We start from the raw sequence: 57671 nt of genomic DNA on the forward strand, positions 1-57671 counted from the left end.
TGTGCACCTTTCGGTTGTCCCAGCCGTTTTCTGTTTTTGCAAGCAGGTTTTGGCATTCTCCGGCCCATGCTGAAGAACCGAAATTTCCTTGCTCCTTGGTTCCGTTTCCGGGCTGACGCCGCGGGCACGTCTGCGGTCGAATTCGCCATGCTGGCGCCGATCTTCATCCTGCTATTGCTCGGAATGGTTGCATACGGAATCTATTTCGGCGCCAGCCATTCGGTCCAGCAGATCGCCGCCGACGCGGCGCGAACGGCGATCGCCGGCCTCAACCAGACGGAGCGCCAGGCGCTGGTCACCGATTTCATCAGCCATGACGTCGCCGGCTATGCTTTTGTCGACCCGAAAAAGCTGACGGTCGACGCCAAGGACAGTACCGTCGACGGCAGCCAGTTCATCGTCTCAGTCAGCTATGACGCGCGCGACCTGCCGATCTGGAGCCTGTTCCGGACGCTGCCGTTGCCGGGCACCACGATCCAGCGCCAGTCGACGATCCGGGTCGGAGGCATATGATGCGCTACTCCGCGGGGAGAGTGATGGACGCTGCGCGACGGCTGATCGCCGACCGGCGCGCCAATTTCGCGGTTATGACCGCGCTCTGCACGCCAGTGGCGCTGACGCTGACCGCGTTCGCGATCGATGAGGGCTCGCTTTATAACGAACGCCGCGCCGCGCAGTCGATCGTCGACCTCGCCGCGATCACCGCCGCCGCCAACATCAACAAAGCCCAGCAAGCCGTGCTGACGACGCTGAGGGACAACGGAATCACGTCCGTCGCCGTGCAGCAGCAGGGCACCAAAATCGAGCCGACCGGCAGCAAGGCGGTCGTCGAGGTCGTGCCCGGACGCTATTCGGGGGTCAGTTCCATCGCGGCCGGCAGCCGCTTCGAAGCGGGCAAGCTGCCCTATAATGCCGTCCAGGTGTCGATGAAGAAGCTCGGCACGCTCTATTTCGCCGCTTCGGTGATGGCCCCGCCGGTGATCGGCACGACAGCCACCGCAAGCGCCCAGCCCGCAGCAGCATTCTCGGTCGGATCGCGGCTCGCCAGCGTCAATGGCGGCATCCTCAATGCGCTGCTCGGCGCGCTTCTGGGCGGCAACCTCTCACTCAGCGTGATGGACTACAATTCGCTGATCTCGGCCGATGTCGACGTGCTCTCCTTCACCGATGCGCTGGCGACGCAGCTGCGTCTGACCGGCGGTACCTATTCGGATGTGCTCGGCTCGAAGGCAACGGTCGGCCAGATCACCACCGCGATGGCCAACGTGCCCGGGCTCGACCGCACCGCCAAGCTCGCGCTGCAGACCATGGCCTCGAGCGCCACCAACTCGGTCAAGATCCCGCTTGGCCATCTCGTCGACCTCGGTTCGGTGGGCAGTCTGGGGCTCGGACAGAAGCCCGCCGGGCTTTCGGTCAGCGCCAGCGCCATGAGCATGGTGAGCGCAGCCGCGGCGCTCGCCAACGGCACGAACCAGGTTACGGTCGACCTCGGGGCGACGATACCGGGACTGACATCGACTACGCTCCAGGTCGCCATCGGCGAACCCATGCAGTCCTCGCCATGGCTGGCGGTGGGAGAATTGGGCACAGTGGTGCGCACGGCGCAGACGCGCATCAAGCTTAATCCCAGCGTCGGATTGGAAACGGGAACAACGGCAATGGCTTTGGCAACGGCACCGGAAATGGCACAGCCGGCATGAAGCTGGGCGGCGGCGTCAAGCTGCTTGCCGTCAACCTGCCGCTCAATATCGAGGTCGCCTATGCCGAAGCCAAGCTGACCGACATCAGCTGCCCGACCGGGCCCTCCAGCATCAAGGTCTCCATCGCCGCGCAGCCGGGCGTCGTCGCGGCCCATCTCGCCGACAGCAACGCCAGCGGCTTCGCAGACTTCGGCAAGCCGCAATCCTTCAGCGACGCCGACATCGCCGACGTCAGCCTCAAGATGCTGCTGGCCAACCTCAATCTCCTGCAGATCAAGGGATCGTCGGCCTTCTCGGTCACCAGCATGGCGCCGACGAACCTGACCTTCAGCGCCACCGAGATCGCCAACAAGGCGATCAAGACAGTGTCGACCAAGAACCTGACGCAGTCGCTCACCACCTCGCTGGTGAACAACCTGTCGCTGACGGTCAACGCGCTCGGCCTCGGTCTCGACGCGACCACCCTGCTCGGCACGGTGAAGCCGGCGGTGACGACGCTGCTCAACGGCGTCACCGCGCCGGTCGACAACCTCGTCTACAATGTGCTTGCGGTGCTTGGCGTGCATGTCGGCGAGGCCGATGTGCGGGTCACCGGCGCGACTTGCGGACGCTCGGTGCTGGTGCAGTAGCGACCGTCAGCCAATTCTCCCGACGAAGCACCCTACAGGCGGCAGCGCCAGCGCAATTTCTCCGAGAACACCGCCAAGCACGCCGGCGACGTCTACGGCAAGAACCGTTATCTCGACATCGCTGATCTCGGCCGGCAGCGTCCAGTTCGCCGGCTCACCAGCGAAGTTGAAGACGCATAGCAAGTTCTCGTTTTCGTGCTGACGGATGAAAGCAAGCACATCGCCCTCAGCCTCTAGGAACCGGATCGAGCCGGCGATCAGCGCCGGATGGCGCTTGCGCAAGGCCAGCATCGAGCGATAGGCGGCAAGGACAGAACCGTCCTCGCCCTCCTGCACATCGACCGCGCGGGCGCGATGCGACGGCGGTACCGGCAGCCAGGGCTTGCCCGCGGAGAAGCCACCAATTTCGGCCCCGGCCTCCCACACCATCGGGGTGCGGCAGCCGTCCCTGCCCTTCACGCCCGGCCAAAAACGGACGCCCAGCGGATCGCGCAGGTCCTCATAGGCAAGCTCGGCTTCCTCAAGCCCAAGCTCCTCGCCCTGGTAGAGGCAGATCGAGCCGCGCAGGCAGGACAGCAGCGCGATCGCGAATTTCGCCACCGCATCAGGATTTTCGCCCGGCTGCGTCCAGCGGCTGACATGGCGCATGACGTCGTGGTTGGAGAAGGCCCAGCAGACCCAGCCGTCGGCAACCGCGTTCTCGAACGCCTCGACGCAGCCGCGCACATGGGCGGCCGAGAATTGCGGGCCGAGCAGGTCGAAGGTGTAGCACATCTGCAATTTGTCGCCGCCGGAGGTGTAGGCGGCGAGCGTCTGCAGCGAGCGCTCCTCATCGCCCACTTCGCCGACGGCGGCACGGTCCGGATATTCGTCGAGCAACACGCGGAAGCGCTTCAGGAAATCGAGATTCTCGGGGCGCGTCTTGTCGAAGAGATGCTCCTGGAAGGCGTAGGTGGTTGAGGCGACGTTGGTGCCGGCGACGCTTGAAGCCAGCGGCGGGTTGTCGCGCAGCCAGCGGTCGTGGACATAGTAGTTAACGGTATCCAGCCGGAACCCGTCAACGCCGCGCTCCAGCCAGAAGCGCACGGTGTCAAGCACCGCATCCTGCACCTCCGGATTGTGGAAATTCAGATCCGGCTGCGCGGCCAGAAAATTGTGCATGTAGTATTGCCGGCGGGTGGCGTCCCACTCCCAGGCCGGCCCGCCGAACAGCGACTGCCAGTTGTTGGGCGCACTGCCATCCGGCTTGGCGTCGGCCCAGACATACCAGTCCGCCTTGGCGTTGTCGCGGCTGGCGCGGCTCTCGACAAACCATTCGTGCTTGTCGGACGAATGCGAGATCACCTGGTCGATGATGAGCTTGAGGCCGAGCCGGTGCGCCTCGGCGACCAGCGCGTCGAAATCCTCCAGTGTGCCGAACATCGGATCGACATCGCGATAGTCCGACACGTCATAGCCCATGTCGGCCATCGGCGACTTGAAGAAGGGCGAGAGCCAGACGGCATCGACGCCGAGCGAAGCGACATGGGCAAGACGCGACGTTACCCCCTTGAGATCGCCGCTGCCGTCGCCGGTCGTATCCTGGAAGGAGCGCGGATAGATCTGGTAGACCACGCAGCCGCGCCACCATTCGGCATTCCCACCAGCCATTACGAACCCTTCCCGGCGTGGGCGTTTCCGGCCGCCCTGCGCTCGATCATGAAATTGACGGTGCGGCCGGGCAGCGGCCGCGCCAGGTCGATCGCCTGCGTGTCGATCGCCGAACGCCACTCGTAGCCATCTCGCAGCGGCAAGGTGAAGACGCATTGGCGGCGGTCGCCATTGACCATGACGGCAAGGCGACCGCGCTGGCTATCGCCGAGGATCATGACGAGGCGGTGTCGGCCGGGGTCGTTCCAGTCGGCCTCGCCGAGCGGCACGCCGGTTTCGGTCAACCACTCGACGTCCGGGATTTCCATTCCGTCTGCAGCTTTGCCGGTCAGGAAATTCGTGTCGGATAACGGCGGAAAGGCACGGCGCAGTTGCGCAAGCGCTGCTGTGTACCGCTCCAGCGCCCGGTCGCGGCCGGCCCAGTCGAGCCAGGTGATGGCGTTGTCCTGCGCATAGGCGTTGTTGTTGCCCTTCTGTGTGCGGCCGAACTCGTCGCCGGCGGTCAGCATGATGGTGCCGCGCGAGGCAAAGAGCGTCGCAAGCAGCGCGCGCTGGTCACCGAAGCGGGCCTTGGCGATTTCGGCGTCATCGGTCTCGCCCTCGACACCGTTGTTCCACGACAGATTGTCATTGTGGCCGTCGCGATTGTGCTCGCCGTTGGCCGCATTGTGCTTCTTCTCATAGGCAACGATGTCGGCCAGCGTCATGCCGTCATGCGCGGCGATGAAATTGACGCTGCGGCTCACCGGCTGGCCCGCCCTGCCGAAGACATCGGAGGAGCCGGCAAGCCGCGTGGCTAAAGCGCCGATCGCGCCCGCGTCGCCGCGCCAAAAGCGCCGGACGTCATCGCGATAGCGGTCGTTCCATTCAAGGTATGGCGGCCGGAAATTGCCGAGCTGGTAGCCGGTCGCGCCAATATCCCATGGCTCGGCGATCAGCACGCGGTCGGCGAGCACGGGGTCGCCGGCGATGGCTTCGAGAAGCGGCGCCTCCGGATCGAACGTGCCGTCAACGCGGCCGAGCACCGGCGCCAGATCGAAGCGGAAGCCGTCGACGCCGGCATGGCGGACGAAATGGCGCAGCGTATCGAGCACCATCCTCTGCACGACCGGGTGGTCGCAGGCGACGGTGTTGCCGGTGCCGGTGTCATTGGCCAGTCGGCCGTCCGGCATGTGCCGGTAATAGGTCCGGGCGTCGAGGCCGCGCAGCGACAGTGTCGGCCCGAGCCGGTCGCTTTCGCCGGTGTGGTTGAAGACGAGGTCGAGGATCGTGCCGATACCCGCTTCACGCAGCGCCGCGACGGTATCGCGCAATTCGCTCAGGCCGTCCGGAGCCAGGCGGGGATCGAGCGCCATGAAGGTGACGGGATTGTAGCCCCAGGCATTGTTCAGCCCCAGCGGCGGCAAATGGCGCTCGTCGATCGAGGCCGTGATCGGCATCAACTCGACGGCGGAAACGCCGAGACGCTTCAGATGCTCGACGACAGCCGGATGGGGAAGCGCCGCGATGGTGCCGCGCTGGGCCTCGGGGACGTCCGGATGCAGCCTGGTGAAGGAGCGGACGTTCAGTTCGTAAATCAGGCCGCCGGGCCGGAACAGCGGCGGCTGGGGCGGCTGCGGTTTGGGCAGGGAATGAGCAATTGCCTTCGGCATGAGCGGCGCAGTGTCGGCGCCTTCATTGCGTTTGGCGGCCAGCCTCCAGTGATATTGGTATGGACGATCGACCTCGACGGCATACGGATCGATGAGAAGCTTGTTCGGATCGAACCAGAGGCCGCGCTCCGGCGCATAGTCGCCGTCGGCGCGAAAACCGTAACGCGTGCCGTTCCCAAGGCCGGGGACAAGGAGTGCATGCACGCCCTCGCCTTCCGGGTTGAGTTCCAGCCGGTCGATCTCGCGCGTGCCGCTGTCGTCGAAGAGCGAGACCCAAAGACGTCTGGCCGATGAGGAGCAAACGGCAAAGCGGATGCCTTCGGGAGTGATGCTGGCGCCGAGGGTCATGCGGGCCTCTCCCCTTCTCCCCTTGTGGGAGAAGGTGGATCGGCGCGCAGCGCCGAGACGGATGAGGGGCGTTGGAAGGAATGAGGCGTCGATGCTCTGGACACGGGTTTGCGCCAAGCTGGAACACCCCTCAACCGTCCGAACTTCGCTCGGCCACCTTCTCCCACAAGGGGAGAAGGGGAAATCCTCACCACTTTCAAGTAATCACGCTCGGCTTGTTGCGACCGGTGTGGCTCTTGATGCCGGCGATGTCGTCGGCGGCGGCGATGAGGTCGGCGAGCGCTTCCTGCGTGTCGAGGTCATGCCTCGCCTTGTCGGGCTCGTAACGCTCGATATAGACGCGCAGCGTGGCGCCGGAAGTGCCGGTGCCGGAGAGCCGGAACACGACGCGCGAGCCGCCCTCGAACAGGATCCTGATGCCCTGGTTTTTGCTCACCGAGCCGTCGACCGGGTCGTGATAGGCGAAGTCGTCGGCGCTGGCGATCTTCATGCCGCGCACGCTGGTGCCGGGCAGCGAGCCGAGCTTGGCGCGCAATACGTCGACCAGTGCGTTGGCGCGGTCTGTCTCGACCTCCTCATAGTCGTTGCGCGAATAATAGTTGCGGCCGTAGCTTTCCCAGTGCTTGGTGACGATGTCCTTGCAGCTCTCGCCCCGCACAGCGAGGATGTTGAGCCACAGAAGCACGGCCCACAGCCCGTCCTTCTCGCGCACATGGTTGGAACCGGTGCCGGCGCTTTCCTCGCCGCAGATCGTCGCCATGCCGGCGTCGAGCAGATTGCCGAAAAACTTCCAGCCGGTCGGCGTCTCGTAGATGCCGACGCCGAGCTTCTCGGCGACGCGATCGGCCGCTCCGCTGGTCGGCATCGAGCGGGCGATGCCCTTCAGGCCTTCCTTGTAGCCGGGCGCCAGATGCGCATTGGCGGCCAGCATCGCCAGAGAATCCGAGGGCGTTACGAAGATGCCCTTGCCGATGATCAGGTTGCGGTCGCCGTCACCGTCGGAAGCGGCGCCGAAATCCGGCGCGTCCGGCCCCATCATCTCGTCATAGAGATGTTTGGCATGGACCAGGTTCGGATCGGGGTGATGGCCGCCGAAATCGGGCAGCGGCTTGAAATTGCGGCAGGTCCCGGCCGGGGCGCCGAGCCTACGCTCGAGGATCTCCTTGGCATAGGGGCCGGTCACCGCGTGCATGGCGTCGAAGCGCATGCGGAAGCCATATTTGAAATTCGCGCGGATGGCGTCGAAGTCGAACAGGCTCTCCATCAGCTCGGCATAGTCCTTGACCGGGTCGAACACCTCGACCGTCATGCCGCCGGCTTGGAAGGTGCCGATCGTGTCGATGTCGACGGTGCCGATGTCGGCGATCTTGAAGCTCGAGATCGTCTTGGACTTTTCGAAGATCGCGTCGGTGATCTTCTCCGGCGCAGGGCCGCCGTTGCCGGCATTGTATTTGATGCCGAAGTCCTCGTGCGGGCCACCCGGATTGTGGCTGGCCGACAGGATGATGCCGCCAAAGGTCTTGTATTTGCGGATGATGTTGGACGCGGCCGGCGTCGACAGGATGCCGCCCTGCCCCACCATCACCTTGCCGAAGCCGTTCGCAGCGGCCATGGCGATGGCCGTCTGGATGACCTCGCGGTTGTAGAAACGGCCGTCGCCGCCGATCACCAGCGTCTTGCCCTGAAAACCTTCCAGCGCGTCGAAGATCGACTGGATGAAGTTCTCGGCATAGTGCTCCTGCTGGAAGAGGGGCACCTTCTTGCGCAGGCCGGAGGTGCCGGGCTTCTGGTCGGTATAGGGTTTGGTAGGGACGGTTTTGATCATGCCTCAGGCAGCCCTTTTTGAAAGCAGCAAGCGATAGAGTTCGACATATTTCTCGGCGCTCTTGTCCCAGGAAACGTCGGCCTTCATGCCCTGGCGCTGGATCGAGGCCCAGGCGGCGGGTCTGGCATGCGCTTCGACAAGGCGACGGATGGCGTGCAGGAGGGCGCCGCCATTGTTCGGCGCGAATTGGAAACCGGTGGCAACGCCGGCCGAAAGTGCCGCCTCGTTGGCGTCGATGATGGTGTCGGCGAGGCCGCCGGTGCGGGCGACGACCGGCACGCAGCCATAGCGCAATCCATAGAGCTGGGTCAGGCCGCAGGGCTCGAAGCGTGAAGGGATGACGATGGCGTCGCAACCGCCCTGCATGATGTGGGAGAGCGCCTCGTCATAGCCGATGACGACGCCGACGCGGCCGCGATGCCGCGCGGCCGCGGCAAGCAGCGAGCCTTCGAGGCCGGCATCGCCCGAGCCCAGAACCGCCAGTCGTGCCCCACGCTGAACGACGCCGTCGACCACGGCAGCCAAAATGTCCATGCCCTTCTGCCAGGTCAGACGGCTGACCACGCAGACGATCGGGCTGTCGTCAGGCTCGAGGCTGAAGCGGTCCTCCACGGCCTTGCGGTTCAGGTCGCGCGCTTCCAGCGTCTCGGCCGAATAGTTGGCGACCAGGTGCTTGTCGGTCGCCGGGTTCCAGATGTCGACATCGATGCCATTGACGATGCCGTAGAGGTCGACGGCGCGCATGTTGATCAGGCCGTCGAGGCCCATGCCGAATTCCGGCGAGCGGATTTCCTGCGCGTAGGTCGGGCTCACCGTGGTGATCGCCCAGGCGGCCTGCAGGCCGGCCTTGAGGAAGCCGACGCCGCCATAATATTCGACGCCATCGAGCTGCATCGCCACGCCCGGCAGGCCGAGCTCGCCGAAAATGCCGGAGCCGAACTGTCCCTGAAAAGCAAGATTATGCACGGTGATCAGCGACGGCACGCCGATCGCATTGCCGTAGCGCATGTAGGCGAGCGTCATTGCCGACTGCCAGTCATGGGCATGCACGAGGTCTGGCTGGTAGCCGGAGATCGCGCCGCCGGCGATGTCGCCGCCGACCTGACTCAGCGCCGCGAAGCGCCGCCAGTTGTCGGGCCAGTCGGAGCCGGAGGCGGTACCATAGGGCCCGCCCTGGCGGTCGAAAAGATGCGGCGCGTCGAGCACGAAGAGCTCGAGCTCGCCGATCTTGACGGCGTGAACCGAAGCCTTGCCGCCCTGCAGCAGCGGGTACTGATAGACGGCCTTCTTTTTCTTGAAGGCGTCCATCACCACCGGGTAGCCGGGGATGAGCGTGCGCATCGCCACGCCCTTGCTGGCGAGCGCGATCGGCAGGGCACCGGTCACGTCGGCAAGCCCGCCGGTCTTGATCAGCGGGAAGATTTCGGGCGTGACGGACAGAACCTGCATGCGCCTAAGATCCACGGCTAAAGTGACAGCTTGTTGATCAGACTGACAACTTGCCGATCAACCCTATCAGGTTGACAGCTTGTTGATCATATCCTGAGTGATCAGGCAGATGCCCTTTTCCGAAACGCGGAAGCGCTTGGCGTCGAGTGCCGCATCCTCGCCGACCACCAGCCCCTCCGGTATGTGGACGCCATGGTCGATGACGACGCGCTTGAGGCGCGCGTTGCGCCCAACCTGAACGTCGGGCAGCATCACCACTTCCTCGAGCTTCGCATAGGAATTGATGCGCGCGCCGGTGAAGATCAGGCTGCGGCGCAGCGATGCGCCGGAAACGATGCAGTCGCCGGACACCAGCGAGGAGATCGCCTCGCCGCGACGGCCGTCCTCGTCATGCACGAATTTGGCCGGCGGCTTCAATTCGGCATAGGTCCAGATCGGCCAATCCCGGTCGTAGAGATCGAGTTCGGGCGTGACATCGGTCAGGTCGATATTGGCTTCCCAATAGGCGTCCACCGTCCCGACGTCGCGCCAGTAAGGCTCCGACTCGTGCGAGGAGCGGACGCAGGATTTGGCGAAGCGGTGGGCGATTGCCTTACCGTGCTGAACGATGTAGGGGATGATGTCTTTGCCGAAGTCGCGGCTGGATCCTGGCTCGGCCGCGTCGCGGCGCAACTGCTCCATCAAGAACTTGGTCTTGAAGACATAGATTCCCATCGAGGCCAGCGCATGGTCCGGCTTGTCCGGTATGCCGGGCGGGTCGGCGGGTTTCTCGATGAAGGAGATGATGGTGTCCTTCTTGTCGACATGCATGACGCCGAAGCCGGTCGCCTCCATACGCGGCACTTCGAGGCAGCCGACGGTGACGTCGGCGCCGGCATCGACGTGCTGGCGCAGCATCAGCTCGTAGTCCATCTTGTAGATGTGGTCGCCGGCTAGGATGACCATGTATTCGGGGCCATAGGCCTCGATGATGTCGATGTTCTGGTAGACCGCATCCGCCGTGCCCTCGTACCACTGCGTTTCCGAGACGCGCTGGGAGGCGGGCAGGATGTCGAAGCTCTCGTTTCGTTCGGGGCGCAGGAAGTTCCAGCCGCGCTGCAGGTGTCGGATCAGCGAGTGCGCCTTGTATTGGGTGGCGACGCCGAGGCGGCGAATGCCGGAGTTGAGCGCATTGGACAGCGCAAAATCGATGATGCGCGTCTTGCCGCCGAAATAGACGGCGGGCTTGGCGCGCCGGTCGGTCAGCTCCTTGAGGCGGCTGCCGCGGCCGCCTGCCAGCACATAGGCCATGGCATCGCGCGCCAGCGGCTGGGTTCTCTTGATCTCTGCCATCGTTTGCCTCCCTCCTAAGCTGTCCGGACCTTTGCTCCATCCGCGACGAATTCCAGCATGATCGTCGACAGCGGCGGCAAGAGCATCGTCGCCGACGTGCCGCCCCCTTCCCCGCTCGCCACGATCATGCCGCCATTGCCCATGCCGGAGCCGCCATACTCGGCGGCGTCAGTGTTGATGATCTCGCGCCACTCGCCCGCCTTCGGCAGCGGCACGCGATAGTTCTCGCGCGGCACCGGCGTGAAATTGGAAATGACGGCGATCGGGTTGCCGTCCGGCGCGCTGCGCAGCCAGGCAAAGACCGAATTGTCGCGATCGTCGACGATCAGCCAGGAGAAGCCTTCCGGCTCGCAGTCGCGCGCATGCAGCGCCGGGCGCGAACGATAGAGGTAGTTCAAGTCCCGCACCGCCTGCCGGACGCCGCGGTGCGGGGCGTGCTCCAGCAGATTCCAGTCGAGCGCGCGTTCCTCGCTCCACTCGCGGCGCTGGGCGAATTCCTGGCCCATGAACAGGAGCTTCTTGCCCGGATAACCCCACATGAAGGCGTAGTAAGCGCGCAGCGTGGCGAATTTCTGCCAGTCGTCGCCTGCCATCTTGTGGAGCAGCGTGCCCTTGCCGTGCACGACCTCGTCATGAGAGAGCGGCAGGACGAAATTCTCGGAGAAAGCGTAGACAAGGCCGAAGGTGATGTCGTTGTGATGGTGCTTGCGGTAGATCGGCTCCTTGGAGAAATACTCCAGCGTGTCGTGCATGAAGCCCATGTTCCATTTGAAGCCGAAGCCGAGCCCGCCTTCATGCACCGGCTGCGATACCTTCGGCCATGAGGTCGATTCTTCGGCGATCGTCATCACCCCGGGATGATGGCCGTAAAGCTCCTTGTTCATCTTCTGCAGGAAGCTGACCGCCTGCAAATTCTCGCGCCCGCCTTTCTCGTTGGGGATCCACTCGCCTGACCTGCGCGAATAATCGAGGTAGAGCATCGAGGCGACAGCGTCGACGCGCAAACCGTCGACATGGTATTTTTCGGCCCAGAACAGCGCGTTGTTGACGAGGAACGACACCACCTCGCGGCGGCCGAAATTGTAGATGGCGGTATTCCAGTCGGGGTGAAAACCCTGGCGCGGGTCGGCATGCTCGTAGAGCGCGGTGCCGTCGAACTTCACCAGCCCATGCTCGTCGACGGGGAAATGCGCCGGCACCCAGTCGAGGATGACGCCGACGCCGGCACGATGCGCACCGTCGACGAAGCGGGCGAAGCCATCGGGATCGCCGAAGCGCGCGGTCGGCGCATAAAGGCCGGTCGTCTGGTAGCCCCAGGACGGATCGTAGGGGTGCTCCGAGATCGGAAGGAACTCGATATGGGTGAAGCCGGTTTCGACCACGTAGGGGATCAGCTGCGCGGCGAGCTCGTCCCAGGTGAGGAAGGTGCCGTCATCGCGGCGCTGCCACGAGCCGGCATGGACCTCGTAGATCGAGATCGCCTCGCGCCGCGGATCGGCCTTCTGCCAGAAGCTGCGATGGGCCTCGTCGCCCCATTGATGCGCGATCGGCGGCGCCGTCACCGAAGCGGTCGCCGGGCGCAGCTCGGACTCGAAGGCGAACGGATCGGCCTTGAGGGGCAGGCGCACGCCGTCGGGACCGATGATCTCGAACTTGTAAGGCTGGCCGGCGCCGAGGTCCGGAATGAACAGCTCCCAGATGCCGGTGTCCTTGCGGTCGCGCATGGTGTGCCGGCGGCCGTCCCAGTCGTTGAAGGCGCCAACCACCGAGACGCGCCGGGCATTGGGCGCCCATACCGCGAAATGCACCCCGGTGGCCCCCTCATGCTCGATGATATGGGCGCCGAGCTTGTCGAAGAGCCTCAGGTGTGAGCCCTCCGCCATGTAGTAGTCGTCCATCGGGCCTAGCACCGGGCCGAAGGAATAAGGGTCGGTCAGCCACCAGTCGCCGCCGGCATTCCTCGCGTGATAGCGCAACGGCTGACGCTTGCGGATCGAAAGCTTGCCCTCGAAGAAGCCGGCATCGTTGCTGCGCACGAGTTCCCCGGCTTCCTTGCCGGTGAGCGTATAGGCGGTGACGCATTCGGCATTGGGTACGAAGCAGCGGGCGACTAAGCCCTTGCCGGCCGCGTGCACACCCAGAATTGCAAAGGGATCGCCATGCGTTCCGGCGACAATGGCCGCGACATCGCCGGCTGGCGCCAGTCCGTCCGGCCCGCTTGGTGCAGCGGTCGCGCGCGGCTTCCTCATCAGGCGGCGTCCCTCCCTGGGAACTATTCTGGTTTGTGCATATGTTGGCCAAAACCGCTAGGCACTTTTGGGCGACATGCACGTCCACGTTGTCGGCGGCCTCATGCAATCACATCAGACAGGTACGTTCCAGATTTCTTTCGCGTATTGGCGAATGGTGCGATCGGACGAGAACCAGCCGACGCGGGCGACATTGCGGATGGCGCGCGAGTACCAGTCGGGACTGTTGCGCCAGAGATCGTCGACCTCGCGCTGGCAGGCGGCGTAGGAGTCGAAATCGGCCGCCACCATGAACCAGTCGCTCTGATAAAGGCCGTTCATGAGGTCGCGGTAGCGGTTGGGATCGTCAGGCGAGAAGACGCCGGAGGAGATCGCCGACACCGCCTGCGACAACTCCGGCGAGGACGCGATCACGCCGCGCGGATTGTAGCCGTTGTCGCGGCGTTCGGCGACCTCGGCGGTGGTGAGGCCGAAGATGAAGATGTTGTCGTCGCCGACGCGCTCCTTGATCTCGACATTGGCGCCGTCGAGCGTGCCGATGGTCAAGGCGCCGTTGAGGGCAAACTTCATGTTGCCGGTGCCGGAAGCCTCCATACCGGCGGTCGAGATCTGCTCGGAAAGATCGGCCGCCGGCATCATCACCTCGGCGAGGCTGACATTGTAGTTCGGCACGAACACAACCTTGAGCAGGCCGCGCGTCGAGGGATCGCCGTTGATCACCCGGGCGACGTCGTTGGCCAGTTTGATAATGAGCTTGGCGTTGTGGTAGCTCGGCGCCGCCTTGCCGCCGAAGAATTTAACCCGCGGCATCCAGTCCCGCTCGGGATGCGAGCGGATCTGGTCGTAGAGCGCGATCGCCTCCAGAATGTTGAGCAATTGGCGCTTGTATTCGTGGATGCGCTTGACCTGGATGTCGAACAGCGCTGAAGGATCGAGCCTGATGCCGAGCCGGTCGGCGACCAGGTTTGCAAGCCTCACCTTGTTCTGGCGCTTCACGGCGGCAAACTTCTCGCGGAAAGCGGAGTCGCCGGCAAGAGGATCGAGATCCTTGATCGCTTCGATGTCGTCCATGAAGCGGTTCCCGATCGCTTCGCGGGCAAGCGCGGTCAGGCCGGGATTGCACTGGATCAGCCAGCGCCTGGGCGTGATGCCGTTGGTCTTGTTGTTAATGCGGTCGGGATAGAGCTTGTGGAGATCGGCAAACACCGTCTCCTTCATCAGATCGGTGTGCAGCGCCGAGACGCCGTTGATCGAATGCGAGCCGACGAAAGCGAGATTGCCCATGCGCACGCGGCGGTCGCCATTTTCCTGGATCAGCGAGATGCGGGCGATCTGCTCGCCCGAGAATTTTCCGGTGGCCCGCGCCTCCAGGAGAACCTGGGCATTGATGGCGTAGACGATCTGCATGTGGCGCGGCAACAGACGCTCGAACAGCGGCACCGGCCAGCTTTCCAACGCCTCCGGTAGCAGCGTGTGGTTGGTGTAGGCGAAGGTGCGCTTGGTGATGTCCCAGGCAAGGTCGAAATCCATGCCGTGAACGTCCATCAGAAGCCGCATCAGCTCCGGCACGGCGACGGCCGGATGGGTGTCGTTCAGGTGGATCGCGGCCTTGTCGGGCAACGATCTCAGGTCGCCGTACTGGCTGAGATGCCGCTGGACGATGTCCTGCAGCGAAGCAGTCGAGAAGAAATATTCCTGGCGCAGCCGGAGCTCCTGCCCGGCCATGTGCGAGTCGGCCGGATAGAGAACGCGCGACAGCGCGTCCGCCTTGTTGCTTTCGGCGAGCGCGCCGATGTGGTCGCCGGCATTGAACTTGTCGAGCAGAATCGGGTCGATCGGCATGCCGGACCAGAGCCGCAGCGTGTTGACGCGCTTGGCGCGCCAGCCCGCCACCGGCGTGTCATAAGCGACTGCCAGCACATGCTCATTGGGCCTCCAGACATGGCGCTCCAGGCGGCCGTCCTTTGAGGTGATCGATTCCACGGAGCCGCCGAAGCCGACCTCGAAGGAACGTTCGCGCCGCTCGAACTCCCACGGGTTGCCGTGGTCGAGCCAGGTCTCCGGCAGCTCGACCTGCCAGCCGTCATGGATCTCCTGCCGGAACATGCCATTGGCGTAGCGGATGCCGTAGCCGTGGGCGGGAATATCGACCGTTGCCATGCTTTCCATGAAGCAGGCGGCGAGCCGGCCGAGACCGCCATTGCCGAGGGCTGCGTCCGGTTCAAGGCCGGCGATCAAGTCGAGATCCACGCCGAGCGATGCCAGCGCCTCGCGCATGTTCTCCATCAGGCCGAGATTGGAGAAGGCGTCGCGCATCAGGCGCCCGATGAGGAATTCGAGCGAGAGATAGTAGACGCGCTTTTCCTGCTGGTCGTAGGCTTCCTTGGTCGCCTGGATCCAGTGATCGACGACGCGGTCGCGCACCACCTTGATCGAGGCGGTCAGCCAGTCATATGGCGTTGCGACGGTGGTGTCCTTGCCGACCCGGTACTTGAGCGACATCAGGACTTCCTCGGCGAGCGTCCTGGGATCGGGGTGGTCGAGAGCGGGGGCTTCGATCGTCATGGCGGGTTTCATATCGCCTCTCGTTCGGTTGGCCTGATCATAGCGGCTTTCACCGTTTCTCCTACCCCAGTTTGCCGCGCTGCAGCATATATTGTTAAATCGATTTAGGACGGAGTGTCCATCCGATGCACCTGCGGCCAATTACCATGGTGGGGCGGAGATCAGGCCGCCAGCGCGTCCTCCGGCGGCTTCTTGGCGCCGGTCATGAGCGCGACGGCATCCGACATCGAAATCTGCTTCGGATCGACGACGCATAGACGCCGTCCAAGCCGGTGGATGTGGATGCGATCGGCGACCTCGAAGACATGCGGCATGTTGTGCGAGATGAGCACGATCGGCAGGCCGCGCTTCTTGACGTCGAGGATCAGCTCGAGGACGCGGCGACTTTCCTTGACACCGAGCGCCGCCGTCGGTTCGTCCATGATCACCACCTTCGATCCGAAAGCGGCGGCGCGAGCCACGGCGACGCCTTGGCGCTGGCCGCCCGAAAGCGTCTCCACCGCCTGGCTGATGTTCTGGATGGTCATCAGGCCGAGTTCGGTCAGCTTGTCGCGGGCGCGCTTTTCCATCGCCGGACGATCCAGCATGCGGAACCAGCTGCCGAGCGGACCCGGTTTGCGGATCTCGCGGCCGAGAAACATGTTGTCGGCGATCGACAGCGCCGGCGACAATGCCAGGTTCTGGTAGACGGTCTCGATCCCCGCCTCGCGGGCCTCGATGGGCGATTTGAACTGGACCTGCTTGCCGTCCAGCTCAATCACCCCTTCATCGGGATGCACGGCGCCGGAGATCGCCTTGATGAGCGTCGACTTGCCGGCGCCGTTGTCGCCGATCACGGCCAGGATTTCTCCCGGGTAGAGATCGAAGTCGCAGTTGTTGAGCGCGGTCACGCGGCCGTAGCGCTTGGTCAGACCGCGCGCGGTGAGAACAGCCTGCTGGGTCATGGTTACACCGAAACCTTTCTGATCCACTGGTCGATCGCCACGGCGCCGATAATCAGGACACCGGTGAGCAGCACTTTCCATTGCGGGTCAGCGCCCAGCATGTTGAGGCCCATCGAGACGACGCCGACGATCATGGCGCCGAACAGCGTGCCGAGGATGGAGCCGCGGCCGCCAAAGAGCGAGATGCCCCCGATCACGGTCGCGGTGATCGCTTGCAGATTATAGTCGGTGACGGCGGCGGACGGCGAGATCGAGCCGTTGCGGCCGATCGACACCCAGGCAGCGAAGGCGGCGATCAGACCGGCAAGCGTATAGACGGCCATCAGCACAGACTTGGTCTGGATACCGGAGAGTTTCGCCGCTTCCGGGTCGTCGCCGACGGCATAGACATGGCGACCCCACGCCGTGTGGTTGAGCACATACCACAAGAGCAGCACCAACAGGACCATGGCGATGACGCCGGCCGTCAGCACGGCGGAGCCGACCCTGAAGCTCAGCGCGAAGAGATGCAGCAGCGGCGCCTGAGCGTCGACATCGGCGTCGCGGATCGTCTCATTGGCCGAGTAGATGAAATTGGTGGCCATGACGATGTTCCAGGTGCCCAGTGTCACGATGAAGGGCGGCAATTTCATATAGGCGACCAACAAGCCGTTGAGCATGCCGCAAACCGCGCCTGCGCCAAGCCCAAGCACCACGGCCAGGATTGTCGGCATGCCATAGGTGATGGCGCAGTTGCCCATGACCACCGCCGAGATGACCATCACCACGCCGATCGAAAGATCGATGCCGGCGGTCAGGATGACCAGCGTCTGGGCAGCGCCCAGGATGCCGACGATGGCGATCTGCTGCAGGATCAGCGTCAGCGTGTAGGACGAAAAGAAGCGGCCGCCGATGGCAACGCCAAAGATGATGACCGACAGCACCAGCACGATCAGCGGCACCGCCGCCGGCGTGGAGTGCAGGAAATGCTGGGCGCGCTTGACGAACGACTTGCCGTGCTCGTCGAAGGCCGCGACGCTGCTGTCGCTGCCCGAAAGTACCTTCTCGAATTCCTGAATCTGAGACATGTATCCTCCCGTATGCGCACAGCCTTCTCATTGCTGCGCGCGCCGTCGACGCCTCTTCCGGTCTGTCGCCAGGATTGTCCGCGCTTGACGAAGGCGCATCGTCCACCCGATGCGGCCGGGGATCAAGCCCCCAGCCGCAAGCTTTGTGAACCGTCAGAGCGTCAGCCCCAGCACTTGGCGAGGCCTTCCTTGGTGTCGATCGACTTGACGCCGTTGGCCGGCTTGTCGGTGACGAGATTGACGCCGGTGTCGAAGAAGTTCTTCCCTTCGGTCGGCTTCGGCTTCGTTCCGTCCTTGGCAAATTTGGCGATCGCCTCGATGCCGAGCGCCGCCATCTGCAGCGGGTACTGCTGCGAGGTGGCGCCGATAACGCCCTCGGCAACCGACTTGACGCCCGGGCAGCCGCCGTCGACCGAAACGATCAGCACCTGCTTTTCCAGACCGACGGCCTTGAGCGCCTGGTAGGCACCGACTGCGGCCGGCTCGTTGATGGTGTGGATGACGTTGATGGTGTTGTCCTTTTGCAGGAGGTTCTCCATCGCCTTGCGGCCGCCTTCCTCGTTGCCGTTGGTCACGTCGTGGCCGACGATGCGCGGATCGTCTTCGTCGCCGATCTTGTTGGGATCCTTCACGTCGATGCCGTAGCCCATCATGAAGCCCTGGTCGCGCAGAACGTCGACGGTCGGCTGGGAAGGAGTGAGGTCGAGGAAGCCGATCTTGGCGTCCTTGGCCTTGTCGCCGAGCGTGGCGGCGGCCCAGGCGCCGATCAGCTTGCCGGCCTCCAGATTGTCGGTGGCGAAGGTCGCATCGGCAGCGTCGATCGGATCGAGCGGCGTGTCGAGGGCGATCACCAGCAGGCCGGCGTCACGCGCCTTCTTCACCGTCGGCACGATGCCCTTGGTGTCAGAGGCGGTGATCAGGATGCCCTTGGCGCCGTCGGCAATGCAGCTCTCGATCGCCGCGACCTGGCTCTCGCTGTCGCCGTCGATCTTGCCGGCATAGGTCTTCAGGTCGACGCCGAGTTCCTTGGCCTTGGCGGTGGCGCCTTCCTTCATCTTGACGAAGAAGGGATTGGTGTCGGTCTTGGTGATCAGGCAGGCGCCGACGCCCGCAGCCGATGCGGACGAGGCGAATGCGAGCAGGCCCAGCCCGGCCGCCGCGAATACGGTGGACTTCAGCAGCGATTTCTTGGTCACGATTTCCTCCCAATGGAACCATTCCGGACGCCGGCCAACCCGGCGCCTCGAGCGCATCCAACCATTTTTCCCAGCGTGGACGCCACCCCAAAAGACACCAGTCCGCATCATCTGTCAATAATTAAATCACTCTTATTTATTATTGACAGACTTGCGCTGTTCACTCATTCTGAACGAAAAGCCAGTGTGGGGAAACCGACGGGAGGAACAGGGTGGAGACCGGCATTGCGAGGCACGGTTCGCCCGAGGCTCTGGAGAGCCGGCTGCATCGCGGCACGAACCAGAGCGGCATGCGCGACCACAATGAAAGGCTGGTGCTGTCACTGGTGCGCCAGCATGGCAGCCTCGCCAAATCCGACATCGCGCGCATGACCGGGCTGTCGGCCCAGACGGTATCCGTCATCATGCGGGAGCTGGAAGAGGACAAGCTGCTCGTGCGCCAGGCGCCGCTGCGCGGCAAGATCGGCCAGCCGTCGATCCCGATGGCGCTCAATCCGGAAGGAGCTTTCTTCATCGGTCTCAAGATCGGCCGCCGCAGCGCCGAGCTGGTGCTGATCGACTTCCTCGGCAATGTGCGATCGATGCTGCAGAATTCCTATCGTTATCCGGCGCCGCGCGAGACGGTGGAGTTCGTCGGCGCTGGGATCAAACAAATGCGCGGCGAGCTGACACCGGCGCAGGACAAGCGCATCGCCGGGCTCGGGATCGCCATGCCGTTCGAGCTTTGGAGCTGGGCCGACACAGCCGGCGCGCCGCGCGAGATCATGGATGAATGGCGCCATCGCGACATCCGCGCCGACATCCAGTCCCAATGCGACTTTCCGGTCTATCTGCAGAACGATGCCACGTCCGCTTGCGGGGCAGAGCTCGTCTTCGGCCAGGCAGGCGCGGCGCGCGACTTCGTCTATTTCTATATCGGCGCCTTTGCCGGCGGCGGCATCGTGCTCAACGGCCGCCTGTTCGGCGGGCCGACCGGCAATGCCGGCGCCCTGGGTTCGATGCCGGTGCCCGGGCCGGACGGCAAGCCGACACAGCTTATCGATGTCGCCTCGATCGCCATGCTGGAAAAGGCGCTGAGCGCCAAGGGCATCGACGGCTCCTATCTGTGGACCTCGCCGCAGGAATGGGGCGAGATCGGCGCCGAGCTCGACGACTGGATCGCAAGTGCTGCACAAGCGCTGGCCTATGCGATCGTTGCCGCCTCGTCGGTCATCGATTTCGAGGCCGCGGTGATCGACGGCTGGATGCCGCTCGACGTGCGGCGGAGGCTTGTCGATGCGGTGACGGACGCGATCAGCGGTATCGACGCCGAGGGGCTGAAGCTGCCGGTCGTACGCGAAGGAACAGTCGGCATCCATGCGCGGGCGCTTGGCGGCGCAAGCCTGCCGCTTTCCGAACGCTTCCTGATCGGACCGACGACGATTTCCAGGAGCGCCTGACCATGCTGATCGGCATTCCGTCGCTGCTCGGCCCGCAGCTTCTGGCGACGCTCAGGGCCATGGGCCATGGCGACGAGATCGCCATCGTCGACGGCAATTATCCGGCCGAGGAACAGGCGCGCAGGCTGATCCGCGCCGACGGCCATGCCGTCATTCCGGTGCTGGACGCCGTTTTGAGCGTGCTGCCGGTGGATGCGGCGGTGCCGGAGGCCCTGTTCCGCGCCTCGGTCAAAGGCGATCCGGCGCTCGCCGATCCCGTGCATCACGAGATGGAAGCGGTCTGCGCCAAACGCGCGCCGGGGCACAAGGTGATTGCGCTGGCGGGGGCCGACTTCTATGCACGCGTCAAGGCCGCGCATGCGATCGTCGCGACCAGCGAACCCAGGCTTTATGCCAACATCATCATCCGTAAGGGCGTGATCCATCCGCCGGAAACCGAGACACAATGATCCTCTGCTGTGGCGAAGCCCTGATCGACATGCTGCCGCGCACGACAGCGGAAGGCGAAGCGGCCTTCGCGCCTTATGTCGGCGGAGCGGTGTTCAACACGGCGGTCGCGCTCGGACGGCTGGGCGCTCCGGCAGGCTTCTTCTCAGGTCTCTCCTCCGACCTGTTCGGCGGCCAGCTCCGCGAGGCGCTGGGAGCCAGCAAGGTGAGCTCGACCTATGCGCACACCTCGCCCAAGCCGACCACGCTCGCCTTCGTGCGGCTCACCGATGGCCAGGCGAGCTATACGTTCTACGACGAGAACACCGCCGGGCGCATGCTCGCCATCGAGGACCTGCCGAAGCTCGGCGCCGAGATCGAGGCGATGCTGTTCGGCGCGATCAGCCTGATCTCGGAACCGGCGGGATCGGCCTATGAGGAGTTCATGCGGCGCGAGCACAACAGCCGGGTGATGATGCTCGACCCCAACATCCGGCCGAACTTCATTCCGGACAAGGCCAAGCATCTGAGGCGCATCCGCAAGATGATGGCGATGGCCGACATCGTCAAACTGTCGGACGAAGACCTCAACTGGTTCGACGAAGCGGGCTCGCACGAGGAGGTCGTGCGCAACTGGCTTGACCGCGGTCCCAGGCTGATCGTCGTCACCCATGGCAGCGAAGGCGCCGTCGGCTACAGCAGGGAGCACAAGGTCACGGTGGTGCCGCGGAAGGTGAAGGTGGTCGACACCGTCGGCGCGGGCGACACCTTCAATGCCGGCATCCTTGCCTCGCTGCACGAGCAGGGTCTGCTCACCAAAGCAGCGATCGGCGGCCTCTCGGAGGAAGCCATCCGCAGCGCGCTGGAGCTTGGCGCCAAGGCAGCCGCGGTGACGGTATCTCGGGCCGGCGCCAACCCGCCATGGCGGCACGAAATCGCCTGATCGGCTGACCGGTCTCGCCAGCGGCCCGTGCCCGAGCGATCACTTTATGTTTCGAAGGGCCGGAACAGCGCGACAAGAGCCGCTTCGAATACGCTTGGAAGCCCGGATTTCCGGCTTCTTCTGGCAATGCGCAGGCAAAAACGGTAACAGGCTGCGACACTTGCGCAATTCGCCCTGGCCATGGGCGGCTTTTTCAGCCGTGGCAAGTCTGGTACCAGCGGGCCGGTTTACTGGCAGCTTCTGAGGCCGACATGCAGTTCATCGATCTTGGCGCGCAGCGCGAACGAATCCGCGACCGGCTGAAGGCCGCGATCGACACGGTGGTCGAAGACGGCCGTTACATCCTCGGCCCGCAAGTCGCAGAATTCGAGAACAAGCTCGCGGCTTACGTCGGCGTCAAGCATGTGGTGGCCTGCGCCAACGGCACCGATGCGCTGCTTCTGCCGCTGTTTGCGGCCGGCATCGGTCCGGGCGATGCCGTGTTCGTGCCAAGCTTCACCTTCGCCGCGACGGCCGAAGTGGTGGCGCTCGCCAAGGCCGAGCCTGTCTTCGTCGACGTCGATCCCGACACCTACAACATCGATGTCGCCAGCCTCGAGGCGGCGATCGACATGATCAAGAAGCAAGGAAGGCTGAAGCCGAAGGCGATCATCCCGGTCGACCTGTTTGGACTTGCCGCCGGCTACGAGGCGATCACGGCGATCGCAAAGCGCGAGAGCCTGCTGGTGATCGAGGACGCCGCCCAGTCGATGGGCGGCTCGGCCGACGGCACGATGTGCGGCGCCTTCGGCCATGTCGGCTCGACCAGCTTCTATCCGGCCAAGCCGCTCGGCTGCTACGGCGACGGCGGCGCGATGTTCACCAACGATGCTGCGCTCGCCGACAAGCTGCGCTCCTTCGCCTTCCACGGCAAGGGCGAGACGCAGTACGACAACATCCGCGTCGGCATCAATTCGCGCCTCGATACGCTGCAGGCGGCGATCCTGATCGAGAAGCTCGCCATCCTCGAGGAAGAGATGGTGGCCCGCCAGGCGGTCGCCGACCGTTACGCCAATGGGCTTGGCGACATCGTCAAGGCATCACGCAATCTCGGCCACGGCCGCTCGGCCTGGGCACAATATGCCATCGAGACGCCGAAACGCGACGGGTTGAAGGCGCATCTCAGCGAAAAAGGCATCCCGTCGGTCATCTATTACGTGAAGCCGCTGCACGAACAAATCGCCTACCGCGACTATCCGCGTACGCCGACCGGTCTTGCGGTTTCGGAAAAGCTGCCGAAGCAGATCCTCTGTCTGCCGATGCACGCCTATCTCAGCGAAGCCGACCAGGACGAGATCATCGAGACGATCCGCAATTATATCGGCTCCAACTCGGCGCAGGTCGCGGCTGCCTGATCTCGGCCCTTGAGCGGGAGATTAAACCTCCACGCCCTTCCCCGTCGCAATGAAATACGGGTTGGCAAAATCCGTGTCAGTGGCCTGGTTGCGTTTGCCGTAGACGAGCGGCTGGCCGTCCAGCGTGCGGGTCATGCCGCCGGCGGCGCGCAGCACCGCATCGCCAGCGGCCGTGTCCCATTCCATGGTGCGGCCGAAGCGCGGATAAACGTCGGCCTCGGCGGCGGCGAGCAGGCAGAATTTCAGCGACGAGCCTATCGAGACGATTTCGGTGGCGCCGAGATCGCGGATGAAGGCTTCGGTTTCCGGCGTGTTGTGCGAGCGGCTGGCGACGACGGCGAGCGGCGTGCCGCCTGCCCGCACGGTGATTGGCCGACGGCCGGCGATACGATAGTCGCCGTCGACGTCGATCGCTTCCGCCGTCCCCGCCCGACCGGAGAAGAAACGTCCTGTGCAAGGCGCGAACACGACGCCGACTTCCGGCACGCCGTGGCGCACCAGCGCAATGTTGACGGTGAAATCGGTGCGGCGGTTGACGAATTCCTTGGTGCCGTCGAGCGGATCGACGAGGAAGAAGGCATGGTCGAGGTCGGGCGTGGCAATACCCGCCGCAACCTCCTCCTCGGCGACGCAAGGGATGTCCGGATAAGCGGCGCGCAGGCCGGCCAGGATAATCTTTTCGCTTTCGCGATCGGCTTCCGTCACCGGCGAAGAGTCGGACTTGCTGTCGACGGCGCAGCCTTCGTGGAAAACGCGCATCACCGCGCGGCCGGCATGGAGCGCGAGGCGCTCGAACACGCCAAGCATTGCCGCGTCGTCAGATGCCGCCGCCATCGTCATACTGCTCTTCGGCAACGTCGCGCTCCGTCAGCCAGTGTTCCAGGGCTTCCGCCATCTCCTCGGGCGTCCTGCCGAGAGTCTCGAGGTGGATCTCGGGGTTCTCCGGCGTCTCGTAGGGAGAATCGACGCCGGTGAAGTTCTTGATCTCGCCGCTCAAGGCGCGGGCGTAAAGGCCCTTTGGGTCGCGGCGGGCGCATTCCTCGAACGGCGTGTCGACGAACACCTCTACGAATTCCCCCTCGCCCATCAGCTCGCGCGCCATGCGCCGCTCGGCGCTGAAGGGCGAAATGAACGAGACGATGACGATCAGGCCAGCATCGGCCATCAGCTTGGCCACTTCGGCGACGCGGCGGATGTTTTCGACCCGATCCGCGTCGGTGAAGCCGAGATCGCGGTTGAGGCCGTGGCGGACATTGTCGCCGTCGAGGATGTAGGTGTGGCGGCCGGACGCGAACAGCTTCCTCTCGAAAAGATTTGCGATCGTCGACTTGCCGGAACCGGACAGACCGGTGAACCAGAACACCGCCGGGCGCTGGTTCTTCAGGTCGGAGCGGCCGCGCTTGCCGACGTCGAGCGATTGCCAATGGATGTTCTCGGCGCGGCGCAGCGAATGCAGGATCATCCCGGCGCCGACGGTGGCGTTGCTGATGCGGTCGATCAGGATGAAGGCGCCGGTCGTGCGGTTCTCGGCGAAGGGATCGAAGGCGATCGGCGCCCGGGTCGACAGATTGCACACCCCGACCTCGTTGAGGTCGAGGGACTTCGCCGCTTCATGCGCGAAATCGTTGACGTTGACGCGGTATTTCAGATCGGTGACGGTCGCGCTCACCTGATCGGTTTCGGTGCGCAGGATATAGGACCGGCCGGGCAGCAGGGCCTGCTCGTCGAACCAGACCAGATTGGCGGCGAACTGGTCGGCGACCTGCGGACGTGCGGCCAGCGATACCAGCATGTTGCCGCGCGAAACCTCGACCTCGTCCTCGAGGACGAGCGTGATGGCCTGGCCGGCAACAGCCTGCTCAAGGTCGCCGCCATGCGCGACGATGCGCTTGACCCGGGAGGCCCTGCCCGACTTGGCGACCACGACCTCGTCGCCTTTGGAAACGGAACCGGATGCAATGGTTCCGGCAAAGCCGCGAAAATCGAGATTGGGACGGTTCACATACTGGACGGGGAAGCGAAACGGCAATTCGATCGCCGCCTCGTCGACGGACACGGTTTCCAGATGCTCGATAAGCGACGGCCCGGAATACCAGGGCGTTCGCTCCGAGCGGCTGGTGACATTGTCGCCGAAGCGCGCCGACATCGGAATCGGCACGATACTGTTGAAGCCTAGGCTTTGCGCGAAGTCGCCGTAGTCGGCGACGATCCGGTCGAACACGGTCTTGTCGAAGCCGACGAGGTCGATCTTGTTGACGGCAAGGACGATGTGGCGGATGCCAAGCAGCGAGGCGATGATCGAATGGCGCCGGGTCTGGCGCAGCACGCCCTGGCGCGCATCGATCAGCACGATGGCGAGGTCGGCGGTCGAAGCGCCCGTCGCCATGTTGCGCGTGTATTGCTCATGGCCGGGCGTGTCGGCGACGATGAACTTGCGCTTCGGGGTGGCGAAGAAGCGGTAGGCGACGTCGATTGTGATGCCCTGCTCGCGCTCGGCCTCCAGCCCGTCGACGAGCAGCGCGAAGTCGATGTCGTCGCCGGTGGTGCCGTGCTTACGAGAATCGTTCTCCAACGCGGCGAGCTGGTCCTCGAAAATCTGCTTGGTATCGGACAGCAGCCGGCCGATCAGCGTCGACTTGCCGTCGTCGACCGAGCCGCAGGTGAGAAAGCGCAGCAGCGATTTCTTTTCCTGCGCGGCCATGTAGTCGCGGATCGAATCGGTCGGGGCGAGGCTCGTGGCCAGGATGTGGCGCATGCTCAGAAATACCCCTCGCGCTTCTTCTTTTCCATGGAACCTGCCTCGTCGCGGTCGATGAGGCGGCCCTGGCGCTCGGAGGTGCGGGCGGTCAGCATCTCGCCGACGATGGCTTCGAGCGTGTCGGCATCCGATTCTATGGCGCCCGTCAGCGGATAGCAGCCCAGCGTGCGGAAGCGCACGAGACGGTTCTCGATCTTCTCGCCGGGGCGCAGTTGCATGCGGTCATCGTCCTTCATGATGAGCATGCCGTCGCGTTCGACGACCGGCCGCTCCTTGGCGAAATAGAGCGGCACGATCGGGATGTCCTCCTGCAAGATATACTGCCAGATGTCGAGCTCGGTCCAGTTGGACAGGGGAAAGACGCGGATCGATTCACCCGGCGCGATCCGGGTGTTGAAGATCTTCCACATTTCCGGCCGCTGGTTCTTGGGATCCCAGGCATGCTGGGCATTGCGGAAGGAAAATATGCGCTCCTTGGCGCGCGACTTCTCCTCGTCGCGACGGGCGCCGCCGAAGGCTGCGTCGAAGCCGTGTTTGTCGAGCGCCTGGCGCAGCGCCACCGTCTTCATCACATGGGTGTGGGTGTTCGAGCCGTGATCGAAGGGGTTGATGCCGTCGCGCACCCCGTCTTCGTTGACATGAACAAGCAGGTCGAAGCCGAGCTTCTGCGCCATCTGATCGCGAAAGGCGATCATCTCACGGAACTTCCAGGTCGTGTCGACATGCAGGAAGGGAAATGGCGGCTTGGCGGGATAGAAGGCCTTCATCGCCAGATGCATCAGCACCGAGGAATCCTTGCCGACCGAATAGAGCATCACCGGCTTGGCGAAAGAGGCCGCAACCTCACGGAAGATGTGGATGGATTCGGCCTCTAGCCGCTGCAGATGGGTGAGCGCGATATTCATAAGCTATTGAGCGTTCTTTCGTGCCGGCCAGGCCTTGCAGCAGGCGATTGGCGCGGTTTGCTAAAACAGCCCGTCAAGCCCTGGACACTTGTCGCGGGCGTTCTAGCAGATCGCCATCGCCCATAACAATGCAAGACCCGCGCCGGGCACAGCGCTTTGGGAATGAATTTTCCAAGTGAGCTTGATAAGTCGGAAAATTCTCCCAGACAAGCCGAGCAATTGAAAGGGGCCGAACAAACCTATTTGCTTCGATCGGCTAGGTTGACTTCCAAGAGCTTTCGTCCACGCCGCCGATTTTTGGCTGGACATCCTTCGGTCGCCCTATCGGAGATCGGAGCCAGCCGCTATACCGGCGCGGGAGCGGGCGAGGCGCGGCAGAACGGGATCGGTCAAAGCCAATTGTTCGGTCCCCCGGCGGGTCTGCGCACAACCTGGAAGATTGCGAAGCAAGACATTGAACCCGTTTACATCGCTTCGGCGGCATCTCACGCCGACACAGATCAACATCTATTTCTCGATCGTCTGCTTCTTCTCGCCGCCCGTGCTGGGATCGGTGGTCAGCTTCGTTTTCAACGGCGGCGCGCTCTGGTCCGTATTTCTGCTCGCCATCAGACGGCGGCGGTTCAACATCGACCGGTCGATGCTTGCCATGACGGTGGCGATCTGTGCCTATTGCGCGGCCATCGTCCTTGCTTCGATCGTCAACGGCACGCTGGCGGCGGATCTGCGGTTGTTCCTGCCGCTGATCACTTTCCTCTTCTTTCCGATCTCCTATTCGACCTGGAGCATCACGGAAAAGACCGTGCTTGTACGCATCGTCGTGCTGGCGAGCGCCGCGGCATGTTTCGGCGCGCTGCTGCTCGCCGTCGTTCAGTATTACTGGATCGGCACCAGGGCCGAAGGCGGTGCCGGGAATGCCATCGTATTCGCGACGGTGACCTGCCTGGCCGCGGCGATGAGCCTCGCAGGCGCGCTGTCGGGGATCGAAAAGCGCTGGAAGCTGCTGACTCTCGCTGCGCTGTCGGGCAGCTTGGCGGTGCTTTATTCGGGCTCCCGCATCATCTGGCTGGCGCTGCTGCTGGCGGGCATCGCCGTGCTCTCGATCAACCGGCGCCGGCTCAGCGGGTTGAAACTCGCGCGCATTGCGCTGATTGCCGGCGGCGCCTGCCTGCTGCTCGCCGCGATCGCGTTTCCCGTCATTGCCAATCGCGCTGACTTCCTTTTCAGCGACTTGGATGCGCTCACCACCAAGAACGACCATACGACGGCGCTTGGACTGCGGGTGGCGATGTGGGAGATCGGCACGAAGGCGTTTCACGAGGCTCCGATTTTCGGACATGGCATCACAGGCAGCCGGGCGCTGATGAAACAGGGTTTTCACGATCAATTTGGCATGGACGCGGGCTACAACCATTACCATAGCGGTTTTCTGACCGCGGCGGTGCAGGCCGGTTTGTTAGGGGCGTTCGCCTTGGCGGCGATCTTCGTCGTCGCGGCCTGGAACGCGGCAAGAGCGCTGCTCCGCAGCGCCGGCCCAGCGGAACGGTTCGGCGCAACGATGATCATCGTCACGGTCGTCACCTATCTCATAGGCGGGCTGACCGGTATCCTGGTCGGTCAGGACCTTCTCGATTCGACGCTGATGGTGTTCCTGGTTTCGGGAACCTACCTGGCTTGCGGACGAACGGTGCCGCCGACCGGCAAGAGCGCAGCCATTCCTTCGGCCGCCGGCCGGCGAACATGAAGGTCCTGGTCACCGGGGCGACGGGGCTGATCGGACGCCAGGTGACCGGCCGGCTGCGTCAGGCCGGCTTCGACATACGCATTGCGTCCCGCCGGCCAGAACGACTGCAGGCTGCGGGCGAGGTCTTTGCGCTGCCTGGCGCCGATGCGCCGGACGACGCCTTCCTGGCACCGATGCGCGGCGTGAGCCATGTCGTCCACTGCGCGGCGCTGAACAACGATCGGAACGCCAGCGACGCCGACTACCAGGCCGCCAATGCGATGCTGACCGCGCGGCTGGCCAAGGCCGCGGCTGCAGGTTGCGGCGGGCGCTTCATCTATCTTTCCTCGATCCGGGCCGTGGCGGGTCCCGGCTTCAGCGGCACGATCAACGAGGCGATGGCCCCTGCCCCGCAATGCGCCTATGGCCGCTCCAAGCGGGAAGGCGAGATCAGGATGATCGAGGCTTACGCCGGACGCCCGGATGCCACGGCACTGCGCCTGCCGCCCGTCTATGGGGAGAGCATGAGGGGCAACATGGCAGCGCTGATGCGGCTTGCCGACACCGCCCTGCCGCTGCCGACCGGCGTGCTGGCGGGTGTGCGCTCTCTGATCGCGTCCGACACCGCGGCGGGCGCGGTGCTGCACCTTGTCAGCCGTCCGGGACCGCTCCACCCGGCCTATGTCGCGGGCAACGCAGCTCCGCTGGCGATGTCCGAAATCATTGCCGCGTTCCGGCTTGGTTTCGGCCGTCCGCCGCGGCTTGTTCCCATGCCTGCGATGGCGCTGCGGCTGGCGGCAAGGCTGCTCGGCAGGCAGGCATCATGGCAAGCCTTGACCGCGACCCAGGTCTGCGATCCGTCACTGCTGGCCGCGGAAGGTTGGATGCCGGAAACCGATACGCTCGGCCGGCTTGAGGAACTGGCGCGAAAGTAGGCCGCTCAGGCCCGGTAGAATGTCCCCAGCAATATTTTGAGGTCGAGGCCGATCGAAGCGGCCTTCAGATAGGCAGCGTCGGTTTCGGCGCAGAGTTTCGGATCGGACATGTCGATGCCCTTGATCTGCGCCAGCCCGGTGATGCCCGGAAGCGCCGAAAGCACGCCCAGCCGGCGCCGGTGGCCGATCAGCTCCGTTTGCGTCGGCAGGCACGGACGGGGACCGACAAGGCTCATCTCGCCCTTGAGCACATTCCAGAGCTGCGGCAGCTCGTCGATCTTGGTCGCGCGCAGCACCCTGCCCACCGCGGTGACCGACCCGGCAGGCGCCTCGTGCGTGGGCAAGGACGGAGTGTTGCGATGCATGGTGCGCAGCTTGTGGCAGGCAAAGACAGCGCCGCCGCGCCCGACGCGCGGCTGCGAAAAGATGGCCGGTCCGGGCGATGTCGCCCTGACCGCCAGCATGGCGATCAGCACAACAGGCGACGTAACCGCCAGCATGACGGCCGCGATAGTCAGGTCGAAAGCCCGCTTTGCCGTCACGGCTCAGATCCGCCGCCAAAGAAAGGCAAGGTAGAGGCCGAGCGTGCCCATCAGGGTCTGCCGGTAGACGCCGCTTTTGCCGAGCAGGCTGAAGCGCCTGAGAGCACTGCCCTTGCGCGCCCTGATGAAGAGGCGAAGGCAGCGTGCTGCATCGCGTGTGACGAGGTCGCGGTTGGCGGCAAGGCCTCTGAGATTGCTGTCCGTCCAGGTGGCGAACTGGCCCTGGAACAGCCGCCCGAGCCTCGAAAGCCTTGCCCTCCACGAGACGTTGGCGCCGACCAGGTTCGCCCCGTGCTGCCGGTATCTGACCAGCGGCCGCGGCTCGTAGCGGACCTTGCCGCCGGCAGCGGTCACGACGAGATAGGCCCACCAGTCATGGCTGACGAATTCGGTTCTTGCCGATGCCTTCGCCAGGAGGTCGCGCGCCGCGCGGTTGAAGAGCATGGTGTTGCCGCCGGCGATGCTCTGCACCAGGGCGTTGCGGAAGGATGGCGGGCGCCGGAAAAGCGGCGAATGGCCGGCCGGGACGCCGGTCTCGGAAATGGTCGCCGTGCGCGAGCAGAACAGGAGCGGCATTGCCATATCCTGTGTCTCCATCCAGCGAATGGCGCTCTCCAGCCGGTCCGGCTCCCAGACATCGTCCTGGTCGCAAAAGGCGTAGTAATCGGCATCGACGCGCGGCTCGATGATCATCGAGCGGAAGTTGGCGGCGAAGCCGTTTCGCGGGCCCTGCACCAGCGTAAGGGAGCCCTTGTTCCAGCGGGACCGCCACGCATCGAGGATCGCGAGCGTGGCGTCCGTCGAGCCGTCGTCGGAAACCCAGAGATCGACATGGGGCCATGATTGGTCGAGCAAGGATTGCAACTGATCGCCGATATAGGCGGCGCCATCCCTCGTGCCCATGAGAACGGCCACGCGCTGATCTTTTCCGGTCACTGCTTCAGAACCCGCAGGGCATTCGAACAGGCTTCAATAGCCAATTGCGGGAGGGCGGCACAGGCCTAACCGATCTGTCCGGCCGCTTTCGGCACCGCCCGCTGTGGCGCGCCGCCAATGCCTTGCCCTGCCCGGTAGAGCCCGGCCAGGATCGCGAGCGCCGCGGCCTTGTCCTGGTCCCGTATGGCGGCCACCAGCGCCGGCAGCGCGGCCTCGATCCTCGGCCACTCGACGACGTCGGTCCTCAGGCCGAAGATCTTGGCGATGTCGAGCTTGACGACCTCCTCGCTTTCGCCATGCAGAGCCTCGTGCAGCTTCTCGCCGGGCCTGATGCCGGTGAAGCGGATCGGAATGTCGGTATAGGGGCTTTTGCCCGCCATGCGGATCATGGTTTCGGCAACTTCGAGGATCGGCACGGGCTTGCCCATGTCGAGCATGTAGATGGCGTAGTCGTCCCTGCCCTGGCGCCGCTCGGCATCGGCGGCCGACATGATGACGAGATCGACGGCCTCGGCCACCGTCATGAAATAGCGCGTCATGCGCCGGTCGGTGATGGTGACAGGCCCGCCTGCCTCGATCTGCGCCTGGAAGATGGTCGCCACCGAGCCGTTGGAGCCGAAGACATTGCCGAAGCGCACGGCGATGAATTTGGTGCCGGGACGACGCACAGTTGAGGTGCCGGCATGGCGGCCGTTCAGCCCGCCGGCAGGGAAAGGCGACGGCGCGGCGTGCGTTTCATGCAGCGAGGAGACGATCTGCTCGGCCGCGCGCTTGGTGACGCCAAGCACCGAGCTCGGGTCGACGGCCTTGTCGCTGGAAATGAGCAGGAACTGCGGCACCCCGCATTCGGCCGCGACCTCGGCGCAGGCGAGCGTGCCGAAGACATTGGTCTCGATCGCCGCTTCCCAGTTCTCTTCCAGAAGCGGCACATGCTTCAGCGCCGCGGCGTGAAAGATGATCGCGGGTTTGAACTCGCTGACGAGGCGCATCATGTGCGGCCGGTCGGTGACATCGACGATGCGGCTGGCCAGCCGGTCGCGGTCTTTCTCGTCGATGATCTGATCGAGCTGGAAGATGCCGAATTCGGAATTGTCGGCCACCAGCACCGCCTCGGCGCCGAGCTCCAGCGCGCGCTTGACCAGCACACGGCCGATGGAGCCGGCCCCGCCGGTGACCAGCACGCGCTTGCCGCCGACGAAGACGCCGATGCGCGCGATGTCGGTGGCGACCGCCGAACGGCGCATGATGGTTTCCATCTCGACGGCATCGAGAACCAGCTTGCCGCCCTGCCCCAGCTCCGAAAGACCGGAGAACTGGACGACGGCGATGCCGCTGTGGCGGGCGACGCGCACCAGCTCGGCATAGTCCTCGATCTCGCGCTCGACCCCCTTGCCGAAGATCAGGAGGTCGAGGTTTTCCGTGCCCTTGACATACTCTTCCAGCACCTCGACCAGACGCGGCCGCAGCGCCACGACCGGAACGCCCTGGATCTGCGTACCGAGCGGCGCGCCGGCCTCCGTAGCCATGATGCCGGCAATGGCATATTCGGCCGGCACCGCCGTGCGGGTGAAGCGGACGATCACGTCGGCCTCGCTCAGCCGGCCGATGAACAGCGCCTGCTTGATCGACGCATCGCCGGCGGCGCGGCGCAGGATGCGCCAGGACGCGCCGTCGCGCAGGAAACGATAGTAGAGCCTGGGTGCCGAAATGATGGTGAAGGAGACCAGAAAGAAGACGATGAACTGGCGCTCGTTGAGACCGGCGACCGGCTGGAAAAAGGAGCGGTAGGCAATCGAAGCCAGATAGAGAACCCCCGTCAGGCTGCCGCAGCCCTTCAGGATGTTGAAAAAGTCGGGCGTTGAGGCAAAGCGCCAGACGGTGCTGTAGAGGCCGCAGGTGCGAAACAGGAGATGGGCAAGGAGCACGATCAGCGCCCAGCAGGCCAGCCCGCCGGAGGAGAACGCATCGAAGGAAAGCCGCGACTGCGAGAGCGTGAGGCTGAGCGCCACCGCGATCAGGACCATGACGAGGTCCTGGACCATGATGATGGCGCGCCGCATCTTCGGTCGGAGGCCCGATACGGCTTCTACATAGGCGGTCATTGGGTAGTACTGAACTCCAGGCGCGGGAATACTATCAGAGCGGCGCGGGACAGAACACCGTCCCTCGCCACTCCAGATTGCAAATCCCCAACCCCGTCACCGGTTATGGCATTAGCGCGGAGTTGGGGGGAGAGCTAGGGGTTTTTCCTCTCCTACTAGCACAGGAAGAATCAATTCACATGTTGCCTATCGCGCTGCGGCAAAATAGATGTGTCACTAGGTGGCATGCGGTCGGATTCTGGGCGGGACGCTCCACTTTGAAGGCAAACTAGATTGGAGAGTCAGCAATGCAGGACGTCGACTTCAGACAGCCTGTTTCAGGCAAGTCGTATGTCAGGAGCACAATCCGTCAATGACACTTGGGGCCCCATCGACCTTGCCCTTGCTAGACGGCGTGCACCTACTTGAGTTGTTGTTCTGAGATTTTACTCTTCACCGAATCATTCGATGAGGCCAATTCTTACGAACTTTGCGGCCTCCCGACGAATGGGTCCAAGGTAAACGGCCTCAAAGGACGGCTTGACATAACCGCGCTGGAAAATTGACCGATACTCCGCATCAAACGTAGGAAACTGGACCTTCCCTGAAGTTGCGATACCGCCATGGACCTGATGAAATGTCATGTCTGACAATAAACATACGTTCCTAGCATTCTGTCGTTGAACATACCGAGCAAAAATCTCGAGATTGGCCAAGCCACCTCCCGGAGAAGTAAAGCCTGTGTTATAGCCACCAAGGCCGTCGAGGAGATCGCGAGGTATAGAGAACGCGTTGCTTTCCAGGATCGGTCTCCAGAATCCGTTACTGGACGACCCTGCGAACACCGAGATATCGTAGAGCGCGGACGGTTGTGTAGGCCAGCCGCTATCCGCGATAAGTTTGTCCTCTACTTCTTGATTGTATCCTTGGGTAGTCGAAATCATCTGCACGTTCGACCCCAGGTGGCAACCAAGCGTGTAGACAAATGCATCCGCACAGATAGAATGCGCCCTCAACATACTTGCAATTAATTGATCCGAGAAAATACGAGCTCCGTCGATCGCAAAGAGAACATGAGTGCCCTTGGCCAGATGCGTTGCTGCCCAATTGAGCGCGAAGACAGGCGACGGTTGCGGATTGGGCATTCTTACAATCTGCGGCATAGGCCAGAAATCAGGCTCATCGTGCAATCCAAAAGGGTGCGCGGACCCGTTATCAACCACAATAACTTCGTATTCGTCCGGCGAAACATTTTTTTGATAGGGACAACAAGCAGACAGAATCGTACGCGGAGCCTCGCGCGCCATATCGTGAACACAAATGATGACAGAAAGGAATGGTCGGCGCTTTCGTGAAAAAATACTCATATCTTTCGGAGATATCCATTTGGATTGTAGGTCATATTTGGGCCGAACATGTCGCAGTAGGCGACATCTATCTCGAACGACTGCTTCTCTCTTGCAAGAAATTCTGCGATCGCTCTATTAGGACCTCCTTGATAGCGCGCCGACCAACCAAGATCGTCGAGCACCCCATCCTCCATAACAAGATATTCGCCAGTGCGGAGATGCTCTTCGAAAAAATCCAAAACTGAAGTACAGACGGCGTAGCTGTGGGCCGAATCCTCGATAACCAGCCAAGGCCGCGGTAGGTCAAAAAGCCTCTGCTGACGAAACAGAACCTCGAGGTTGGCCGCGTCACCCCGGAGGAAACGAATTCCTTCCGATGCAGATAAGCTTGGCGGATCCAGATCGATCGAAACAATTCCGGTTGGAATATCCATTGCGCAACACATGTCGCGGAGCAGCAGCGCACTACCTCCGTACTTGGAGCCGATCTCAATAATCGAAGCAGGGCGTCGCTCGTTGAGCAGCTGCAAATAGATTGCAATGTCTATAGGGCTCTTTAGACATGGAACATTGCGGTATCGATACTTCATCGTCCCGGCTTGGTAACTGAGGAGATTAGTGCGAGCAAGCCCAGTTTCGTAGTTCCGTTTCGAGCGGCCTTCGTCCAAGCGCACAAGATCAGTTTCCAATGACGCAGTCGAGCGCGGAGCAACAATCCGGGTGATCTCCTCAATGGTTTCCAATTGGTAGTCTTCCCGCAAAATGCCGCCTTCGATGTCGCGATAGGCTTCCATCAACGTAGTGTCGCCCGGCCTCAATCCGGAGACGATGCACAGTCCCTTCATCTCGACATCGTATGTTTGCACGATCAGATCAGGTCGGAATTTCCGCAAGATTGTGACCAACTTATAAACATCGCCGGTCCAAACTTGAGTGTTGCGGACCCGGCTCGTGTGAGCAATGTCCCCCGGCAATACGTCATCTATTACAATGACACCCTGAGCATGACTCGCACGTTCGCAATTGATGAAATCACGCAGCGCGAACTCCGCGTTGTGCATGCCATCGATAAAGGCAAGGTCGATTGGGCCACCCACCAGCGAAGCGACATCGCGCTTGAAGAACTCGTCACTTGTCTCAGCGAACAAACGGGTTGGCGCCTGTAACGGCGTCCTAATTTCATAGTTCGGGTCAACCCCGATCGATGGTGCTTCCGACAATGCAAGGCTATGGCCGAAGCGAGATCCAATTTCGAGATAGTTTCTGGGTCGTAAGATCCTATGTATCAACGATAGGGCGGCAAGATAGTCCATTACGCCGCCTTACGGAACCAAACGCCCGTCCAATCAACCTTGTTCATCTGCGGAAGATCCCATGACTTGCGCGCAAAATAATCTGCAACTGCAAGACGACACTGCTCTAATGCGTAGTCATCTATAAATACGATTCCGCCTGGCGAAACTCTCTCATACAAAGCTTCAAGAGCGTCCATCGTCGATTCATAAAGATCACCGTCTAGGCGCAGCAGCGCAATTTCATGCGTCTGAAGCAGAGGGAGCGTGTCTTTGAACCACCCCTTTACAAACACGACGGACTCGGAATCTAGGTCATACAACCTAAAGTTCTCGCGGACAGTTTCATCGTCCACCGCAAGTTCTGGATAGACCGTCTTACTCAGATCAAGTCCAATATCCTGTGCAAGGCTTGGCGCCGGCAATCCTTCAAAACTATCTGCAACAAATATCCGCCGCTTTTCGTTTGATTTTATTTTTAGGTATCCTGCCATGAAGATGCAACTTCCGCCACGCCACACGCCGCACTCGACCAAATCCCCGGGAATGCCGTCTGTGACTACCTTGTCGAGACATTCGTGGAGCATATCCATACGTGCTCGTCCGATCATCGTATGGGAATACCCTGCATTGTGGATATTTCGGTTGAGGAACCTCCCGTCAGCGCGCCCCGCCGTCATCTCAGCATAAGCGTCATGCCTCTCACGACGGATATCGTGCAGAACCCGGCTGTCAAACACTTCTGATCCGGCAATACAATTGCGCAGATAGATGATGCGTAGCTCGTTATCGAGATACACGCAGTTAAGCAGTGAACGCTTTAAGAGGTCAAGATAGAGGTCGCCATGGTCGGTCATGCAGAAAACTCCTGCCCGCGTTCAACGAAAGTTTCCATGGTGATCGACTGCATCGGAATGCCAACCAGGCCCTTGGCCACGTGCGAGGAAACAACATTGAAGAAAATGGCATCATCGACGCGGTGCTGCTTGGTGTGCACTGCTTGGTTACCCGTAGCCAACGCGACCGTGATCCCGTAGTCTCCAGTCGGCAAGTACGGCATCTGAAACATGAACCGGGCAATGATCGTTTCACCGCCGCGTGTAAGGATGCCATCATGACGATAGGTCAGGAACGTATTGTCCGCAAAGACGACCTGTCCATGGCGGTCACGAACGCTAAACCCCAAGATGGGACTTTCAAGGTCCACGTGTGCCCTTGCTTTGATCTCAAAGACCACATTCTCGCCACCCGAGAGATTGACGGCCGGAGAGCCCGCAGTGTTTTTTAGGCCTGCTGAAACGATCGACCCGGATCGCGCACCAATCCAAGCGGCATCATCATCAAAATCGAAAACCTGGATTTCGTTGGCAAGAGACGACGAACGTAGCAATTCTGAGCGATGGTCCGTAGGTGGTGGACTTTCAGGCGGGCGCTCGCCACGACGGCCGCCGAATTTCAGTTCAGCCGTACTGTCTCCCTCAAGTTCTATCGCGCGACGGTACTCGTCGCAGACCTCCTTCGTAGGCCCTATCATGCGGACCTTTCCGCCGTCGATCCACACGACGCGGGAACATAGGGCCATCACCGAACCTAGATCGTGCGCACACAAAAGTAGGGTGCCGCGAGATTTGAATTCACGAATGAAGCGCATGCATTTCTGCGAAAAGGCCAAGTCCCCGACAGCCAGAACCTCGTCAACAATAAGAATGTCGGTCGGCAGATGAGCAGCGACGGCGAAGGCGAGTCGCGCATACATTCCACTAGAATAAGTCTTCACAGGCTGGTCGATGAAATCGCCGATGCCGGCGAATTCAAGAATCGAATCCATCGTCGCGTCCGCCTCGGATTTCGACATTCCGATGATCGCGGCTCCAAGATAGGCGTTCTCGCGGCCGGTGAATTCTGGATCAAAGCCAGTCCCAAGTTGAAGGGCGAAGAGCTTGCCTTTTTGTTCAAGGATGCCGGACGTCGGATGCAACCCGCCTGCGATCATCTGCAGCAGCGTCGACTTGCCGCTACCGTTGCGCCCGATAATCCCAACCGTTTCTCCACGGAAAACCTCGAACGACACTCCGTGTATGGCGGGATATTCGCGAAACCGCCGAACACGGCCGAAGGTCACCATTTGGATCAACCGATCCTTCGGGCGCGCGTAGATGCGGTAAACCTTGGTTATATCCTGAAGACGAATCACAACGTCAGAGGACATCAGCAAAGCCCTTGCGAGTCTTCTGGAAAAACTGATAGCCGAGAACTGCAACCGTGATCGCCGTCAGCGAGTAATAGCCGAGCGATGTCCAATTCGGTTGCGTGCCGAAGAGAACCACCGTGCGGAAACTCTCGACCGGAATTGCAAGTGGATTAAGCGAAAGCCAGGGTTGTAGCCATGTCGGGAGCGACGCTCGCTGGAAGAATACCGGTGACAGGAACATGGTTGCAGTTACGAGCGGCGCCACGATCTGACTCATGTCTCGAAAGTACACGCCTATCGATGCCAGCAGCCAGGCAATACCGAGCACCAAAATGACCAGCGGCGTGAAAACCACAGGAGCTAAAACCACGGTCAGGGGAATGTTGCCAAACGCAGCATAGGCAAAAACCAGCAGCACGACGAGATTGACGGCAGCGTGAAATAACGCCGCACCGGCCGCAACCACAGGCAGGATCTGGATCGGGAAAACGATCTTCTTGACGTAGCCTGTGTTGGCCACGATCAATCCGGGCGACTGTGAAATCACTTCCGCGAAAAACTGGAAAACAATTAGCCCACAGAACAAGATGACCGCAAACTCGCCGGTCGAATGGGTAGCGTTCGGCTGATCCGGGATCGTCCAACGCGACTTCATCACCATGCCGAAAAAGAAAGTATAAACGGCCAGCATGAATAGCGGGTTGAGAAGCGACCAAAAGAGTCCGAGCACTGATCCGCGATAACGGCCAGCGACCTCGCGGCGAATAAGGGACAGTGCAAGAGAGGTATTCATCTTTCCGAACTGAAGACTGTTGTCTCGATGATTTGGCGAACGTGGTCCAAGAAAGGCTCTATCGGGACGTGAAAAGAGATTCCAATTTCTGGACGGGCACTTCCTCCAACGATCTGCACCACGGTCGGGGGAACGCTTTCGACGAAGAAAGGCGCCCATCCCAAATCAAGATGAACACAGATATTTCGGACCCAAATTCCTCGTCCAAGGCTCGGCTGAATCTCGACCACACGGGTCTCTGGCCGGCAAAAAATCACATTTGCTAGACCCGCTCCGGAGACCCCTATGACGATCTCAGCTTGCGAGAAGAGCTCTCGCTGCTGTTCAACCGAAAGCCGCTCCGGAGTGACCGGCTCAAAATCGAGTTCCGAGAGCCTTTCTGCAACTTCCGACTGGTTGACGAACGCGCGCTTAGCGTCATCGCGTACGATGAAGAGCCGCCTCGACGTGAGACGCGGCAATGGAGCCGTGGCAAGCAACCCAGTTCTCAGATCACCCCATACCGCCCCCCCGTGGTGGAGGAAGTGATTCATCGTGCTAAAGAACAGCGCAGAGCGCAGGAACACGATATCCGAATCGACAGTAGTCAGCGTCAAGTTTCCAAGCTCGCTCGAAATCAAATCGTAGAGGCTGCGTTGCCAACCCGACATCGCGGGAGAAACCACATTCCACCGCCGGGACGATGAGAGTTTGTTCAACAAGAGTAGAGAAGGCAGGGCGTCGAGGATGAAATGTCCATAATTGGACATGGCCCCCCAAGGCATGAATACGACAGCATCGTCTATGGTTTTCACATCGGGGGGTATTTGGAGGAAAGCGTTCGAACCATCAACGCGAACGTTCGGAAGGTTTGTTAGGTCACCGACCACAAAGCGCGCCTCATCGAAACTCGTCTTGCTAATGCGGCCGGACGCATCGATCAACGTGCCCAACTTTGGCAGGTAATAGCAATTTGTGAGACATACAGCGCGAATTTCGCCGACGTAGACTTTCTCCTCTGGTGCACACCACACTGGCACTTTTTCTCCACCAGGTTGAGGTGGAACCTTGGCTATGGTGCCCAATGGCAACATAGCGCCAGAGGACACTACATAAGATCCGGACTCGCCATTCCTTGTGGACAGCAGCGCATCGCTGCTATCCACACGTGGAGCGATGATTGCGTCATCCGCTTCACTTATGGGGCCAAGCTCAAACATCAACCGCAATCTCAAAGGCGTTGTAGAACTACGGCTGCCTGCCAAAAGCGCGATGGATCGTCGATATGAACGCGCAGTGTGAACTCCGGCCCCCATTTGTCTTGCAGGTACTGAATAGGGCAAATAGCATCGCCATAGATTTCAGCACCGCGATGGTCGCCACCGCCGGTCGGAAGATACACCAGTTGGCCTGCATCGAATTCTGCCAGCCGGTTTTTCGCCTCCGCAGAGAACCGTTGTAGACCTGCGTGCCAACCGCTTTCGGGAACCTTGCCTTCAAGCGAGGCGACAAACTCCAAAAAACGACGCGGTTCAACCGTAAGCGCGATAATTGCCCCAGGGCGCGTCACGCGTTTGAATTCTGCCATCCAATGTAGATGCACCCGCTCCGGTAAATGCGTGAAGACAGAATACGCAAGAATTGCGTCGATGCTCACACTTGGCATATCCAGGGCACCCAAAGGCTCGATGGTCGATAGTCTCCCCGGCACACCATTCGATTTGGCCAGCGCAATAACATCAGGATCGATGTCGACCCCAAAAAGGTGGCCCTCAGCGACGTCCCTCCAGGCAAATCGCAGGAAGCGGCCCCACCCCGTGCCGAAGTCCAGGAACGTGCTGTCCCTACCGATCGGCTTTCCGTATTGGTGAGCGGTTTGCTTCATTAGAGTATAAAAACTGTGAGCCTCTCGAAGCGCGTTCTCGTTTGCGGAGCCGACGAATTGCGACTGCAGATCATCCGGCGGAAACGATGGAAAAGTAAGGCCCGAAACTACTGGATTCCGAACACTCGCAACGAGCATCTCAAGCCATTCACGGTCCGAGCATTTTCGAAAATCCTCGATGGTAGTCATCTTGTATCCTTTAGTGAGAATCAGTTTCGCCGACTGAGTAGTCTTCGTGCAAAGCCACAGCGGCGGTCAGTCGCTCGATGGCATGTGCGAGCGTTCCGTCGACCTGCCCAACCTCATCCTCAAAATCGTCAGGACCGAGCGACAGATCTGCGAACGGTCTGAGCGCTTTCGGCCTGAACCAAAACATCGAGCCTGCCGGAAAAACAGTATCGTAACGGCCAACCTGAGCCTGCATTCCCAGTGTGGGCAAAAGCCGGTCCAACCAATTGCGATTGAGGACGTTTCTGTCCAACTCACTCAAATTGAGAAGCGATCCGGCCGGTGCTAGAAGCCCCAATTTGTGGTCATTGTCAAAACGCTGGATTATCTGCTTCACACCTTCTCGCCATCCCAAAAGCTTGCTCAGCGCGCCGCTCCTGAGGGCGTTGCCATCATGCCGATGCAGCGACTTTTTGCTATGCACCTTACAGGCAGTTTCGTAACCCTCGCTTAGGAGGAGCGGCAACAACTGGAGAAACGGTTGAATGTCGCGTCCGCGATTGCGGAAATATGACAGATGTGCATTGGGGAAAGCATCGAGAACGCGCTCTGCAACAGTGCCTGGAGCGTCTCGTCGCAATGAGACGAAAACGTCCACTTCACCAGCATTCAAGATACCTTCGCGCATGTCCTCGAATAGATCGTCGTAGTGCAAGTGCAAAACAATCGCCGACCTCGATCGCTTGCGAAATGCTCTCTGAGACTGTTCAACCAGCTCAACGAGGCGCGGGTCCGGCACGATAAAGTCGCGCATCACGTTGGCCGTGGCGTGCAAATAGCCGTACCCGAATTTTCGATCGGGCTCCAAATGCGCACCTTCGGCCCACTCATTCCAAGCGTTTACAAATACCAACGGCGGCTGGGGGAGATCATGCGCTAAATTGTCAACGGTGATGTCACACGCGTTCCTAAGCCACCTAGCATAGGAAGTCGGATTGGCACCATAGAAACTGTGCCCGCTGCCTGGCTTGCGCGCTTCGTTGTCCCAACTGGGGCTTACGGTTTTGATAAGCTGGTAGGGTGGCCGCTTCCTTTGGCTGTAGGACGCTGCAAGTTCTTCATAATCGTAGATTTGACCACGAAAGTCAGGGTTTACAATCTTCAGCTGGCCATTGAGACCCGACGCCATTCCCATATGAGGCGGAAATTCAATGGCCGCGTCAAAGCCGAGTGGGCGTGGATCCAATATTCCAAACGTTTGTGCTGCGACAAGATAGAGATCGCCGACGCCTGCGGCTCTTGCGCGGTCGCGCCAACGGGCCGCCGTCGCGGCGGTATCAGGAAGCAAGCTGGCGCGATAGACGATCAGAACTGCGCGCCCGTCATGCCGCAAGTAGCGCCTATCCCGCAGCGCCGGAAGGATGTCGTCCAGGAACGCGATATCATCGCTGGGCGAGTGTTGCTGCGCCATGAGTACATCTTGTTCCTGACCGTCCCATCGACGGGTCCAGTTCTCGTTGGCCCAGCACAGGCAGAACTCGACGTCGATATCCGAGTTCTCCAGGAATTGCCGGACTGGCTTCTCAAGCAGCCGTTTGCCGCCGAACCAATAATGATGGAAACAGAACCCCGCTACGCCATAGGACTTCGCCAGATCCGCCTGCTGCCGCATGACGTCAATGACCCGCAGATCATAGAATCCCAACTCCCCGGGCATATGAGGCTGATAATGACCAATGTATTGAGGGACAGCCTTGGCGACGTTGGTCCATTCCGTGAACCCCTTCCCCCACCATTCGTCATTCTCGGGTATTGGGTGGAATTGCGGCAGGTAAAACGCCATTACCTTTAGCGGCGAACGCGCGAAGTCGATGATCTCCTCGGAGCGCGGAACATACGCCAAGTCCGTGCCGGCGGGACGCTTCGCGATCGAGAGAACCTGAGAGATATATTCCGCCTCGGCGTCAGCACTCCGTCCCAGGGCCAACGGCGTTTCCACAGTTGTGACGCGGCTTGCCAAGGAATCGAGCGCGTCTTGACGAGACAAACTGCCAGCCTTTCGCATTGTGTCATACCGAAGAAGGCGCATCTTAACGGTATGCTTGATATTGGTCGGCACCGGCAGCCGAGCAGCCATTCGCCGCCCAAATCCAAGTAGAACACCAGCAGAACCGCGTGGGTTCGCCACTAAATACTTGGCTGCACGAATAGGCCCTGTGATGCGCCAACTTGTACTACTGCGTAACTCTCCAAGAGCGTTTGCGTAGCTCATGGCTTCGGCTTGGCTGCGGGCGAGTGCGACTTCGAGTTGCTGGCATTCATTTTGGACAAGGGAAAGCGTGCGGTTATTGGCTACCCCTGTTTCCAGAGTGTGGCGCATGCTGGCTAGCTCATCCCGCACTTCGGCAACCAGACGCCTTTCCTTCTTTCGCTGCTCGCTCGCAGCGGTGCGCGCTTTCTTCAGCTGATCTTGCAACTTATTTTCGCGCGCCTGAAATTCGATTCCCTGCTCTGCCAGTGCGCGCTTCGAAGCTTCAATCTCGGCAGCGCTTTCCGCAGCGATACGTTGCATGCGGCTTTCAGCGGCCGCTAGAGCGGCATTGAGTGCATGAAGGTCGGGATAGACCGCATTACCGAACGTCGTAGAAACCGCATCGAATGCGCGTCTCACACGATCTAATGTCCTGAATGATTGCTGATTGTATGGGTCACCCTCCAAAGATTGAACAGCGGCATAAGTGTCTTTTATCCAGGCTGCGACTGTCGTGTCAGCGTCAAGTTCATCCTGACTAGCGCTATGATGCTGATTGGCGGATGAGATGAAAGCATCGACATCCGATTTGGCTTCGTCAATGGACCTGGGCCAATCTAGCGAAAGCGTGTCCGCGATCCTCTGCAGGCAAGGGCGCCAGTTCTCGACGATCGCTTCATATGAAATAAGGGCCCTATGTTTGCCGCGACTGGCTTGTTCAGCATCCAATACGTGACGAAGCCACACCAGCGTCCCAAACCCCCGACTTGAACCACCACGCTTTCCGAGCGATGCAGCAACAGCCAAGGGATTCCGGAACACGAATACATAGCGGATATCGATTTGCAGAGACGTTAATATGTCAGCATACATTTCAGCGAAGCGTGCAATTCGCGGTTCTTTGATGATGAATAGAGGCGCCGTGCCGTATTCTTCTCCAATAATCCTGGCAATTTCGCTTCGATAGAACTTTCTGCGCTCTTCTGATAGCTTTCTTACATCGTACGGCCGCCAGTCATCCCAGCTACTGCCAGCTTCGGTGAGCATTTTTTCATTGAGCATATTGAGGCTGGTCGGCTCCCAATAGCCATTGGCATTGTTCTCGTCCGGAGCAATGACCTGTTTGGGAAGCGCCGCGCCCAGCAGGCTGATCGCCCTCGTCAGCGCGCTTGTCCCCGAGCGATGCATGCCGAGCACCATGATGCAGGTGCGCTTTGCTGGCCTGGTGTTCGCTGACTTGGTATTCGCCGGCTTGGCGCCTGCGCGCTTCTTCGGCGCGACTTGATTGGCCGGCTGCGGCCTCGCGCCGTGCAATTGCTCGGGGGACGGGTTTTCGTTCATGCACTCAATGCCTGTTTCGTCTCGCCACCCTCCAGCCGGCGAACCACGCTTTCCACCGCGACCCGCCACTCCGGGGCTCGCCACTCAAACACGTTCGCAAACCTCGCGCTCGACAGCCGCGAATTGGCCGGCCGCCTTGCTTTGGTCGGGTAGTCCACTGTCGCGATGTCGCGCACCGTCGCGTACGGGCCACCAAATGCCCGGCTTGTGTCGAGGATGTGACGGGCAAAGCCACTCCAGTTGGTCTCGCCGCTGCCTGCCAGATGGTAGACACCAAAGGCGGCGAAATTCTTGTCGTTTCGCAGCCTCGCCGCCGCATGCAGGATGGCGTCGGCGATGTCGAGCGCCGAGGTCGGATTGCCCCATTGATCGGCGACGACCGAAATCTCGTCACGGTCGCTAGCCAGCCTCAGCATCGTTTTGACGAAGTTCCTGCCGAACGGGCTGTAGACCCAGGCGGTGCGCAGGATGAGGTGGCGCGGGTTGGCGGTCGCCACGGCCTTTTCGCCGGCGAGCTTGGAGGCGCCATAGACGCCGAGCGGGGCGGTCGCGTCGGTCTCGACATAGGCGCTGTCCTTGGCGCCGTCGAAGACATAGTCGGTCGACAAATGGATGACGGGGACGCCGAGCCCTGCTGCCGCCTCGGCCACCTTGCCGGCGCCGGTGGCGTTGACCGCGAAGGCCAATTCCTTCTCGTCCTCGGCCTGGTCGACATTCGTATAGGCCGCGGCCGAAACCACGATGTCGGGCCTTGCCTCTGCCAGCGCCGCAAACACCGTCTCGGGGCGCGCCAGGTCGAGCGCCGGCCGGCCGACGGGAACGACCTCGACATCCTTGCTGCCCCGCTCTATCAAGCTGGCGGCAACCTGGCCCTCGCGTCCGGTGACGGCAAGCCTCACGCGGCGCCCTCCCTGCTCTCGGCCTGCCCGTTTCCGACCTTCCTGACCGGGCTGTTTTCGATCGCCGCGTCTTCCATCGGGCCGTTCTCGATCGGGCCGTTTTCCATTGGACCCTGGCCCAGCCGCTCGCCATTGTAGCGCTGCTCGCGGATCGGGGCCCACCACCATTTGTTGTCGAGATACCAATCGACCGTCCTCGCCAGGCCGCTGTCGAAATTCTCCCGCGGCGCCCAGCCGAGATCGCGCGCGATCTTGGAGGCGTCGATCGCGTAGCGGCGGTCATGACCGGGGCGGTCGGTGACGAAGGTGATCAGGTCGCGGTAGCTTCTGCCGCCGGCGCGCGGGCGCCTCCGGTCGAGCAGATCGCAGATCGTCTCGACGACGCCGAGATTGGTGCGCTCGGAATTGCCGCCGACATTGTAGCTCTCGCCCGGCCGCCCTTTCGTCGCCACGAGTTCCAGCGCGCGGGCGTGGTCCTCGACGAACAGCCAGTCGCGCACATTGGCGCCGGCGCCGTAAACCGGCAGCGGCTTCTCGTCGAGCGCGTTGAGGATGACCAGCGGGATGAGCTTTTCGGGGAAATGGTAAGGGCCGTAATTGTTCGAGCAGTTGGAAAGCACCACCGGCAGGCCGTAGGTCTCGTGCCAGGCGCGCACCAGATGGTCGGAAGCGGCTTTGGACGCCGAATAGGGCGAGGACGGCGCATAGGCCGTCTCCTCGACGAACATGCCGCCGTCGAAGGGAAGGTCGCCGAACACCTCGTCGGTCGAGACATGATGGAAGCGGAAGCCGGCCTTACGCTCCCCCGACAGCCCGCGCCAGTAGTCGAGCGCGGCGTTTAGGATGCGGTAGGTGCCAACGATGTTGGTCTCGATGAAGGCCCCGGGGCCGTCGATCGAGCGGTCGACATGGCTCTCGGCGGCGAGGTTCATGACGATGTCGATGTCGTCGCGGCGCAGAATCTCAAGCACCGCTCGCTCGTCGCAGATATCGGCCTGCTCGAAACGGTAATTATGCGCATTCTCGATCGGCCTGAGCGAAGCGAGGTTGCCGGCATAGGTCAGTTTGTCGAGATTGGTGACGCGGTGGGCCGGGTTGGCGCACAGATGCCGGCAGACGGCCGAGCCGATGAAGCCGGCGCCACCGGTGACCAGGAAATTCATGCCGCCCTCTCTCACGCAAACACCTCCGCCGTGGCGAGCAGAGACGCCTTGCGATCCTTGTCCGAAAGCTGGAATCCGCCTGGGATCGCCGGCCATTCGATGCCGATTTCGGGATCGTCGAAGCGGATCGACCTGTCATGCCCGGGCGAATAGGTGTCGGTCACCTTGTACAGGACTTCCGTGTGCGGAACGAGCGTGACGAAGCCGTGCGCAAACCCTTTCGGCACCAGGATCTGGTTGCCCTTCTCAGCCGATATTTCCAGCGCCACCCACTTGCCGAACGTCGCCGAGGAACGGCGGATGTCGACCGCGACATCGAAGACGCTGCCGCTTATCACGCGCAGCAGCTTATCCTGGGCGCGCGGCAGCAACTGGTAGTGCAGTCCGCGCAGCACGCCGGCGGCCGCGGAATAGGAGTGGTTGTCCTGCACGAAGGCGAGATCGATGCCGGCCTCGGCGAAACGCCCGGCATTCCAGGTCTCGCTGAAAAAACCGCGCGCGTCGCCGTGCCGCTTGGGCACGATCTCCAGCACGCCGTCGAGGCCGAGCGGCCTGACCTCAAGCAAACCGTTCCTCCGTCAGGTCGGCGGCCCGCTTGCGCAGATAGGCAGCGTACTCATTCTTGCCCAGGCGCGCGGCGCGCTCCAGAACCTTTTCAGCGTCGAGCCAACCCTGCTCCAGCGCTATCTCCTCCGGGCACGCGATCTTGATGCCTTGGCGATGCTCGATCGTGCGCACGAAAGACGATGCTTCGAGCAGGCTGTCATGCGTGCCGGTGTCCAGCCAGGCGTAACCCCTTCCGAGGCGGCGGACATGCAATTCACCACGCTCGAGATAGACATTGTTGACCGCCGTGATCTCGAGCTCGCCGCGCGCCGAAGGGCGGATCGTGGAAGCAATGTCGACGACATCATTGTCGTAGAAATAGAGACCGGTCACGGCCCAGTTGGACTTCGGCTTTTGCGGCTTCTCCTCGATCGTCAAAGCCTTGCCGGTGACCTTGTCGAAGGAGACCACGCCATAACGCTCCGGATCGTCGACATAGTAGGCGAAGACCGAGGCGCCGCCATCACGCGTCGCTGCCTCGCGGCAGAGTTGCGACAGGCCGCCGCCAAAATAGATGTTGTCGCCGAGGATCATCGACACACTGTCCCTGCCGATGAAGTCGCGGCCGATGATGAAAGCCTCGGCAAGACCATTCGGCTGAGGCTGCTCGGCATAGGAAAGCTCTACACCGAATTCGGAACCGTCGCCCAGCAAAGCCTGAAAGACCGGCAAGTCACGGGGAGTTGAAATGACCAGAATCTGGCGAATTCCCGCAAGCATCAGCACGCTCAGCGGGTAGTAGATCATGGGTTTGTCGTAGATCGGCAGTATTTGCTTAGAAACCGCTAATGTTAGGGGATAGAGGCGTGTTCCGCTGCCGCCGGCAAGGATAATTCCTTTCAACAAGCTCTCCTTGAACTACCGCGGCCCCCGCCTCGACGCCAAGTTGCCCGTGCTTATGTTTCGGGCACAGGCTTGTCAATTGTCGGCTTGATTTCTTCCCCGACGCTATTTCACTGCTTTCTACATCCGGCATGCGGCGATTGCGAGCGAATCCGGCGCAAAAGGGGCCGGCCGGCGCCAAGCGCCCACCGGCCCTTGTCATTTGGTCGCAATCAGGAGCGCTTGAGCAGCGCCCAGACCGCCGGCACGAGGCTCGCGGCCAGCGCCACCTTGATCAGGTCGCCGGCGATGAACGGCACGACGCCGAACTGCCAGGACTTTTCCGGTCCGATGAGCGCCGCCAGCCAGGCAAAGCCCATCGCCATCATGACGATCTCGGCGGCAAGCATGGCGCCGAACAGCTTGAAGGGGTGGCGGTCCCAGCCGCGGTCGGCGGCCCAGCCGGCGATCGCCGCCATCACCACGAAGCCGGCAAGGTAGCCGCCGGTGGAGCCCAGCATATAAGCGATGCCGAGGCCCTTTTCCGGCGTGCCCTGGAACACCGGCAAACCAAAAGCGCCCTCGGCGAGGTAGAGAAGGAGCGTCGCGACGGCAAGACGCATGCCGAAGGCCGAGGCGATCAGCAGCACCGCAAGCGTCTGCAGCGAGATGTCGACCGGGCCCAACACCACTTTCGTCTTCGCCGACAGGGTGAGCAGGAGGGTTCCTGCAAGCGCCAGAAAGAGCTGGCTGGCAAGCCGGGCCGCGCCCTGGTCGGGCAGAGCGAGAGAAACGAGCGGGCGCATCGTGGTTGCAGTTGCCATGGTCTTCCCCATCGTGGCTGATTTGCTGGCTTTGAGGCGCGTCGCGGAGAAACGAGTTCAGGCGGCGCGCTTTAAGATTCGTCCTGATGCGTGTCGTTCTCCCAAGACTGCTGCGCAGTTTTGGGCGACATGCATTGATTTTCCTATATTGGCTTCGGCAGGATGCGGCAATCATTTTGCCGCGAGCAGCAGGACCCGGCATGACGCTTGAATTCGACGCACGCTTCGCTCCTGCCTATGGCCAGGCGGTCACGGTCGCGCCGGACGTCCAGCGCGTCACGGCCAGGAATCCGAGCCCGTTCACCTTCCACGGCACCAACAGCTACCTCGTCGGCCGCGACACGCTGGCAGTGATCGATCCAGGTCCGGACGACGATGAGCATCTCGGAACGCTGCTCACGGCAATAGGCGGCAGGCCGGTCAGCCATATCTTCGTCAGCCATACCCACCGCGATCATTCGCCGCTCGCGGCGCGGCTGAAAGAACGCACGGGCGCTCCCGTGCTCGCCGAGGGCCCGCATCGGCCGGCGCGGCGGCTGCGCATCGGCGAGATCAATCCGCTGGATGCCAGTGCCGATTTGGGCTTCGTGCCCGACTTTGCGCTGGCGGACGGCAGCCTTACCCATGGCGACGGCTGGGCGATCCGCACCGTGCTGACGCCAGGGCATACCGCCAACCACGCGGCCTTTGCGCTGGAGGGGACAGGCATCCTGTTTTCGGCCGACCATGTCATGGCCTGGGCCACATCCATCGTGGCGCCGCCCGACGGGGCGATGGCCGACTATATGAAATCGCTCGACCGGCTGATCGAGCGCGACGACCGCCTGCTGTTGCCCGGCCATGGCGGACCGGTGACCGCGCCGCGCAGCTTCATGCGCGGGCTGAAGTCGCATCGCAAGATGCGCGAGCAGGCGATCCTGGAACGCATCCTGAGCGGCGACCGAACCATCAAGGAGATGGTCGCGGCGATCTATCGCGACACCGACCCGCGGCTGCACGGAGCAGCCGGCCTTTCGGTTCTCGCGCATCTCGAGGACCTGGTGGCCCGCGGTCTCGTCGCCAGCGAAGGCGACCCGGCGATCGACGGGATTTTCAGGCCTGCCGGTTGACTCACTCGGCCGGCGCCGCGCCGACCTGGCCGGCGACCTCCTGATCGAGCTCGGCGAGGAAATCGGTGATACGGGCGGCATTGTCGCCCAAGTCATGACGCCCGTAGCGCGAGGCCGAACGCATGTCGACGACGACCGAATCGCCGTCGTCGGCGACGCGGATGGCCACATCTGCCGGCAGGCCGAGCACCAAGCCCCTGGCGACCGCGGTGATCGTCGCCTCGCTCTGGCCGTTGATGTCGGGATAGGGCGCGGTCAGCTGCCAGTCCCGCCGGTCGAGCACGGTCTCGACAGCATCGACCACGGTTTCGAAGGGCAGGTTGTAGCTCCGCCCGCTAACCAGCGGATATGCTTCCGCCTGCAGGCTCTGCTCGCCGGGCGTCGGCGGTGACAGCGCGTTCATGTCGCTTGTCCGGTCGCTGGTGTCGAGCGCCGGCGGGTCGTCGACGTCGGTCGAAATGTCGCGCAGCGGCGGATAGATGGTAGCCCAGTAGGCGGCGACACCGAAAGGCGCAAGCACCAGCACTGCCAGCAGGGCGCCGACGCTGAGATCGCGGCCGCCGCGGTCGCCGAAATTCCACAGCCTCGACAGTGCAAGCCCGGCGAGCAGCAGCGCGAGCGCCGCAAGCAGCGCAACGAGCGCCAGCACCCACAGGAAAGGCGGGGTGTCGACAAAGTCGAGCCGGTAGCCGGCAACGACGGTCAGCAAAAGGACGAGCGAGAATGCCCCGATCCGCCGCGACCAGCCGGCCGCCCTCGACGTCTGCCGTTCAGGAATTGTAGCCATCGTCTGCCGCATTACCCCAGTCCGCATCGAGACTTAGAGCTTTTTGCGCCAGCCTTGAAGCCGAAAGATTTAACAATCCTCAATCCGTCGGCAGCCGATACTCCTTGAATTGCTGGCGCAAGGTGGTCTTCTGGATCTTGCCCGTCGCCGTGTGGGGAATCTCGCCGACGAAGGCGACGTCGTCGGGCATCCACCACTTGGCCACCTTGCCGCTCATGAAGGTCAGGATATCGCTCTTGCTCGGCTCCTTGCCCGGCTTGCGCACGACCACCAGCAGGGGGCGCTCGCCCCATTTGGAGTGCGGCACGCCGATGGCGGCCGCCTCCGCCACATCGGGATGGCCGACGGCCAGGTTCTCCAGATCGATGGTGGAGATCCACTCGCCGCCCGATTTGATGACATCCTTGGCGCGGTCGGTGATCTGCATATAGCCGCTGGCGTCGATATGGGCGACGTCGCCGGTGTCGAACCAGCCCTCGGCGTCGAACTGCTCGGCGCCGACGCCGCCGTAATAGGCGCGCGCGACCGCCGGGCCGCGAACTTTCAGTCGCCCGAAGGTCTTGCCGTCCCAGGGCAGCGCGTTGTTCTCGTCGTCTGTCACCTTCATTTCAACGCCGAAGGGCGGGTGGCCCTGCTTGCCCTGGATATCGAGCCTGGCATCGCCGGTCAGCCCTTCATATTCCGGCTTCATGGTGCACAACGTGCCGAGTGGCGACATTTCGGTCATGCCCCAGGCATGCACCACCTCAACCGCGTATTTGTCCTGGAACTTGGCGGTGATGGCGCGCGGGCAGGAGGAACCGCCGATGACGACCTTGTTGAGATAAGGCAGCTTTTTGCCGGTCTCCTCGAGATATTGCAGCAGCATCATCCATACCGTCGGCACAGCGGCGCTGAAAGTTACCTTTTCGGAGTCGAGCAATTCGTAGATCGAGGCGCCATCCATCTTGCAGCCTGGCATCACCAGCTTGGCCCCGATCATCGGCGCGGCCTGACCGAGTCCCCAGGCATTGGCATGGAACATCGGCACGACGGGCAGGACGACGTCGCGCGTCGAAACGCCCATGGCATCGGGCATGGCGGCCATCATGGCGTGCAGCACGTTCGAGCGATGGCTGTAGACGACGCCCTTCGGATCGCCGGTCGTGCCCGACGTGTAGCACATGCCGGCAGCCGTGTTCTCGTCGAATGTCTTCCAGGCGAAGGCGCCGTCGGCCTCGGCAAGCCATTCCTCATAGGCGACAGCGTTCGGCAACGAGGTTTGCGGCATATGCGCCTGGTCGGTCAGCACGATCACCTGCCTGAGCGACCTGACCTGGCCGGCGATCTTTTCCAGCAGCGGCACGAAGGTCAGATCGACGAAGATCGCCTTGTCCTCGGCGTCGTTCATGATCCAGGCGATCTGTTCGGGAAACAGGCGCGGATTGAGCGTGTGGTAGATCGCGCCGATCCCCATGGTGCCGTACCAGGCCTCGATGTGGCGGGCGGTGTTCCAGGCAAGCGTTGCGATGCGGTCGCCGAGCCCGAAGCTGTCACGCTCCAGCCGCTGCGCTACTTTGAGCGCCCGATGACGGATGTCGGCAAAGGTGGTGCGCACGATCGGGCCTTCGATCGAGCGCGACACGACCTCGCGCCCGCCGTGCTGGCGTTCGGCGTGATCGATCAGCTTATGGCAGAGCAGCGGCCATTCCTGCATCAGTCCGAGCATCTCGGCTCCTCCCCTTTTTCGCGCTTTCGCGTCATTGTTTCACGCATTGTGGAATGATCCGGCGGATTGTCCAGCCACCATAAGTCCAAGGCGGTCGGATGGGCGGAATGACCCGTGAAACCCGCCATAATCCGGCCATCGTCGCCGTTAAGATTCATTAATGGGCTGGGTGAGATTGGCGAATGGAGAGATTCGCATGGACGTGCAGCTCGATGAAAAAGCCCTCGAAAGCACGCTTGCCGAAAGTCTGGACGATCTGACGCCGGACTCCAAAACCGTTTCCGACGATGAATTTGCCGAAGTCGTCGGCGGCGCGCTGGAGGCCGTCGGCGGAACGCTGCTGTTCAAGATGTGCGTCGAGAATGACGGCGAAGGCCAGCATGTCGCTGCCGCAAGCGTCGGCGACGGCGGCAACCGCCAGTTCCTGCTGCTCACGCTGCCGACCGCCGGCGGCGCGCTGAAGGTCGAGACAGCGGCGAGAAGCAGCAATCCGGTCGCCGGCATCGCTGCCGCCTATGCCGGCCTCATGGACGCATTCCAGGCCGCCGCCTGACTGTCGGCGCCGGTTAGAACACTATTTCGCCTGCACGCGATTTTGCGTCATCGCGCCGCCTTGCGCGAGGCGTCGGGCCGATCCACCTTTGACGGACGAGAGCGGTTCCGAACGGAAAAACCGCCACGCACCTTCCTCAAACTGCCGATGAGACCCGTCTTGGACAAGCGTGCCAACCCCGCCCCCGGCTTTCAGCGCAATCCCGACAAGGTGATAACGATCGAGCCTTATCGCGGCACCGTCACGGTCAGCGCCGGCGACGTCGTCATCGCCCGGTCTACCCGGGCCAGGCTCTTGTCGGAACCGCCCTACCCGGCGGTTTTCTATATTCCCTTCGACGATATCGATCTCAGCAAGCTCGCCAGGACCGAGCATTCGACGCATTGTCCCTACAAGGGCAACGCGAGCTATTGGAGCGTGCTGCCGGCCGGCGACAGCGGCAGGGACGCGATGTGGGCCTATGAGCAGCCTTTCGACGAAGTGGTCGAGATCCGCGATCACGGCGCGTTCTATACGAGCAAGGTGACGGTCGAGACTAAGCCGGAGTGATAGACTGCGGCGGAAAGCATCGCGGATCTCCGAGGTCGCTGAGCCTTCCAGCCGTCGTCATCAACCTCCGCCACGGATCAATCCGTGGTGCCGTCGTTGCCGACGTCGTCGGCGTCGTCCAGCCGAACGAAGGTCAGGCCCTTCTGCTTCAGGGCGAGCAGGCCCTGGACGACACCCTCGCCCGCGGCATGGGTCGGCTGGTTGATGTGAGCGATGATGACGTCGCCATCCTTGGCAGCGGCGATGCGCCGGGCGGTTTCCTTGGCGCCGAGCAGTGAGCCGCCGTCGCCATTGACGGAAAAGCCCGCGACCTTGAAGCCCAGCTTGCGGATCATGGCGATCGCCGACGGGCTGTATTCGGCGGTGGCGCCGCGAAACCATTTCGGCGGCGGGCCGCCGGCGCTCGCAAGCGCCGCGGCACCCGACTCGACCTCGGCCTGAACGGCATCAGGACTGCCGGCACTGCTGATGCCGTAGATCTTGCGGGGCGTGTCGACCGCCGGGATGTGGCGGCCACCGTGGTTTTCCAGTTCGAACAGATCAGGATGCGCGCGCATGATCCCGACAGCGGCGGCGTTGCGCTTCAGCCAGATGCCGGTGACGAAGATAGTCGCGGGAATTTTGTTTTCTACCAGGGCCGAAAGAATGCGCGTATCGGTCTTCCCGCCGCAGGCGTCCAGCGTGAGCGCGACACGGCCACCGCCGCCTTGCGGCGTCAGATGCAACGTCGGTTCGACCAGCGTCCCGGCATTGCCAGCCGAGACCACGACAAGCGATAGCGCGATCGCGCAAAGAGATTTTTGAAGCAAACCCGTCATTCCCATGCCCGGCCCGTCAAGCCGCTCAACCGCAAGATGGCGTCAACAAGACGCGCATCTAGGCGAAAATCGGAACGGTTCGCATCCGAAAAGCCACCGCGCGACAATTTGCATGGAGAGTAGCTGTAAAAGCTCAACACGCCGTTAGCAGACTTGAGCTAGACCGCCTGCTCAAGCGCCACGTCGGTACGCGCCAAAAGTTCGCGCACCGCCTCGACCACGGAATCCACTTCAAGGCGCCAGACACAGCATGCCTTGCTCGAATCGGTCCGACGGCACAGGTCGCCGCCGACGCAATCGCAGGGCATGGAGGGGCGCAACGAGATGCTGGGGACCCCGACCGGGCCCCATCGAACCGGATTGGTCCGGCCGAACAGACCGACGACCGGAGTGCCGGCTGCGGCCGCCATATGCATCGGGCCACTCTCATTGCCGAGGAATAACCTGGCCTCCTTGAGCAGCGCCAGCAACGTTTCGAGCGAGAGCGTGCCGACCAGATTGACGACCGGCGTTTTCGCTGCCGCCATGATCTTGTCCGCCGCCTCGTGCTCATCAGGGCCGCCGATCAGCACAGCGTCCAGGCCAGTTTCGGACGATATCCGTTCGATCGCGGCCGCAAAGCGCTCCGGCTGCCAGCGACGCCCGATGAAGCTCGCCCCCGCATGCACCGCCACGAAGGCATTTGGCCGCAAATGATGCTTGCTCAGCAAGGCGAGCGCTTGCGTCGTTTCGAAGGGCAGCGGACGGATAGCCGGTGCCCTGACGCGCAGGTCGACGCCGAGCACCTCGAGCGGCGACAAATAGCGGAAGAGATAATGTTTTTCGCCGAATCCGTACGGCTTCATCCTGACATTGGCAGGCTGGCGCTCAAGCCAGCGCAGAGGTCGCTCCGTCGGATAGTGGCCGACACGAATCGGGGCACGGACCAATCCGGACACCAGCCGCGAAGTCTTGGAATCGGTGATGTCGATGACCATGTCGAAGCGGTGCCGCCGCAAAGTTCGCACGACCCGGACAAGCTCGCGCCCGCGCTGGAGCGGCGTGCCGCGCATGCCGGCACGGCTGAACGAAACGACCTCCGCTGCGATGCCATGCGCTGTTAGAAATCCAGCAAACCTGGCATCGCACAGGAACACGACCTTCACACCTGGATATTCGAGCTGAAGGTTCTTCGCCAAGGCAGAGGCAAGCACGATGTCGCCTATGAACTTGGTCTGCATGATCAGGATCGATCGGAAAGAGGTGGGGGAAATCTGCAACATCTGTTTCACGCCCCGAGTAATTCGGAACCAGAAACTGCCCAGGAACGATGTCGAGATTGAGAACCAGCGCGCGCACGTTCGCGTGAGTTTCCATACGAAATCGTAAGATGGAGCGCGCCGTTCAGGCGCGCTTGGCTCTTCCCTTCGCGGCCTCCACGGCCGCCTGGGCCGCAGCCAGCCGGGCAATCGGTACACGGTAAGGCGAGCATGACACATAGTCGAGGCCGACCTCTTCGCAGAAGCGGATCGAGGCCGGGTCGCCGCCATGCTCGCCGCAAATGCCGAGCTTGATGTCGGGTCGTGTTCCCTTGCCCTTTTCCGCCGCAATCCGCACCAGTTCGCCGACACCGTCGATGTCCAGCGAAACGAACGGATCCTGTTCGATGATACCTTTCTGCCGGTAGGTTTCAAGGAAGGAGGCCGCATCGTCGCGCGAGATGCCGAAAGTCGTCTGGGTCAGATCGTTGGTGCCGAAGGAGAAGAACTCGGCCGCTTCGGCAATGACATGGGCGCGGATGGCTGCGCGCGGCAGCTCGATCATGGTGCCGGTAAGATAGTCGATCTTGGTGCCGGTCTCCTGCATGACGCTTTGCGCGACGGCATCGATGCGCGCCTTGACGTATTGCAGCTCCTTCACGAGGCCGACCAGCGGCACCATGATTTCGGGCACCACCAGCGCGCCGGCCTTGTGGCCGGCCTGAACCGCCGCCTCGAAAATGGCGCGTGCCTGCATCTCGGCGATCTCGGGATAGGAGACCGCCAGACGGCAGCCGCGATGCCCGAGCATCGGATTGAACTCATGCAGCGCCTCGGTACGCTGCCTGAGCTTGTCCGCCGGCACATTCATGGCGGTCGCGACCTCGGCGAGCTCGGCGTCGGTCTTGGGCAGGAATTCGTGTAACGGCGGGTCCAGCAGGCGGATCGTCACCGGCAAGCCCGCCATGATCTCGAACAGCTCGAGGAAATCCGAACGCTGCATCGGCAGAAGCTTGTCGAGCGCCGAGCGCCTGTCCTTCTCGGTGTCGGCCAGGATCATCTCGCGCATGGCGATAATGCGGTCACCTTCGAAGAACATGTGCTCGGTGCGGCAAAGGCCAATGCCTTCGGCGCCGAAGGAGCGCGCCATGCGCGCGTCGAGCGGCGTCTCGGCATTGGTGCGCACCTTCATGCGGCGCGCGGCATCGGCCCATTCCATGATGGCGGCGAAGTCACCGGACAGCTCCGGCTGCAGCATGGCGACGGCGCCCTTCAGCACCTGGCCGTTGCCGCCGTCGATGGTGATGATGTCACCCTTGCGGAAGGTCTGGCCCATCGAGATCAGCGTGCCGGCCTTGTAGTCGACTCGCAGCGAGCCGGCGCCCGAGACGCAGGGCTTGCCCATGCCGCGCGCCACCACGGCGGCATGACTGGTCATGCCGCCGCGCGTGGTGAGGATGCCTTCGGCGGCATGCATGCCGTGGATGTCCTCCGGGCTGGTCTCGACGCGCACGAGAATGACCTTGCGGCCTTGCGCCTTGGCATCCTCGGCCTCACCGGAGGAGAAGACGATCTCGCCGGTGGCCGCACCCGGCGAGGCCGGCAGGCCGACGCCGATGACGTCGCGCGCCGCCTTGGGATCGATGGTCGGATGCAGGAGCTGGTCGAGCGAGGCCGGATCGATGCGGGCAACCGCCTCCTCTTTCGTGATCAGCCCGTCTTTCGCCATCTCGACGGCAATCCTGAGCGCCGCCTTGGCGGTACGCTTGCCGGAGCGGGTCTGCAGCATCCACAATTTGCCGCGCTCGATGGTGAATTCGAGGTCCTGCATGTCGCGGTAATGCTTCTCCAGCCGGTCGGAAATATCGACGAAGGACTGGAAAGCTTCCGGCATCAGTTTCTGCAGCGAGGGCTTGTCAGAGCCCGCAGCGATGCGCGCGGCCTCGGTTATGTTCTGCGGCGTGCGGATGCCGGCCACCACGTCCTCGCCCTGCGCATTGACCAGGAATTCGCCATAGAGCTGCTTTTCGCCGGTCGAGGGATTGCGGGTGAAGGCAACGCCGGTGGCGGAGGTGTCGCCCATATTGCCGAACACCATGGCCTGGACGTTGACCGCCGTGCCCCAGCTTTCCGGGATGTCGTGCAGGCGACGGTAGGTGATGGCGCGGTTGTTCATCCAGCTCGAAAACACGGCGCCGATGGCGCCCCAGAGCTGCTCGCGCGGGTCCTGCGGGAACGGCTTGCCGAGCTCCTCCTCGACCTTGGCCTTGTAGAGCGCGATCACACCCTGCCATTCGATGGCCGTCAGCTCGGTGTCGAGCTCATGGCCGAGGCTCGCCTTCTGGTCCTCGAGAATTTCCTCGAAAACCTCGTGATCGAGGCCCATGACGACGTCGGAATACATCTGGATGAAGCGGCGGTAACTGTCATAGGCAAAGCGGGCATCGCCGGAATCGGCGGCAAGCGCCTCGACCGTCTCGTCGTTGAGGCCGAGATTGAGCACGGTATCCATCATGCCTGGCATCGAAGCGCGGGCGCCGGAGCGCACCGAGACCAGAAGCAGCTTCGACGGATCGCCGAAATTGCGGCCGGTGAGCCTGCCGATATGGTCGAGCGCCGCAAGGACATCCGCTTCAAGCGATGTCGGATAGGTGCGGC

At 62.3% G+C, this 57671-nt stretch carries 46 protein-coding genes (1 of these 46 only partly in view); 12 read left to right on the forward strand and 34 right to left on the reverse strand.

What is annotated here, in order from left to right; genetic code table 11:
* Positions 1 to 66: 66 nt before the first annotated feature.
* The 3 genes from CK222_RS09975 to CK222_RS32880 are packed head-to-tail and all read left to right on the forward strand — an operon-like array spanning position 67 to position 2329.
* Positions 67 to 513: a TadE/TadG family type IV pilus assembly protein gene (locus CK222_RS09975; RefSeq protein WP_082980554.1), complete on the forward strand. Its 447-nt coding sequence runs from the start codon at positions 67 to 69 to the stop codon at positions 511 to 513.
* 23 nt (positions 514 to 536) lie between these two features.
* Complete coding sequence (locus tag CK222_RS32875) at positions 537 to 1700, forward strand: pilus assembly protein TadG-related protein (protein ID WP_245432993.1); 1164 nt, start codon at positions 537 to 539, stop codon at positions 1698 to 1700.
* A complete protein-coding gene (locus tag CK222_RS32880; protein ID WP_245432994.1) occupies positions 1697 to 2329 on the forward strand; it encodes a hypothetical protein in 633 nt (210 codons plus the stop codon). Before CK222_RS32875 ends, CK222_RS32880 begins: the two co-directional genes overlap by 4 nt.
* Before the next feature lie 6 nt (positions 2330 to 2335).
* Here the strand turns inward: CK222_RS32880 and CK222_RS09985 are convergent, their stop codons facing one another.
* From CK222_RS09985 to CK222_RS10030, 10 genes are all read right to left on the reverse strand, one after another.
* Positions 2336 to 3979, reverse strand: a complete 1644-nt coding sequence (locus CK222_RS09985; RefSeq protein WP_095800239.1) for an alpha-glucosidase family protein — start codon at positions 3977 to 3979, stop codon at positions 2336 to 2338.
* Entirely contained in the window at positions 3979 to 5979 is a 2001-nt protein-coding gene (glgX, locus tag CK222_RS09990; RefSeq protein ID WP_095800240.1) for a glycogen debranching protein GlgX, read from the reverse strand. Before glgX ends, CK222_RS09985 begins: the two co-directional genes overlap by 1 nt.
* A 196-nt stretch (positions 5980 to 6175) precedes the next feature.
* A complete protein-coding gene (locus CK222_RS09995; protein ID WP_095800241.1) occupies positions 6176 to 7804 on the reverse strand; it encodes an alpha-D-glucose phosphate-specific phosphoglucomutase in 1629 nt (542 codons plus the stop codon).
* A 3-nt stretch (positions 7805 to 7807) separates the two neighbouring features.
* Positions 7808 to 9253: a glycogen synthase GlgA gene (gene glgA, locus CK222_RS10000; RefSeq protein WP_095800242.1), complete on the reverse strand. Its 1446-nt coding sequence runs from the start codon at positions 9251 to 9253 to the stop codon at positions 7808 to 7810.
* Between the two features lie 66 nt (positions 9254 to 9319).
* On the reverse strand, positions 9320 to 10585 hold the full coding sequence (glgC, locus tag CK222_RS10005) for a glucose-1-phosphate adenylyltransferase (protein ID WP_067327922.1): 1266 nt from the start codon (positions 10583 to 10585) through the stop codon (positions 9320 to 9322).
* A 14-nt stretch (positions 10586 to 10599) separates the two neighbouring features.
* Positions 10600 to 12834, reverse strand: a complete 2235-nt coding sequence (glgB, locus tag CK222_RS10010; RefSeq protein ID WP_095800243.1) for a 1,4-alpha-glucan branching protein GlgB — start codon at positions 12832 to 12834, stop codon at positions 10600 to 10602.
* Positions 12835 to 12948: 114 nt separating this feature from the next.
* A complete protein-coding gene (locus tag CK222_RS10015; RefSeq protein WP_067327920.1) occupies positions 12949 to 15411 on the reverse strand; it encodes a glycogen/starch/alpha-glucan phosphorylase in 2463 nt (820 codons plus the stop codon).
* 149 nt (positions 15412 to 15560) lie between these two features.
* Positions 15561 to 16343: an ATP-binding cassette domain-containing protein gene (locus CK222_RS10020; RefSeq protein WP_066997791.1), complete on the reverse strand. Its 783-nt coding sequence runs from the start codon at positions 16341 to 16343 to the stop codon at positions 15561 to 15563.
* Positions 16344 to 16345: 2 nt separating this feature from the next.
* Positions 16346 to 17410, reverse strand: a complete 1065-nt coding sequence (locus CK222_RS10025) for an ABC transporter permease (protein ID WP_066997793.1) — start codon at positions 17408 to 17410, stop codon at positions 16346 to 16348.
* A 161-nt stretch (positions 17411 to 17571) separates the two neighbouring features.
* Positions 17572 to 18606: a sugar ABC transporter substrate-binding protein gene (locus tag CK222_RS10030; RefSeq protein WP_066998169.1), complete on the reverse strand. Its 1035-nt coding sequence runs from the start codon at positions 18604 to 18606 to the stop codon at positions 17572 to 17574.
* Between the two features lie 212 nt (positions 18607 to 18818).
* On the opposite strand from CK222_RS10030, the gene CK222_RS10035 reads away from it, so the two are divergent.
* The 4 genes from CK222_RS10035 to CK222_RS10050 all read left to right on the forward strand — a co-directional run bounded on the left by CK222_RS10035 (position 18819) and on the right by CK222_RS10050 (position 22808).
* Positions 18819 to 20045, forward strand: a complete 1227-nt coding sequence (locus tag CK222_RS10035; protein WP_067327919.1) for an ROK family transcriptional regulator — start codon at positions 18819 to 18821, stop codon at positions 20043 to 20045.
* A gap of 2 nt (positions 20046 to 20047) precedes the next feature.
* Complete coding sequence (locus CK222_RS10040) at positions 20048 to 20494, forward strand: RbsD/FucU domain-containing protein (protein WP_067327918.1); 447 nt, start codon at positions 20048 to 20050, stop codon at positions 20492 to 20494.
* Positions 20491 to 21414 (forward strand): carbohydrate kinase, encoded by a 924-nt coding sequence (locus tag CK222_RS10045; RefSeq protein ID WP_095800244.1) that lies wholly within the window; start codon positions 20491 to 20493, stop codon positions 21412 to 21414. Before CK222_RS10040 ends, CK222_RS10045 begins: the two co-directional genes overlap by 4 nt.
* Before the next feature lie 251 nt (positions 21415 to 21665).
* Positions 21666 to 22808 carry a DegT/DnrJ/EryC1/StrS aminotransferase family protein gene (locus tag CK222_RS10050; RefSeq protein WP_095800245.1) on the forward strand — a complete coding sequence of 381 codons (1143 nt, stop codon included), beginning with the start codon at positions 21666 to 21668 and terminating at the stop codon, positions 22806 to 22808.
* Positions 22809 to 22829: 21 nt separating this feature from the next.
* Here the strand turns inward: CK222_RS10050 and cysQ are convergent, their stop codons facing one another.
* Genes cysQ through cysD form a run of 3 tightly spaced genes read right to left on the reverse strand, consistent with a single transcriptional unit; the run spans position 22830 to position 26471 of the window.
* Positions 22830 to 23615, reverse strand: coding sequence for a 3'(2'),5'-bisphosphate nucleotidase CysQ (cysQ, locus tag CK222_RS10055; RefSeq protein WP_176477617.1), 786 nt, complete (start codon positions 23613 to 23615; stop codon positions 22830 to 22832).
* Positions 23616 to 23625: 10 nt separating this feature from the next.
* Positions 23626 to 25563 (reverse strand): sulfate adenylyltransferase subunit CysN, encoded by a 1938-nt coding sequence (gene cysN / locus CK222_RS10060; protein ID WP_176477607.1) that lies wholly within the window; start codon positions 25561 to 25563, stop codon positions 23626 to 23628.
* 2 nt (positions 25564 to 25565) lie between these two features.
* The gene (gene cysD, locus CK222_RS10065) at positions 25566 to 26471 is read right to left on the reverse strand and encodes a sulfate adenylyltransferase subunit CysD (RefSeq protein ID WP_095800248.1); all 906 of its coding nucleotides are present in this window, start codon (positions 26469 to 26471) and stop codon (positions 25566 to 25568) included.
* 454 nt (positions 26472 to 26925) lie between these two features.
* Between cysD and CK222_RS10070 the strand changes: the two genes are divergently transcribed.
* Together CK222_RS10070 and CK222_RS10075 are read left to right on the forward strand one after the other, a co-directional pair.
* A complete protein-coding gene (locus CK222_RS10070; protein WP_095800249.1) occupies positions 26926 to 28215 on the forward strand; it encodes an O-antigen ligase in 1290 nt (429 codons plus the stop codon).
* Positions 28212 to 29129 (forward strand): NAD-dependent epimerase/dehydratase family protein, encoded by a 918-nt coding sequence (locus tag CK222_RS10075; protein WP_095800250.1) that lies wholly within the window; start codon positions 28212 to 28214, stop codon positions 29127 to 29129. The genes CK222_RS10070 and CK222_RS10075 overlap by 4 nt, the downstream gene beginning before the upstream one ends.
* A 5-nt stretch (positions 29130 to 29134) precedes the next feature.
* Here the strand turns inward: CK222_RS10075 and CK222_RS10080 are convergent, their stop codons facing one another.
* The 16 genes from CK222_RS10080 to CK222_RS10155 form a co-directional block, all read right to left on the reverse strand.
* Positions 29135 to 29671 (reverse strand): sugar transferase, encoded by a 537-nt coding sequence (locus CK222_RS10080; RefSeq protein WP_280951763.1) that lies wholly within the window; start codon positions 29669 to 29671, stop codon positions 29135 to 29137.
* 3 nt (positions 29672 to 29674) lie between these two features.
* Entirely contained in the window at positions 29675 to 30586 is a 912-nt protein-coding gene (locus CK222_RS10085; RefSeq protein WP_245432995.1) for a glycosyltransferase family 2 protein, read from the reverse strand.
* An 86-nt stretch (positions 30587 to 30672) separates the two neighbouring features.
* The gene (locus tag CK222_RS10090; RefSeq protein WP_176477608.1) at positions 30673 to 32709 is read right to left on the reverse strand and encodes a nucleoside-diphosphate sugar epimerase/dehydratase; all 2037 of its coding nucleotides are present in this window, start codon (positions 32707 to 32709) and stop codon (positions 30673 to 30675) included.
* A 440-nt stretch (positions 32710 to 33149) separates the two neighbouring features.
* On the reverse strand, positions 33150 to 34055 hold the full coding sequence (locus CK222_RS10095; protein ID WP_141247053.1) for a glycosyltransferase family A protein: 906 nt from the start codon (positions 34053 to 34055) through the stop codon (positions 33150 to 33152).
* Entirely contained in the window at positions 34052 to 35350 is a 1299-nt protein-coding gene (locus tag CK222_RS10100; protein WP_095800253.1) for a CmcI family methyltransferase, read from the reverse strand. The genes CK222_RS10095 and CK222_RS10100 overlap by 4 nt, the downstream gene beginning before the upstream one ends.
* Positions 35350 to 36186, reverse strand: a complete 837-nt coding sequence (locus CK222_RS10105; protein ID WP_095800254.1) for a TylF/MycF/NovP-related O-methyltransferase — start codon at positions 36184 to 36186, stop codon at positions 35350 to 35352. Before CK222_RS10105 ends, CK222_RS10100 begins: the two co-directional genes overlap by 1 nt.
* A complete protein-coding gene (locus CK222_RS10110; RefSeq protein WP_095800255.1) occupies positions 36183 to 37538 on the reverse strand; it encodes an ABC transporter ATP-binding protein in 1356 nt (451 codons plus the stop codon). The genes CK222_RS10105 and CK222_RS10110 overlap by 4 nt, the downstream gene beginning before the upstream one ends.
* On the reverse strand, positions 37528 to 38313 hold the full coding sequence (locus CK222_RS10115) for an ABC transporter permease (protein ID WP_095800256.1): 786 nt from the start codon (positions 38311 to 38313) through the stop codon (positions 37528 to 37530). Before CK222_RS10115 ends, CK222_RS10110 begins: the two co-directional genes overlap by 11 nt.
* Positions 38310 to 39512, reverse strand: coding sequence for a glycosyltransferase 61 family protein (locus CK222_RS10120; RefSeq protein ID WP_176477609.1), 1203 nt, complete (start codon positions 39510 to 39512; stop codon positions 38310 to 38312). The genes CK222_RS10115 and CK222_RS10120 overlap by 4 nt, the downstream gene beginning before the upstream one ends.
* 11 nt (positions 39513 to 39523) lie before the next feature.
* The gene (locus CK222_RS10125) at positions 39524 to 40366 is read right to left on the reverse strand and encodes a class I SAM-dependent methyltransferase (RefSeq protein ID WP_095800258.1); all 843 of its coding nucleotides are present in this window, start codon (positions 40364 to 40366) and stop codon (positions 39524 to 39526) included.
* Positions 40367 to 40376: 10 nt separating this feature from the next.
* Positions 40377 to 43937, reverse strand: a complete 3561-nt coding sequence (locus CK222_RS10130) for a glycoside hydrolase family 99-like domain-containing protein (protein ID WP_095800259.1) — start codon at positions 43935 to 43937, stop codon at positions 40377 to 40379.
* Positions 43934 to 44836, reverse strand: coding sequence for a dTDP-4-dehydrorhamnose reductase (gene rfbD, locus CK222_RS10135; protein WP_095800260.1), 903 nt, complete (start codon positions 44834 to 44836; stop codon positions 43934 to 43936). The genes CK222_RS10130 and rfbD overlap by 4 nt, the downstream gene beginning before the upstream one ends.
* Complete coding sequence (rfbB, locus tag CK222_RS10140) at positions 44833 to 45999, reverse strand: dTDP-glucose 4,6-dehydratase (RefSeq protein ID WP_245433003.1); 1167 nt, start codon at positions 45997 to 45999, stop codon at positions 44833 to 44835. Before rfbB ends, rfbD begins: the two co-directional genes overlap by 4 nt.
* An 11-nt stretch (positions 46000 to 46010) precedes the next feature.
* On the reverse strand, positions 46011 to 46565 hold the full coding sequence (rfbC, locus tag CK222_RS10145) for a dTDP-4-dehydrorhamnose 3,5-epimerase (RefSeq protein ID WP_095800261.1): 555 nt from the start codon (positions 46563 to 46565) through the stop codon (positions 46011 to 46013).
* Positions 46558 to 47448: a glucose-1-phosphate thymidylyltransferase RfbA gene (gene rfbA / locus CK222_RS10150; RefSeq protein ID WP_095800341.1), complete on the reverse strand. Its 891-nt coding sequence runs from the start codon at positions 47446 to 47448 to the stop codon at positions 46558 to 46560. Before rfbA ends, rfbC begins: the two co-directional genes overlap by 8 nt.
* 212 nt (positions 47449 to 47660) lie before the next feature.
* Complete coding sequence (locus CK222_RS10155) at positions 47661 to 48251, reverse strand: biotin transporter BioY (protein WP_095800342.1); 591 nt, start codon at positions 48249 to 48251, stop codon at positions 47661 to 47663.
* Positions 48252 to 48451: 200 nt separating this feature from the next.
* Between CK222_RS10155 and CK222_RS10160 the strand changes: the two genes are divergently transcribed.
* On the forward strand, positions 48452 to 49360 hold the full coding sequence (locus tag CK222_RS10160) for an MBL fold metallo-hydrolase (protein WP_095800262.1): 909 nt from the start codon (positions 48452 to 48454) through the stop codon (positions 49358 to 49360).
* 1 nt (position 49361) lies between these two features.
* Here the strand turns inward: CK222_RS10160 and CK222_RS10165 are convergent, their stop codons facing one another.
* Positions 49362 to 50147: a DUF1499 domain-containing protein gene (locus CK222_RS10165; protein ID WP_095800343.1), complete on the reverse strand. Its 786-nt coding sequence runs from the start codon at positions 50145 to 50147 to the stop codon at positions 49362 to 49364.
* A gap of 79 nt (positions 50148 to 50226) precedes the next feature.
* Positions 50227 to 51855 carry a fatty-acid--CoA ligase gene (locus CK222_RS10170; protein ID WP_095800263.1) on the reverse strand — a complete coding sequence of 543 codons (1629 nt, stop codon included), beginning with the start codon at positions 51853 to 51855 and terminating at the stop codon, positions 50227 to 50229.
* A gap of 196 nt (positions 51856 to 52051) precedes the next feature.
* Here CK222_RS10170 and CK222_RS10175 point away from each other — a divergent pair, with 196 nt between their 5' ends.
* Complete coding sequence (locus tag CK222_RS10175; protein WP_066997860.1) at positions 52052 to 52408, forward strand: hypothetical protein; 357 nt, start codon at positions 52052 to 52054, stop codon at positions 52406 to 52408.
* A gap of 159 nt (positions 52409 to 52567) precedes the next feature.
* Positions 52568 to 52957 (forward strand): DUF427 domain-containing protein, encoded by a 390-nt coding sequence (locus CK222_RS10180; protein WP_095800264.1) that lies wholly within the window; start codon positions 52568 to 52570, stop codon positions 52955 to 52957.
* A 77-nt stretch (positions 52958 to 53034) separates the two neighbouring features.
* Here the strand turns inward: CK222_RS10180 and CK222_RS10185 are convergent, their stop codons facing one another.
* From CK222_RS10185 to ppdK, 3 genes are all read right to left on the reverse strand, one after another.
* Complete coding sequence (locus CK222_RS10185) at positions 53035 to 53781, reverse strand: polysaccharide deacetylase family protein (RefSeq protein WP_170950236.1); 747 nt, start codon at positions 53779 to 53781, stop codon at positions 53035 to 53037.
* 152 nt (positions 53782 to 53933) lie between these two features.
* On the reverse strand, positions 53934 to 55037 hold the full coding sequence (locus tag CK222_RS10190; protein ID WP_066997866.1) for a glycosyltransferase family 9 protein: 1104 nt from the start codon (positions 55035 to 55037) through the stop codon (positions 53934 to 53936).
* 121 nt (positions 55038 to 55158) lie between these two features.
* On the reverse strand, positions 55159 to 57671 hold the 3' portion of the coding sequence (gene ppdK, locus CK222_RS10195; protein WP_095800265.1) for a pyruvate, phosphate dikinase. Its footprint extends 172 nt past the window's final position; 2513 of the gene's 2685 nt are visible here — the last part of the coding sequence; its start codon lies beyond the right edge, outside the window — the gene reads right to left on this strand; the stop codon is at positions 55159 to 55161.

The organism is Mesorhizobium sp. WSM3866 (assembly GCF_002294795.1).
Classification (GTDB): Bacteria; Pseudomonadota; Alphaproteobacteria; order Rhizobiales; family Rhizobiaceae; genus Mesorhizobium.

Bases quoted from the DNA above. Each gene is read 5' to 3' on its own strand.
- CK222_RS10015 (WP_067327920.1), bottom strand. From the start codon at position 15,411: ATGAAACCCGCCATGACGATCGAAGCCCCCGCTCTCGACCACCCCGAT.
- CK222_RS10105 (WP_095800254.1), bottom strand. From the start codon at position 36,186: ATGACCGACCATGGCGACCTCTATCTTGACCTCTTAAAGCGTTCACTG.
- CK222_RS09985 (WP_095800239.1), bottom strand. From the start codon at position 3,979: ATGGCTGGTGGGAATGCCGAATGGTGGCGCGGCTGCGTGGTCTACCAG.
- CK222_RS10050 (WP_095800245.1), top strand. From the start codon at position 21,666: ATGCAGTTCATCGATCTTGGCGCGCAGCGCGAACGAATCCGCGACCGG.
- CK222_RS10125 (WP_095800258.1), bottom strand. From the start codon at position 40,366: ATGACTACCATCGAGGATTTTCGAAAATGCTCGGACCGTGAATGGCTT.
- CK222_RS09975 (WP_082980554.1), top strand. From the start codon at position 67: ATGCTGAAGAACCGAAATTTCCTTGCTCCTTGGTTCCGTTTCCGGGCT.
- CK222_RS10045 (WP_095800244.1), top strand. From the start codon at position 20,491: ATGATCCTCTGCTGTGGCGAAGCCCTGATCGACATGCTGCCGCGCACG.
- CK222_RS10110 (WP_095800255.1), bottom strand. From the start codon at position 37,538: ATGTCCTCTGACGTTGTGATTCGTCTTCAGGATATAACCAAGGTTTAC.
- CK222_RS10020 (WP_066997791.1), bottom strand. From the start codon at position 16,343: ATGACCCAGCAGGCTGTTCTCACCGCGCGCGGTCTGACCAAGCGCTAC.
- rfbB (WP_245433003.1), bottom strand. From the start codon at position 45,999: ATGAATTTCCTGGTCACCGGTGGCGCCGGCTTCATCGGCTCGGCCGTC.
- CK222_RS10120 (WP_176477609.1), bottom strand. From the start codon at position 39,512: ATGTTTGAGCTTGGCCCCATAAGTGAAGCGGATGACGCAATCATCGCT.
- CK222_RS10160 (WP_095800262.1), top strand. From the start codon at position 48,452: ATGACGCTTGAATTCGACGCACGCTTCGCTCCTGCCTATGGCCAGGCG.
- CK222_RS10185 (WP_170950236.1), bottom strand. From the start codon at position 53,781: ATGGGAATGACGGGTTTGCTTCAAAAATCTCTTTGCGCGATCGCGCTA.
- CK222_RS10190 (WP_066997866.1), bottom strand. From the start codon at position 55,037: ATGTTGCAGATTTCCCCCACCTCTTTCCGATCGATCCTGATCATGCAG.
- glgB (WP_095800243.1), bottom strand. From the start codon at position 12,834: ATGAGGAAGCCGCGCGCGACCGCTGCACCAAGCGGGCCGGACGGACTG.
- CK222_RS10165 (WP_095800343.1), bottom strand. From the start codon at position 50,147: ATGGCTACAATTCCTGAACGGCAGACGTCGAGGGCGGCCGGCTGGTCG.
- glgA (WP_095800242.1), bottom strand. From the start codon at position 9,253: ATGCAGGTTCTGTCCGTCACGCCCGAAATCTTCCCGCTGATCAAGACC.
- CK222_RS10025 (WP_066997793.1), bottom strand. From the start codon at position 17,410: ATGTCTCAGATTCAGGAATTCGAGAAGGTACTTTCGGGCAGCGACAGC.
- CK222_RS10155 (WP_095800342.1), bottom strand. From the start codon at position 48,251: ATGGCAACTGCAACCACGATGCGCCCGCTCGTTTCTCTCGCTCTGCCC.
- CK222_RS10075 (WP_095800250.1), top strand. From the start codon at position 28,212: ATGAAGGTCCTGGTCACCGGGGCGACGGGGCTGATCGGACGCCAGGTG.
- CK222_RS10170 (WP_095800263.1), bottom strand. From the start codon at position 51,855: ATGCTCGGACTGATGCAGGAATGGCCGCTGCTCTGCCATAAGCTGATC.
- glgC (WP_067327922.1), bottom strand. From the start codon at position 10,585: ATGGCAGAGATCAAGAGAACCCAGCCGCTGGCGCGCGATGCCATGGCC.
- CK222_RS10090 (WP_176477608.1), bottom strand. From the start codon at position 32,709: ATGACCGCCTATGTAGAAGCCGTATCGGGCCTCCGACCGAAGATGCGG.
- CK222_RS10115 (WP_095800256.1), bottom strand. From the start codon at position 38,313: ATGAATACCTCTCTTGCACTGTCCCTTATTCGCCGCGAGGTCGCTGGC.
- CK222_RS10095 (WP_141247053.1), bottom strand. From the start codon at position 34,055: ATGAGTATTTTTTCACGAAAGCGCCGACCATTCCTTTCTGTCATCATT.
- cysN (WP_176477607.1), bottom strand. From the start codon at position 25,563: ATGCGCCACATCCTGGCCACGAGCCTCGCCCCGACCGATTCGATCCGC.
- CK222_RS10175 (WP_066997860.1), top strand. From the start codon at position 52,052: ATGGACGTGCAGCTCGATGAAAAAGCCCTCGAAAGCACGCTTGCCGAA.
- CK222_RS32880 (WP_245432994.1), top strand. From the start codon at position 1,697: ATGAAGCTGGGCGGCGGCGTCAAGCTGCTTGCCGTCAACCTGCCGCTC.
- cysQ (WP_176477617.1), bottom strand. From the start codon at position 23,615: ATGCTTGGCGTGTTCGAGCGCCTCGCGCTCCATGCCGGCCGCGCGGTG.
- CK222_RS10040 (WP_067327918.1), top strand. From the start codon at position 20,048: ATGCTGATCGGCATTCCGTCGCTGCTCGGCCCGCAGCTTCTGGCGACG.
- CK222_RS10130 (WP_095800259.1), bottom strand. From the start codon at position 43,937: ATGAACGAAAACCCGTCCCCCGAGCAATTGCACGGCGCGAGGCCGCAG.
- CK222_RS09995 (WP_095800241.1), bottom strand. From the start codon at position 7,804: ATGATCAAAACCGTCCCTACCAAACCCTATACCGACCAGAAGCCCGGC.
- CK222_RS10100 (WP_095800253.1), bottom strand. From the start codon at position 35,350: ATGGACTATCTTGCCGCCCTATCGTTGATACATAGGATCTTACGACCC.
- cysD (WP_095800248.1), bottom strand. From the start codon at position 26,471: ATGAATATCGCGCTCACCCATCTGCAGCGGCTAGAGGCCGAATCCATC.
- glgX (WP_095800240.1), bottom strand. From the start codon at position 5,979: ATGACCCTCGGCGCCAGCATCACTCCCGAAGGCATCCGCTTTGCCGTT.
- CK222_RS32875 (WP_245432993.1), top strand. From the start codon at position 537: ATGGACGCTGCGCGACGGCTGATCGCCGACCGGCGCGCCAATTTCGCG.